General features: G+C 65.8%; 57 protein-coding genes, 1 tRNA gene and 1 pseudogene (1 of these 59 cut by a window edge). 35 read left to right on the top strand and 24 right to left on the bottom strand.

Going from position 1 to position 54,559, the window contains the following annotated elements; all coding sequences use genetic code 11:
* From purL to VEA80_RS10930, 4 genes are all read left to right on the top strand, one after another.
* Positions 1 to 1,080, top strand: the end of a protein-coding gene (gene purL, locus VEA80_RS10945; protein WP_325060774.1) for a phosphoribosylformylglycinamidine synthase subunit PurL. It extends 1,152 nt beyond the left edge of the window; 1,080 of the gene's 2,232 nt are visible here — the last part of the coding sequence; its start codon lies off the left edge, out of view; its stop codon occupies positions 1,078 to 1,080.
* 796 nt (positions 1,081 to 1,876) lie between these two features.
* The gene (locus VEA80_RS20450) at positions 1,877 to 2,224 is read left to right on the top strand and encodes an endonuclease domain-containing protein (protein ID WP_349257247.1); all 348 of its coding nucleotides are present in this window, start codon (positions 1,877 to 1,879) and stop codon (positions 2,222 to 2,224) included.
* A gap of 3 nt (positions 2,225 to 2,227) precedes the next feature.
* Entirely contained in the window at positions 2,228 to 3,607 is a 1,380-nt protein-coding gene (gene gor / locus VEA80_RS10935) for a glutathione-disulfide reductase (protein ID WP_325060772.1), read from the top strand.
* A 121-nt stretch (positions 3,608 to 3,728) separates the two neighbouring features.
* Complete coding sequence (locus tag VEA80_RS10930; RefSeq protein WP_325060771.1) at positions 3,729 to 4,166, top strand: hypothetical protein; 438 nt, start codon at positions 3,729 to 3,731, stop codon at positions 4,164 to 4,166.
* 64 nt (positions 4,167 to 4,230) lie between these two features.
* On the opposite strand, the gene VEA80_RS10925 is transcribed toward VEA80_RS10930, so the two are convergent.
* Positions 4,231 to 4,605, bottom strand: coding sequence for a hypothetical protein (locus VEA80_RS10925; protein ID WP_325060770.1), 375 nt, complete (start codon positions 4,603 to 4,605; stop codon positions 4,231 to 4,233).
* Positions 4,606 to 4,865: 260 nt separating this feature from the next.
* Here VEA80_RS10925 and VEA80_RS10920 point away from each other — a divergent pair, with 260 nt between their 5' ends.
* Positions 4,866 to 5,738: a ParA family protein gene (locus VEA80_RS10920; protein ID WP_325060769.1), complete on the top strand. Its 873-nt coding sequence runs from the start codon at positions 4,866 to 4,868 to the stop codon at positions 5,736 to 5,738.
* Positions 5,735 to 6,262 carry a hypothetical protein gene (locus VEA80_RS10915; protein WP_325060768.1) on the top strand — a complete coding sequence of 176 codons (528 nt, stop codon included), beginning with the start codon at positions 5,735 to 5,737 and terminating at the stop codon, positions 6,260 to 6,262. Before VEA80_RS10920 ends, VEA80_RS10915 begins: the two co-directional genes overlap by 4 nt.
* 19 nt (positions 6,263 to 6,281) lie before the next feature.
* On the opposite strand, the gene VEA80_RS10910 is transcribed toward VEA80_RS10915, so the two are convergent.
* Positions 6,282 to 7,274 (bottom strand): glycoside hydrolase family 5 protein, encoded by a 993-nt coding sequence (locus VEA80_RS10910; RefSeq protein ID WP_325060767.1) that lies wholly within the window; start codon positions 7,272 to 7,274, stop codon positions 6,282 to 6,284.
* 106 nt (positions 7,275 to 7,380) lie between these two features.
* Here VEA80_RS10910 and VEA80_RS10905 point away from each other — a divergent pair, with 106 nt between their 5' ends.
* Both VEA80_RS10905 and VEA80_RS10900 read left to right on the top strand, forming a co-directional pair.
* Complete coding sequence (locus VEA80_RS10905; RefSeq protein WP_325060766.1) at positions 7,381 to 9,378, top strand: acetyl/propionyl/methylcrotonyl-CoA carboxylase subunit alpha; 1,998 nt, start codon at positions 7,381 to 7,383, stop codon at positions 9,376 to 9,378.
* A 43-nt stretch (positions 9,379 to 9,421) separates the two neighbouring features.
* Entirely contained in the window at positions 9,422 to 10,321 is a 900-nt protein-coding gene (locus VEA80_RS10900) for an alpha/beta hydrolase family protein (protein WP_325060765.1), read from the top strand.
* A gap of 10 nt (positions 10,322 to 10,331) precedes the next feature.
* On the opposite strand, the gene VEA80_RS10895 is transcribed toward VEA80_RS10900, so the two are convergent.
* The 9 genes from VEA80_RS10895 to lipB form a co-directional block, all read right to left on the bottom strand.
* The gene (locus tag VEA80_RS10895; RefSeq protein ID WP_325060764.1) at positions 10,332 to 10,808 is read right to left on the bottom strand and encodes a nuclear transport factor 2 family protein; all 477 of its coding nucleotides are present in this window, start codon (positions 10,806 to 10,808) and stop codon (positions 10,332 to 10,334) included.
* A 75-nt stretch (positions 10,809 to 10,883) separates the two neighbouring features.
* Complete coding sequence (locus tag VEA80_RS10890) at positions 10,884 to 11,681, bottom strand: AraC family transcriptional regulator (RefSeq protein ID WP_325060763.1); 798 nt, start codon at positions 11,679 to 11,681, stop codon at positions 10,884 to 10,886.
* A 15-nt stretch (positions 11,682 to 11,696) separates the two neighbouring features.
* Positions 11,697 to 12,086 (bottom strand): UrcA family protein, encoded by a 390-nt coding sequence (locus tag VEA80_RS10885; RefSeq protein WP_325060762.1) that lies wholly within the window; start codon positions 12,084 to 12,086, stop codon positions 11,697 to 11,699.
* A gap of 97 nt (positions 12,087 to 12,183) precedes the next feature.
* Positions 12,184 to 14,259, bottom strand: coding sequence for a TonB-dependent siderophore receptor (locus VEA80_RS10880; protein WP_325060761.1), 2,076 nt, complete (start codon positions 14,257 to 14,259; stop codon positions 12,184 to 12,186).
* Between the two features lie 87 nt (positions 14,260 to 14,346).
* Positions 14,347 to 15,504, bottom strand: coding sequence for a pectin acetylesterase-family hydrolase (locus tag VEA80_RS10875; RefSeq protein WP_325060760.1), 1,158 nt, complete (start codon positions 15,502 to 15,504; stop codon positions 14,347 to 14,349).
* A 98-nt stretch (positions 15,505 to 15,602) separates the two neighbouring features.
* The gene (locus VEA80_RS10870; protein ID WP_325060759.1) at positions 15,603 to 16,511 is read right to left on the bottom strand and encodes a hypothetical protein; all 909 of its coding nucleotides are present in this window, start codon (positions 16,509 to 16,511) and stop codon (positions 15,603 to 15,605) included.
* A 152-nt stretch (positions 16,512 to 16,663) separates the two neighbouring features.
* A complete protein-coding gene (locus VEA80_RS10865; RefSeq protein ID WP_325060758.1) occupies positions 16,664 to 17,062 on the bottom strand; it encodes a hypothetical protein in 399 nt (132 codons plus the stop codon).
* Between the two features lie 154 nt (positions 17,063 to 17,216).
* On the bottom strand, positions 17,217 to 17,375 hold the full coding sequence (locus tag VEA80_RS10860) for a hypothetical protein (protein ID WP_325060757.1): 159 nt from the start codon (positions 17,373 to 17,375) through the stop codon (positions 17,217 to 17,219).
* Positions 17,376 to 17,445: 70 nt separating this feature from the next.
* Positions 17,446 to 18,129, bottom strand: a complete 684-nt coding sequence (gene lipB, locus VEA80_RS10855) for a lipoyl(octanoyl) transferase LipB (RefSeq protein ID WP_325060756.1) — start codon at positions 18,127 to 18,129, stop codon at positions 17,446 to 17,448.
* A 53-nt stretch (positions 18,130 to 18,182) separates the two neighbouring features.
* On the opposite strand from lipB, the gene VEA80_RS10850 reads away from it, so the two are divergent.
* The 5 genes from VEA80_RS10850 (at position 18,183) to VEA80_RS10830 (ending at position 21,926) form a co-directional block, all read left to right on the top strand.
* Positions 18,183 to 18,440 (top strand): FliM/FliN family flagellar motor switch protein, encoded by a 258-nt coding sequence (locus tag VEA80_RS10850; RefSeq protein WP_325060755.1) that lies wholly within the window; start codon positions 18,183 to 18,185, stop codon positions 18,438 to 18,440.
* A gap of 136 nt (positions 18,441 to 18,576) precedes the next feature.
* Positions 18,577 to 19,059, top strand: a complete 483-nt coding sequence (locus tag VEA80_RS10845) for a peptidase S1 (protein WP_325060754.1) — start codon at positions 18,577 to 18,579, stop codon at positions 19,057 to 19,059.
* A gap of 78 nt (positions 19,060 to 19,137) precedes the next feature.
* Positions 19,138 to 19,620 carry a peptidase S1 gene (locus VEA80_RS10840; RefSeq protein WP_325060753.1) on the top strand — a complete coding sequence of 161 codons (483 nt, stop codon included), beginning with the start codon at positions 19,138 to 19,140 and terminating at the stop codon, positions 19,618 to 19,620.
* Positions 19,621 to 19,737: 117 nt separating this feature from the next.
* A tRNA-Leu gene (locus tag VEA80_RS10835) sits at positions 19,738 to 19,822 on the top strand.
* A gap of 145 nt (positions 19,823 to 19,967) precedes the next feature.
* Positions 19,968 to 21,926: an adenylate/guanylate cyclase domain-containing protein gene (locus VEA80_RS10830; protein WP_325060752.1), complete on the top strand. Its 1,959-nt coding sequence runs from the start codon at positions 19,968 to 19,970 to the stop codon at positions 21,924 to 21,926.
* Here the strand turns inward: VEA80_RS10830 and VEA80_RS10825 are convergent.
* Positions 21,923 to 22,318: a DoxX family protein gene (locus tag VEA80_RS10825; protein WP_325060751.1), complete on the bottom strand. Its 396-nt coding sequence runs from the start codon at positions 22,316 to 22,318 to the stop codon at positions 21,923 to 21,925. The two genes, VEA80_RS10830 and VEA80_RS10825, sit on opposite strands and share 4 nt — an antisense overlap.
* 55 nt (positions 22,319 to 22,373) lie before the next feature.
* Positions 22,374 to 23,702: a hypothetical protein gene (locus tag VEA80_RS10820; RefSeq protein ID WP_325060750.1), complete on the bottom strand. Its 1,329-nt coding sequence runs from the start codon at positions 23,700 to 23,702 to the stop codon at positions 22,374 to 22,376.
* A gap of 158 nt (positions 23,703 to 23,860) precedes the next feature.
* Here VEA80_RS10820 and mgtE point away from each other — a divergent pair, with 158 nt between their 5' ends.
* Both mgtE and VEA80_RS10810 read left to right on the top strand, forming a co-directional pair.
* A complete protein-coding gene (gene mgtE / locus VEA80_RS10815; RefSeq protein ID WP_325060749.1) occupies positions 23,861 to 25,252 on the top strand; it encodes a magnesium transporter in 1,392 nt (463 codons plus the stop codon).
* A gap of 39 nt (positions 25,253 to 25,291) precedes the next feature.
* Positions 25,292 to 25,480 carry a hypothetical protein gene (locus tag VEA80_RS10810; RefSeq protein ID WP_325060748.1) on the top strand — a complete coding sequence of 63 codons (189 nt, stop codon included), beginning with the start codon at positions 25,292 to 25,294 and terminating at the stop codon, positions 25,478 to 25,480.
* Positions 25,481 to 25,482: 2 nt separating this feature from the next.
* Here the strand turns inward: VEA80_RS10810 and VEA80_RS10805 are convergent, their stop codons facing one another.
* Complete coding sequence (locus tag VEA80_RS10805; protein WP_325060747.1) at positions 25,483 to 25,677, bottom strand: hypothetical protein; 195 nt, start codon at positions 25,675 to 25,677, stop codon at positions 25,483 to 25,485.
* A gap of 207 nt (positions 25,678 to 25,884) precedes the next feature.
* Between VEA80_RS10805 and VEA80_RS10800 the strand changes: the two genes are divergently transcribed.
* From VEA80_RS10800 to VEA80_RS10790, 3 genes and pseudogenes are all read left to right on the top strand, one after another.
* Positions 25,885 to 27,072: a lysozyme gene (locus VEA80_RS10800; RefSeq protein ID WP_325060746.1), complete on the top strand. Its 1,188-nt coding sequence runs from the start codon at positions 25,885 to 25,887 to the stop codon at positions 27,070 to 27,072.
* A 135-nt stretch (positions 27,073 to 27,207) separates the two neighbouring features.
* Positions 27,208 to 27,384: pseudogene (locus VEA80_RS20445) on the top strand (DUF3008 family protein); the annotation flags it as partial.
* Positions 27,385 to 27,843: 459 nt separating this feature from the next.
* Positions 27,844 to 28,341, top strand: a complete 498-nt coding sequence (locus tag VEA80_RS10790; RefSeq protein ID WP_325060744.1) for a lysozyme inhibitor LprI family protein — start codon at positions 27,844 to 27,846, stop codon at positions 28,339 to 28,341.
* 3 nt (positions 28,342 to 28,344) lie between these two features.
* Here the strand turns inward: VEA80_RS10790 and VEA80_RS10785 are convergent, their stop codons facing one another.
* The 4 genes from VEA80_RS10785 to VEA80_RS10770 are packed head-to-tail and all read right to left on the bottom strand — an operon-like array spanning position 28,345 to position 31,853.
* Positions 28,345 to 28,917: a hypothetical protein gene (locus VEA80_RS10785; RefSeq protein WP_325060743.1), complete on the bottom strand. Its 573-nt coding sequence runs from the start codon at positions 28,915 to 28,917 to the stop codon at positions 28,345 to 28,347.
* On the bottom strand, positions 28,914 to 29,435 hold the full coding sequence (locus VEA80_RS10780; protein ID WP_325060742.1) for a hypothetical protein: 522 nt from the start codon (positions 29,433 to 29,435) through the stop codon (positions 28,914 to 28,916). The genes VEA80_RS10785 and VEA80_RS10780 overlap by 4 nt, the downstream gene beginning before the upstream one ends.
* Positions 29,436 to 29,437: 2 nt before the next feature.
* Complete coding sequence (locus VEA80_RS10775) at positions 29,438 to 30,004, bottom strand: hypothetical protein (RefSeq protein WP_325060741.1); 567 nt, start codon at positions 30,002 to 30,004, stop codon at positions 29,438 to 29,440.
* Positions 30,005 to 30,056: 52 nt separating this feature from the next.
* Positions 30,057 to 31,853 carry a patatin-like phospholipase family protein gene (locus tag VEA80_RS10770; protein ID WP_325060740.1) on the bottom strand — a complete coding sequence of 599 codons (1,797 nt, stop codon included), beginning with the start codon at positions 31,851 to 31,853 and terminating at the stop codon, positions 30,057 to 30,059.
* 101 nt (positions 31,854 to 31,954) lie between these two features.
* Here VEA80_RS10770 and VEA80_RS10765 point away from each other — a divergent pair, with 101 nt between their 5' ends.
* From VEA80_RS10765 to VEA80_RS20440, 11 genes are read left to right on the top strand one after another with little or no spacing between them, the layout of a single operon-like run.
* A complete protein-coding gene (locus tag VEA80_RS10765; protein ID WP_325060739.1) occupies positions 31,955 to 33,124 on the top strand; it encodes a toll/interleukin-1 receptor domain-containing protein in 1,170 nt (389 codons plus the stop codon).
* Positions 33,124 to 33,915, top strand: a complete 792-nt coding sequence (locus VEA80_RS10760; RefSeq protein WP_325060738.1) for an enoyl-CoA hydratase-related protein — start codon at positions 33,124 to 33,126, stop codon at positions 33,913 to 33,915. Before VEA80_RS10765 ends, VEA80_RS10760 begins: the two co-directional genes overlap by 1 nt.
* Positions 33,912 to 34,292, top strand: a complete 381-nt coding sequence (locus VEA80_RS10755; protein ID WP_325060737.1) for a hypothetical protein — start codon at positions 33,912 to 33,914, stop codon at positions 34,290 to 34,292. Before VEA80_RS10760 ends, VEA80_RS10755 begins: the two co-directional genes overlap by 4 nt.
* A gap of 32 nt (positions 34,293 to 34,324) precedes the next feature.
* Positions 34,325 to 35,581, top strand: a complete 1,257-nt coding sequence (locus VEA80_RS10750; RefSeq protein ID WP_325060736.1) for a DUF3667 domain-containing protein — start codon at positions 34,325 to 34,327, stop codon at positions 35,579 to 35,581.
* 14 nt (positions 35,582 to 35,595) lie between these two features.
* Entirely contained in the window at positions 35,596 to 35,997 is a 402-nt protein-coding gene (locus VEA80_RS10745; protein ID WP_325060735.1) for a hypothetical protein, read from the top strand.
* A gap of 17 nt (positions 35,998 to 36,014) precedes the next feature.
* Positions 36,015 to 37,040: a sterol desaturase family protein gene (locus VEA80_RS10740; RefSeq protein WP_414731509.1), complete on the top strand. Its 1,026-nt coding sequence runs from the start codon at positions 36,015 to 36,017 to the stop codon at positions 37,038 to 37,040.
* Positions 37,041 to 37,688, top strand: coding sequence for an FMN-binding negative transcriptional regulator (locus VEA80_RS10735; protein ID WP_325060733.1), 648 nt, complete (start codon positions 37,041 to 37,043; stop codon positions 37,686 to 37,688). It abuts the gene before it with no gap.
* Positions 37,688 to 38,398 carry a hypothetical protein gene (locus tag VEA80_RS10730; RefSeq protein WP_325060732.1) on the top strand — a complete coding sequence of 237 codons (711 nt, stop codon included), beginning with the start codon at positions 37,688 to 37,690 and terminating at the stop codon, positions 38,396 to 38,398. The genes VEA80_RS10735 and VEA80_RS10730 overlap by 1 nt, the downstream gene beginning before the upstream one ends.
* Positions 38,395 to 38,829, top strand: coding sequence for a DUF1489 domain-containing protein (locus VEA80_RS10725; RefSeq protein WP_325060731.1), 435 nt, complete (start codon positions 38,395 to 38,397; stop codon positions 38,827 to 38,829). Before VEA80_RS10730 ends, VEA80_RS10725 begins: the two co-directional genes overlap by 4 nt.
* A gap of 31 nt (positions 38,830 to 38,860) precedes the next feature.
* Positions 38,861 to 39,112, top strand: coding sequence for a type II toxin-antitoxin system ParD family antitoxin (locus tag VEA80_RS10720; protein ID WP_325060730.1), 252 nt, complete (start codon positions 38,861 to 38,863; stop codon positions 39,110 to 39,112).
* Between the two features lie 46 nt (positions 39,113 to 39,158).
* The gene (locus VEA80_RS20440; RefSeq protein WP_414731508.1) at positions 39,159 to 39,407 is read left to right on the top strand and encodes a type II toxin-antitoxin system RelE/ParE family toxin; all 249 of its coding nucleotides are present in this window, start codon (positions 39,159 to 39,161) and stop codon (positions 39,405 to 39,407) included.
* Between the two features lie 3 nt (positions 39,408 to 39,410).
* Here VEA80_RS20440 and VEA80_RS10715 read toward each other — a convergent pair whose 3' ends face one another.
* A complete protein-coding gene (locus tag VEA80_RS10715) occupies positions 39,411 to 40,580 on the bottom strand; it encodes a hypothetical protein (RefSeq protein ID WP_325060729.1) in 1,170 nt (389 codons plus the stop codon).
* Positions 40,577 to 41,368, bottom strand: a complete 792-nt coding sequence (locus VEA80_RS10710; protein ID WP_325060728.1) for a tryptophan 2,3-dioxygenase — start codon at positions 41,366 to 41,368, stop codon at positions 40,577 to 40,579. The genes VEA80_RS10715 and VEA80_RS10710 overlap by 4 nt, the downstream gene beginning before the upstream one ends.
* Before the next feature lie 161 nt (positions 41,369 to 41,529).
* On the opposite strand from VEA80_RS10710, the gene VEA80_RS10705 reads away from it, so the two are divergent.
* Positions 41,530 to 42,588 carry a hypothetical protein gene (locus VEA80_RS10705; protein ID WP_325060727.1) on the top strand — a complete coding sequence of 353 codons (1,059 nt, stop codon included), beginning with the start codon at positions 41,530 to 41,532 and terminating at the stop codon, positions 42,586 to 42,588.
* Between the two features lie 69 nt (positions 42,589 to 42,657).
* On the opposite strand, the gene VEA80_RS10700 is transcribed toward VEA80_RS10705, so the two are convergent.
* From VEA80_RS10700 to panC, 3 genes are all read right to left on the bottom strand, one after another.
* On the bottom strand, positions 42,658 to 44,205 hold the full coding sequence (locus VEA80_RS10700) for an acyl-CoA carboxylase subunit beta (protein WP_325060726.1): 1,548 nt from the start codon (positions 44,203 to 44,205) through the stop codon (positions 42,658 to 42,660).
* 83 nt (positions 44,206 to 44,288) lie between these two features.
* Positions 44,289 to 46,688 (bottom strand): TonB-dependent receptor, encoded by a 2,400-nt coding sequence (locus VEA80_RS10695; RefSeq protein WP_325060725.1) that lies wholly within the window; start codon positions 46,686 to 46,688, stop codon positions 44,289 to 44,291.
* 123 nt (positions 46,689 to 46,811) lie between these two features.
* Positions 46,812 to 47,663, bottom strand: coding sequence for a pantoate--beta-alanine ligase (gene panC, locus VEA80_RS10690; RefSeq protein WP_325060724.1), 852 nt, complete (start codon positions 47,661 to 47,663; stop codon positions 46,812 to 46,814).
* Positions 47,664 to 47,800: 137 nt separating this feature from the next.
* Between panC and VEA80_RS10685 the strand changes: the two genes are divergently transcribed.
* Positions 47,801 to 48,670 carry a division plane positioning ATPase MipZ gene (locus VEA80_RS10685; protein WP_325060723.1) on the top strand — a complete coding sequence of 290 codons (870 nt, stop codon included), beginning with the start codon at positions 47,801 to 47,803 and terminating at the stop codon, positions 48,668 to 48,670.
* A 39-nt stretch (positions 48,671 to 48,709) separates the two neighbouring features.
* On the top strand, positions 48,710 to 49,165 hold the full coding sequence (locus VEA80_RS10680; RefSeq protein ID WP_325060722.1) for a J domain-containing protein: 456 nt from the start codon (positions 48,710 to 48,712) through the stop codon (positions 49,163 to 49,165).
* Between the two features lie 6 nt (positions 49,166 to 49,171).
* Here the strand turns inward: VEA80_RS10680 and VEA80_RS10675 are convergent, their stop codons facing one another.
* Entirely contained in the window at positions 49,172 to 50,236 is a 1,065-nt protein-coding gene (locus tag VEA80_RS10675; RefSeq protein WP_325060721.1) for a D-alanyl-D-alanine carboxypeptidase family protein, read from the bottom strand.
* A gap of 398 nt (positions 50,237 to 50,634) precedes the next feature.
* Here VEA80_RS10675 and VEA80_RS10670 point away from each other — a divergent pair, with 398 nt between their 5' ends.
* The 3 genes from VEA80_RS10670 (at position 50,635) to clpA (ending at position 53,996) form a co-directional block, all read left to right on the top strand.
* The gene (locus VEA80_RS10670) at positions 50,635 to 51,096 is read left to right on the top strand and encodes a TIGR01841 family phasin (RefSeq protein ID WP_325060720.1); all 462 of its coding nucleotides are present in this window, start codon (positions 50,635 to 50,637) and stop codon (positions 51,094 to 51,096) included.
* Between the two features lie 236 nt (positions 51,097 to 51,332).
* Complete coding sequence (gene clpS / locus VEA80_RS10665; RefSeq protein WP_325060719.1) at positions 51,333 to 51,671, top strand: ATP-dependent Clp protease adapter ClpS; 339 nt, start codon at positions 51,333 to 51,335, stop codon at positions 51,669 to 51,671.
* Positions 51,672 to 51,677: 6 nt separating this feature from the next.
* Positions 51,678 to 53,996, top strand: coding sequence for an ATP-dependent Clp protease ATP-binding subunit ClpA (clpA, locus tag VEA80_RS10660; RefSeq protein ID WP_325060718.1), 2,319 nt, complete (start codon positions 51,678 to 51,680; stop codon positions 53,994 to 53,996).
* Positions 53,997 to 54,559 lie beyond the last annotated feature (563 nt).

Genomic DNA, 54,559 nt, shown 5'->3' with positions numbered 1-54,559 from the left:
CTGAAAGCCATTCCGTTGACGGAGGCCGAGCAGAAGCGGCTGGTCGAAGACTATCCCGGGTTCGCAAAATCGCTCACGGCGCTGCTCTCGATGCCGGACCAAGCCTCCAAGCGCTGGATCTGGGAGCAGTACGACCGCCACGTCCAAGGCGACACGCTCGCCGATAGCGGCGCCGACGCGGCAATCGTCCGTCTCTACGGCTCGCAGCGCGCCTTGGCGATGACGTGCGATGTGACGCCGCGCTATGTCGAAGCCGACGCCTACGAAGGGGGCAAGCAAGCCGTCGCCGAAGCATGGCGCAATCTCACCGTCACCGGCGCGCGCCCGCTCGCTGTGACGGACAATCTCAATTTCGGCAATCCGCAGCGCCCGGAAATCATGGGCCAGATCGTCCACGCAATCGAAGGCATGGCCGAAGCCTGCCGCACGCTCGCCTTCCCGGTGATCAGCGGCAATGTTTCGCTCTATAACGAGACCAACGGCCAAGCCATTTTGCCGACGCCCGCGATCGGCGGCGTCGGCATCATCGACAATCTGGAGCGCCGCGCCACCGCCGACGCGCTGCAGCAGGGCGATGTGCTCGTGCTCGTCGGCGACACCGCCGGCCATCTCGGTCAATCCGTCTACGCGCGCGATCTGTTCAAGCTCGGCGGCGCCGCGCCGAAAGTCGATCTCGCGCTCGAAAAGAAGAACGGCGATTTCGTCCGCGCACTCATCGCCGATGGCGCGGTGCGCGCCGCGCACGATCTTTCCGATGGCGGCTTGGCTGTCGCCGCCGCCGAGATGGCGCTTGGCTCGAATGTCGGCGTTGCGCTCGGCTATCAGGGCGACCTCGCCGACGCGGCGTTTCTCTACGCCGAAGATCAGGCGCGCTATCTCGTCGCCGTCTCGTCCGCCAGGCTCGACGATCTCGACAAGCGCGCCCGCGCCGCCGGCGTTAGCTTTCTCGTCGTCGGCGAAGCGGGCGGGCGCGAGATCAGCTTCCTCGGCGCAAGCGGCCAGCGCGAAACCGTCAGCCTCGACGACCTCCGCAAAGCCCACGAAAGCTGGCTGCCCGCGTACATGAAAGTGGCGCACTAACGCGCCACTGCGGACTGCCGGCTTCAGGCGGCATACCGGCGGGTCCGCTTCCGTAACGCGAGAGCGGGGATAGAGGCGCGCTCTATCCCCCATGTTTCCGCGCAAAAACCCAAGCCGATCAATCCCCGCGTGGAAATCAATCCGACCGCGCCAAAGCTGACGTATAATAGCGTCGCCTTCACACGGGAGGATTTCGAAGAGCTCCGAACCTTTGGAATGTGAGGGCTGTGGTCGAGCGTGAGGCGTTGCGAAAGCGAGGCCTGAAGCCGGCGGGGTCATAACCGCCGGGGTCTGCGTCTTCTTCGGAGAAGGCGACACACGCCGCCGGCCGAGCCGCCTCCAGGAGTGAACACACCTCCCGCGACGGCGCCGGCGAGCACAGACCGCAACGGGGCGCGTTCGACGCGCGCGCTGTTCGAGCGATCGGGCGGCGCAACTTAGGAACTACACCTGCGCGTCCGACGCGCCCCGCCTCCCATCTCGGGACTAGGGATTGGTGATTGGAAAACGGCGGCGCCCCACCGGCGCGCGCTGACGACGTCGCGCGACCAACTCCTCCCCCGCATGCGGGGGAGGTGGCGAGCGAAGCGAGCCGGAGGGGGTAAGTCTGCCGCCCCCTCAGTCATCGCGCTTGCGCGCGCTGACAGCTCCCCCGCGAGCGGGTGAGCAGTTAAGGTGCGCGCGAACCTAACTCCTCACCCGCTTGCGGGGGAGGTCCGAGCGAAGCGAGGGGAGGGGGTGCGTGCGTGACGGCGAGAAGCGATCCCGAGCCTTCGCAAAGCAGCTTCGCCGGCGCATGCCGCGGTCGGAGGCGCTTCTATGGAGCTACATCCGTAAGCGCGCACTAAATGGCGCCCGTTTCCGCCGTCAGCACCCCATTGGCCCCTACATCGCTGACTTCGCCTGTATTGCCGCCAAGCTCGTCCTTGAGGTCGATGGCGTCACGCACTGGACGCCCGAAGAGTTGGCGCACGACGCGCGGCGCACCAAATATCTCGAACAGCAGGGTTGGCGTGTTCTTCGCGTGACCAATGCGGACGTGTACGACAACCTCTCCGGTGTGTGGGAGACGATTGCCCAGCACTTACCCCCTTCGGCTGCTTCGCAGCCACCTCCCCCGCGTGCGGGGGAGGAGTTAGGCTAGCGCATGGCATTCGACTACGACCTCTTCGTCATCGGCGCGGGCTCGGGCGGGGTGCGCGCGGCGCGGCTCGCATCAAAGGCCGGCGCGCGCGTCGCCATCGCCGAGCAGGTACAGGTCGGCGGCACCTGCGTGTTGCGCGGCTGCGTGCCAAAGAAGCTGCTGATCTACGGCGCCGAGTTTAGCCAGACCTTCCGCGACGCCAAAGGCTTCGGCTGGACCGTCGACTGGGCGCGCTTCGATTGGCCTACATTGCGCGATCACGTGCAGGCGGAAGTGAACAGGCTCTCAGGCCTCTATATGAACAACCTCGCCGCCGCCCATGTCGAGGTGATCGAAGACCGCGCCATCGTCGTCGATCCGCATCGGCTGCGCCTCACCGCGACCGGAAGGGAAGTCACCGCCGAGCGCATCCTTGTCGCCGTCGGCGGTCACACTTCGCGTCCGCACGACACGCCCGGCCAAGAGCTCGGCATCACCTCCACCGATTGCTTTACACTGGATGCGCTGCCGGCCAGCATCGTCATCGCCGGCGGCGGCTATATCGCGCTCGAATTCGCCAACATCTTCTCCGGCCTTGGCGTCGAAACCACAATCGTTTATCGCGGCGAGCGCATCCTGCGCGGCTTCGACCACGACATCCGCAAGCATGTGCAGGCCGACATGCAGCGCACCGGCGTCCACATCATGTGCGGCTCGACCATCGCCGAGATCGCCCCGCTCGGCGAGAACCGCAAACTCGTGACGCTGTCGAACTCGATGCGGCTCGAAACCGATCACGTGCTCTGGGCCATCGGCCGCGAGCCGAACACGAAGGGTATGGGGCTGGAGGCCGCCGGCGTGCGCCTGACGCAGCGCGGCGCTGTCGCCGTCGATGAATATTCACGCTCGAACGTGGCTTCGATCTGGGCCATCGGCGATGTCACCGACCGCATCAATCTGACACCCGTCGCCATCCGCGAAGCCGTCGCCTTCGTCGAGACCGAATTCATGGGCCGCCCCACCGCGTTCGATCACGCCGATGTCGCCAGCGCCGTGTTCTCGCGCCCCGCGGTGGGTGCGGTCGGCCTCACCGAGGAGGAGGCGCGCGCCAAGAGCAAGATTCGCGTCTTCCGCACCGTGTTCAGGCCGATGAAGAACATCCTCGCCGGCAACGAGCAGCGCACCTTGATGAAGCTGATCGTCAACGCCGAAAGCGACCGCGTCGTCGGCGTGCACATCGCCGGCCCCGAAGCGCCCGAACTGATCCAGCTCGCGGCGATCGCCGTCAAAGCCGGTCTCACCAAAGCGCAGTGGGACGCGACGTGCGCCGTCCATCCCACCGCCGCCGAAGAACTTGTGCTGATGGGCGAGCCGATCGCGCACGATCCCGAAGCGCCGGCATGAGCGCATTCCCCAGCGGCGCGTCCGCCGCCCAGACGGGCGCCCCGAGCGCGTATCCGGTTGAGCGCCCCGGCGCGCGCATTAACCATGAACGGCGTCGGTATCGCTCAATGAGGGAATCTCGATGCGGCTTGTTGCGATCGGCATGGCTTGCGCGCTCTCGGCTTGCGCCTCGACCTATGCGCCCAACCCGAACGATCCCGTCGACATGGCCGCCGAACTCGGCAACCGCGGCAAGCTCTATGTCGGCATGGGCGAAGTGTGCGACTCCGCCGTCGGCGGGGCTCATCGCGAAGCCATCGTGCAAACCGTCCGCGCCGAGCAGCAGGATCTCGGCGTTTTGGCCGGGCTGGTGCAGCGCGCCTATAGCGGCCACGCCACGGACGAGCTTGCCGCCCACATGGCCGCGCAACTCGGCGTACACGACATCGGCGCCGCCACGTTCTGCGCCGAAGTCGTCAGCCAGGCGCGAGCCGAACTCAGCACTCGCGCCGACAGTGTCCGGCAGATGCCGGTGTCGCCGTCCGATCCGATGGACTACGCGCGGCTCTGGACCTATTGACCGCCCACGACAAAGAAGCGCCGGTGTGGACCGGCGCTTCCTGTCTTGCTCCCGGAATGATCCGTTACCGGCCCCAGCCGCGGCCGTAGCCGCCGTGGGCGAAGTAGCGGTCGATCGACGGCGCCACGATCCGATTGTAGCGCTGGCGTCCGTAGGGGTCCGTCACCAGCACGTCGCAAGCGTTGCCGTTCCACGAGCAGTCGCGGTACGTGTAGATGCGGCCCGGCTTGAACTTGAACGGATTGCCGCTCAACACCCGGTGCATCCGCTCGCCTGGATAAGTGCGGAACGAGCCGCCATCTTCCGTGCGCACGGTGATATGTTGCGGGCGTCCGCGATAGCGGTAATCGTCGCGATCCCAATCGTGCGACGCAGCCGCCGGCAGCGCCGTCATCGTCACTGCGGCGGCGATCGCCGCGAAAGTCAGCTTGCGTTTCATTGTCTTTGCTCCACTTCGCGCAGCACCAGCGCGTTGACGCCGGTATCGCGCACGGCGCTTGAACCGGAGCTGAAACGAATGTTTGGACTGCAGCCGCGTTCGGCTACGGCACGGTTGGCGCGATTGTGGCCGCAGCGCGGCTTATCCCGAGCTGCGGTAGCCGCGAACTGCGCGCATGGCTTGACCGTCATTCACCAAAAACTAACCGTCGCGGCCGACCGTCCGTCGTTCGGCACAACACGCTTTGAAGAGGGGGCAGCATGCCCGCGCGCATCGTTTCGGTGATCAACATGAAGGGCGGCGTCGGCAAGTCGACGACGACTGTTTCGCTGGCCGAAACGCTCGCGCATCACCAGCGCCGGCGCGTGCTGGTGATCGACCTCGATCCTCAGACCAACGCCTCGATCATGGTGGCCGGCCCCGAGAAGTGGAACGGCATGCGCGAGGCCGAGCGCACGCTCGATTTCTACTTCGAAAGCTACATCGTTCAGCAGAAGGCCAAGCCCTTCAAAACGCTGATCGAGAAGCAGGTCAGCGACCTGAAGGGCAAGCCGGATGTCGCGCTCTGCGCCTCCGCGCCGGAATTCCGCATCGTCGAGCGCGACATGATCGAGAGCTTCGTCAAGCGCGGCTTCCAGATCGACATGATCCAGAAATGGATCCTCGAGCGTTTCGCTAACGGCTTGAAGACGGTCATCAACGATTACGATTACATCCTGATCGACTGCCCGCCCGGCATCTCCCTGTTCGCGGAAGCGGCCTTGATCGCCGCCGATTGCATCCTGGTGCCGTCGATCCCGGATTATGTCTCGCGGCTCGGCCTCATCACCTTCCGCAAGCGCGCGCTCAGGCTGATCAACGAACGCCGCGGCGGGCCTTCGCAGCTGATGGTGCTCGCCACTAAATACGACGAGACTTTTTCTCTGCACCGGTCCGAAGCCAGCCTGCTGAAGGACAATCTCGGCGAAGCCATGTTCGATGTGCGCATCCCGCAGCATGTCGACATCGCCAAGGCGGCGGAATGGTCCGAAACGCAGCGCACGTTTGAGCAGAAATACGGCGCCATGGCCAAGGTGATCAAAGCGCTGGGCGAGGAATTCCAGTCCAAGGTGGAGCTCGCGCCCGCTCTATGAGCCTCAACAAAACGCTCGACCGCCTGTTCGATGAAATTCGCCGCGAGGCGAAGCGCAACCCCGACTTCGCCGATCGTCTAGACGCGGTCCTCCAACGCCACGACAGCCGGAGAGACGTCCCGGATGACGTGCTGGCAGACGTGACGAACTCCTCCCCCGCGAGCGGGGGAGGTGCTGAGCGAAGCGAAGCGGAGGGGGAGGTCGCCCAGAAAGCGAAACGCCGCGCCGCCCCCCTCAGTCAGCCTGCTGCGCAGCCTGACAGCTCCCCCGCGAGCGGGGGAGCAGCGAAGAAGCCCGCGCCGCCCGCGATCAATCCCGCCGGCCTCTACAAAAAAGAAGGCGATGACGCGCTCACCGCCGCGCTCGTGGCGCTCGACGCTGCTGCGCTGCACGCGCTCGTCTCAGAACACAATCTGGATCCCGCCGGCGAAACCGCAGCCATGGACGAGGCCGAGCTCGTCGCCCACATCGTCGCCCAAGCCAAGCGCCGCGCCGAACGCGACGAGAAGATGTTCGATTATTGAGGCGCGGACGCGGAGCGTGTCACCCAAACAGCGCGTCCAGCATGTCCGGAATGAACCGGCCGCGCTCGCGGTCCCAGATCGGGAAGGCGCCGGCGAAATCCCAGGCGCACCAGCCCATCTCGTTCGCTTCGCACGCCGCGCGCACCGTTCGAGTCCAGGCGGCGCGCTGCTCCAGCGGGACAGCCATGTTCACGCCGAACTCGCCGAGCTGCATCGCATGACCGCGCGACGCCCCCCAGCGCGCCGCGCGTGCAATGTGTTCTGCGATCTGCCGCTTTTCGGCGTCCGAGCCCCAGGCGCGATCATAGCGCGGCGCGCTGTCGCCCAGCCATTCCGCGTCCTGGTGCGTGAACGCATGCGGCTCGTAATAGTGTGCGCTCACCGCCACGTTCGCGCCCTCGGGCGGCGACCAGTTGCGCAGCGCCTCGATGTTCTGCCAATTGCCCGGCCCGAACACGACGAGGCGCGTCGGGTTGCTCTCGCGGATCGCCGCCAGCGCATCGCGTTGAAGCAGCGCCAGCGCCTCGCCGCGCCAACGATCGCCGTTCGGCTCATTGAGCGGTTCGAACACCAGCGCATCGGGATGCTGGTTGTAGCGGCGCGCGATCTGGCGCCAGAGGGCGATGAAGCGCCGGCGCTGGCCCTCGGCGTCGGCGATCAGCGCATCGAAGTGGTGCAGGTCGAGCTGCACCTTGAGGCCTTGCTCCAAGGCCTGGTCGATCACGGCGTCGACGCGGCGGAAGAAGCGCGGATCGATCGCGAACGGCGCCTCCGCCTCGGCGTGCGCGTCCCAGCGCACCGGCAGCCGCACGCCGTCGAAACCGGCCTCGGCGATCGCGGCCAGGTGCGCGCGCTCGATCCGGTAGCCCCAGTCGCCTTCGTTCGGGGCTTCGAGCGCGTTGCCGAGGTTGACGCCGCGGCGGATCGGGAACTGCGCTGTCGGCGCATCGCTTTCCGCCGCGCCGCAGCCGGCCAGCGCCACAGCGCCCGCGATCCACTCACGCCGATTCATGCGGGCAGCCTAACGCGGCGTCGGCGAACCTGGGAGAGCCGCCTGTCGCACGATCGGCCCGCGGAGCAGTTTGCGCGCCCGCGGAAACCCGCTAATCACGCCTTCAATGTTCGATAAGATCCTGATCGCCAACCGCGGCGAAGTCGCCGTCCGCATCATCCGCACCGCCCGGCGCATGGGAATCAAGACGGCCATCGTCTTCTCCGAAGCCGACCGCGACAGCCTCGCCGTCGACATGGCCGACGACGCGGTCTTCATCGGTCCCTCGCCCGCGGCGCAGTCTTATCTGGTCATCGACAAGATCGTGGCCGCCGCCAAGCAAACCGGAGCCCAGGCGATCCACCCCGGCTTCGGCTTCCTCTCGGAGAAGGCCGAGTTCGCCGATCGCCTGCTGGCCGAGAAGATCACCTTCATCGGGCCCAATCCGGGGGCGATCCGCGCGATGGGCGACAAGATCGAGTCGAAGAAAACCGCGGCGGACGCCGGCGTCTCCTGCGTGCCCGGCTTCATCGGCGAAATCGAAGGCGTCGAGCACGCCGTGCAGATCGCCGAAGAGATCGGCTATCCGGTGATGATCAAGGCGAGCGCCGGCGGCGGCGGCAAGGGCATCCGCGTCGCGTACAATCGCAAGGACGTCGAAGAGGGCTTTCCCGCCGTGCGCGCCGAAGCCAAGGGCGCGTTCGGCGACGACCGCATCTTCATCGAGAAGTTCGTCACTGCCCCGCGCCATATCGAAATCCAGGTGCTCGGCGACAAGCACGGCAATGTCGTGCACCTGTTCGAGCGCGAGTGCTCGATCCAGCGCCGCAACCAGAAGGTCATCGAAGAGGCGCCGTCGCCGCTCCTGGATGAAAAGACGCGGATGGCGATGGGCGAGCAGGCGGTCGCACTCGCCAAGGCCGTCGACTACGACAGCGCCGGCACGGTCGAGTTCGTCGCCTCCGGCGCCGACAAGAGCTTCTACTTCTTGGAGATGAACACGCGCCTTCAGGTCGAGCATCCGGTCTCGGAGATGATCACCGGGCTCGATCTGGTCGAGCAGATGATCCGCGTCGCCGCCGGCGAGAAGCTCGCCTTCAAGCAGAAGGATTTGAAGATCAGCGGCTGGGCCATCGAGAGCCGCATCTATGCGGAGGACCCGTACCGCAACTTCCTGCCTTCGATCGGGCGGCTCAAGACCTATCAGGCCCCGGCCGAAGGCAAGCAGGGCGCGATCACGCTCCGCAATGAAACCGGCGTCCGCGAGGGCGACGAAATTTCGATGTTCTACGATCCGATGATCGCCAAGCTGATCACGCATGGTCCCACGCGCATCGCCGCCATCGACGCGCAGGCCGCCGCGCTCGACAATTTCCTGATCGAAGGCATCGCCGAGAATATCCCGTTTCTCGGCGCGGTGATGGAGGAGAAGGACTTCCGCAAGGGCGATTTCACCACCGCCTACATCAAGCAGAAATTCCCCGATGGGTTCGAGGGCGTGCCGCCCACGAAAGCGCAGGAGAAGCTGCTCATCGCCTCGGCGGCCGTCGCCCGGTCCTTCACCGCGCGCCGCGCCACGCAGACCAGCGGCCGCGTCACCCCCGCCAATGGCTGGCAGCGGGATTGGGTCGTCATTCTCGACAAGGTGCATCACCTGACGCACGTCGATCTCGACGAGAAGGGCGCCGACGTCTTTATCGACGGCAGGAAGCATCGCTTCGACACCGAGACGCGCCCCGGCGCGCGCATTATCATCGGCGCCTTCGACGGCCAGCCATTCGCCGTAAAGATCAAGACGGCGCCCGAGGGCTACACGCTACGCCTGCGCGGTGTGACCGCCCGCGCCACCGTTGCGACGCCGCGCGGCGCGGATCTGCACAAGAAGATCCCGGAAAAGCAGAAGGCTGACACATCCAAGCTGATCGTCTCGCCGATGCCCGGCCTGGTGATCTCCATCGATGCGAAGGCAGGCCAGGACGTGAAAGCGGGCGAGGGCGTCGCCGTCGTCGAAGCGATGAAGATGCAGAACATCATCCGCGCCGAACGCGACGGCGTCATCGCCAAGGTCCACGTCGCCCCCGGCGCAAGCGTCGCGGCGGATGAGGTGATGATTGAGCTGACTTGAACGGAGCTCTTCCCTATTTCATTGTCTGGCCGAGAGGGGGCTCATGAGTAGCAAGCTGTCACGACGCGCGGCGATGACTGGATTGGGCAGCGCCGCTTTTTTGGGTTGCGCGCAGGCGCAGACGACGCCCACGCGCACGACGTCCGGTTTGCGCATCAAGACGACCGACTATGCCGTTGATCGTCAGGCGTTTCAGACGCGGCTGTTGCGCCGCACACCCTCGCCGCAGCCTTACGGCGTCGATCGCGTGCCCAGCGGTGTGCGTGAAATCCATTATCCATCCGGTGATCTCCGGCTGAAGGCGTGGTTTGCGCGCCCTGCGTCGGCGCCAGAGCAGGCGCCTCTGGTTGTCTTTGCGCACGGAGGATTTGCCTTTGGCGCCGAGGATTTGGACATGGCGCGGCCGTACCTTGCTGCAGGGTACGCTGTGGCGGTGCCGTGGGTGCGGGGCGAAAATGGCCTGCCAGGCGCCTTCTCCATGTTCTACGACGAGGCGGCCGACATCATTGCGGTCACCGAGTTCCTGAAAACGCAGGCCGGTATCGACAGCGAGCGCATCTATCTGGCTGGACACAGCGTCGGCGGGACGTTGGCGATGCTGGCGGGGCAGGCGTCGTCGAACTACCGCGCCGTGGCCTCGTTCTCAGGATCGCCAGACCAACTCTTGTTCTGCCGCGAGTATGCGCAGATCACACCGTTCGATCTTAACGACTTGGCCGAGAGCGAGATGCGATCACCGCTTTCCTATGCCGCCAGTTTCAAGGCGCCGGCGCGCTTGTTCTATGCGCAGGGCGAAGTCTACGGTGAAGACACGCAGCTGATGGCGCGGATCGCCAAAGCCGCCGGGTTGGACGTCGAGGCTCTCGCCGTTCGTGGCGATCATTTCACGGCCGTTCCGGAGGCGATGCGTCAGAGCATCGAATTTTTCCGATTGCATTCCTGATCGTCGCCGCTCAGCGCGGCGGCCCGCCTTCCGGAACCACAGGCAGCGCCAGCGAAGCTTGGCCGAAGGCGTAGCGCCAACCCTCTGGCGTACGCACATAGGTGTCGCTGAACCAGAGCCTGCGGTCGAACGGCTGTCCGTTGCGCGTGCCCTTGAGCCAGAGTCGGGCGGTGACGATGGCCGTGTTCGGTCCGTACATGCGCACGGTCTGCGTGCCCTCGTCTTCGACTTGGCGCTCGTAGATGAATTCCTGCGTCCGCGCCAATTCAAGCAGGTCTTCGCGCGTGTGCACTGCGCCCGTGCCGACGACAAGGATCATGTCCTCGTGCAGAATCTCGGCCATCGCCGCTGCGTCATTGCGCTCGACGGCGGCCTGATAAGCCGTATCGATCGCGGCGATCTCGCGCCGAGGATCTTCGGCGCCGCCCGCGGCGCCAGTGCTAAGCGCGGCGGCAAGAATTGGGAGAGCGGCGAAGCGGAAACGCATGATACGGCCTCGGGGTTGAACAGTGAGGTCTTTTAGGCCGCGTTTGGCGCGCGCGCTTGCGCTTTCCTGCCAATCTCAAGCGAACAGGCGCGACGGCGCGTCGCCGAAGCGGCGCGCGAAGCTCCGGCTGAAATGGCTGAGATTATTGAAGCCGCAGGCATAGCACGTCTCGGTCACGCTTCGGCCCTCGCGCAGCATCGCGCGGGCGGCCGTCAGGCGGCGCTCGAGCAAATAACGGTGCGGCGGCGCGCCGATTAGTTCGATGAATATGCGCGAGAAGTGAAACATGCTCATGCCCACTGACCGTGCCAAGTCGGAGACCGTCAGCTCTTCGGCATAGTCGCGATCAATGCGCTCACGCACATGCTCAACGCGCTCGGCGTACCAAGCGAATTTGTGCTCGCTGAAAAGAGATGTTCCTGGCGCTTCCGGCGTTTCGCGAAAGATCGCAGCCGCGAAGTACTCCGCCGCCATAAAGGCGCGGCTCTCGATTGCGCGGCGCAAACCCCAGCGCAGGTACCGAACTCTGTTCGTCCCCGGCAACACTGGCCGGCCCGCTCTGGCCCAGCTTCGCTGGGAATCGAAGCCATCTTCGGCCGAACTGAGATAGATAACTGAAAGACAGGTGTCGTTGAAGCCTTTGCCTTGAAAGCCGGCTCGAAACCTCATGCCTGGATGGCTCAACATCACGTCGCCGGCATTGACCCGCCAACGGCCTTCGCCAACGTGAAGATCGAACGTGCCTTCTTCGACGAAGCTCGCGCGGAAGGCGTTGGCGACTTCTTCGTACGCCTGGTCCTCATGTTCGACCGGATGGTCGAAGCGATAAATGCTGATCTCGGGGGAGGACCAAAGCGAGACAATGCGGGCCACTGGCGCAGCTCTCCGTCACGATGACCGGCCGCGCCCGATCTCGCCGGCGCGCGCCCGCCGCTGCGCATAGTGCGCGTTGACGCGCGGCGCATCAAGCCGCGCCAGCGTCTCCGTCATGGTGCGCTCATAGCAACTGCGATAGGCCCGCCGCGCAGCTGAGAACTGCTGCAGGAAAGAGCCGCCGCAGACGATCTCTACCGCATGGTCGAGCCGGCGCAGGAGCCGCCGAGCGCCTGCGTCGGTGGAGAGGTCGAGATCGTGGACGCGCACCCGTACGGATCGGTCAGTAACGCTGTGAGCGTTCGCCGGCGGACTCGGCAGAAGGTTAAGGGCGAGGCAGGCGCCGGCCAGCATCGCGGCGCAGCGCTTTTTCAGCAACAGGCGTACGGCAGTTCTGACACTCATGACGTCCCCTCACGCGATCAATGCGAGAGGGGTAGTCGAAGCCGAACATCGGCCGCTTGCGCTTTTTTGCTATTCCCTGTGGCCGTTCGCAGGCGCCTTAGAACCGCGCTCGCAACGTCACGCGGGCCGCGGTCGGCGAGCCCGGAGTGATGTTGTTGTCGCTGTGAGCGGTGCTCCAATATTCTTCGTCGAACACGTTTTCGACGTTGAGTTGCGCCTCGACCTGATCGGTGAGCGCCACAAACAGCGCTGCATCGACGCGCGTGAACTCCGGCAGCGTCACGCTGTTGTTGATCGAAGCGAACATCTCGCTCTGGTGCGTGATGCCGATACCGATTCCGAAGCGCGGCGTGAAGCGCACCATGTTCCAGAGCGAGAACGAATGCTCCGGCGTCAGCGGCACGACGCGGCCTGCGGGGACGGAGGTCGCTTCGGTGATCTCGACGTTCTGCCACGCGTAGCCGCCGGCGATTTGCCAGGAGTCGCTGACTTGGCCGGCGAGGCCGAGTTCAAAACCTTCGCTGCGCTGCGCGCCGGTGAGCACGGTCACGCCCGGCGCGGGGCTGTGCTGGGTATTGGTGCGGTCGAGCTGATAGATGGCGGCGGTCAGCGCAAGCTCGGGCAGCACGTCCCACTTGAGCCCGAGTTCGATGTTCTCAAACTCCTCCGGTTCTAGATTGGCAGTCGTGCCGCTGAGCGAGGCGAACTGGTCGCCCGATTGCGGCAAGTAGGAAACGCTGTAGCTCGCATAGAACGAGAGCGGCTCGATCGGCCGGTAAATGACACCCAGGCGTGGCGACAAGAGGTCGTCGCCGCGGCTGAAATCGTTGACCGAGAGGCGGTTGTCGTAATCCAGATCGAAGCGGTCGAAGCGGACCCCGGCGATCACTTGCCACTGATCCGAGAGCGCAATCTGATCCTGCAGGTAAAGCGCCGCCACATTTGCGCGGACGTGGCTATCCGTCTGCAGCCCGGCCGGGATGACGCCCGTCGCCGTCGTGGTCGGATTGGTCACGTTGACCGAGCCGAGGCCGGTGAAGTTCTGCGACCGCGTCGCATCGGTGACCTGATGGCCCAGCTCGAAGCCGGTGAGCACTGTGTGCCGCATGCCGAGGGCCTCAGTGCGCCAAATGAGATCGGTTTGGCTGAAGAGGTTCTCGCGCTCCGTGCCGCTATTGTAGCCGCTGAGCGTGACATTGCCTGCGCCATTCACCGCCGACCCGGCGAAGATGTTCTGATAGAACTTGTAATACTCGCCGACTACGAGCCTGCTGCGCAGTTCGAGATTGGCGCTGAGATCGTGATCAAGATGGATGTTGATCAGATCGACTTCCGTTTCGGCGTAACTCGCCTCGGGATTGCCGAAGAAAGCCGAGCGGCTGTCGTCCCACGGACGGCCGTTTTCCGAGGGTACGCCGCGATCGACAGTGCGGTCGTCGTCGAAGTGCTCGTAGCCGACGCGCAGCGTCGTGCTTTCGGCGAGCCGGAACGCGGTGGTGGGGTTGAGGCCCCATCGCTCGACCGAGACGAAGTCGCGGTAAGAGTCCGACTGCTCATAGACGCCGTTCAGCCGGAACGCCGCGGAATCACCGAGCGCAGCGCCGAGATCCAACGTTCCCCGGTATTGCTCGTGGGAGCCGAGGGTGAGCGCGAGGTCGTGCGAGGGTGAGAAATCGGCCCATTCGGTCACGCGATTGATGACGCCGCCGCCGCCGCCGCGGCCGAAGATCATCGCGTTAGAGCCCTTCAACACCTCAATACGCTCGGCATTGTAGAGGTCGCGGAAATACTGGACGTCGTCGCGTACGCCATCGACGAAGAAGTCGGCGGTCGAGCTGTTGCCGCGCAAAGTCGGCGCGTCGCGGTGGCCTTCGCCCTGGCCCATGGTGACGCCCGGGACATAGCGCACGACATCGGCCATCGAGCGCATTGCCTGATCTTCGATCAGGTCGTTGGTGATGACCGTGACCGATTGCGGCACGTCCCGCAGCGGCGTGTCTGTGCGCGTCGCGGTGGAGGTCTCGGCTTCGCCGTAGGCAGGGCGGCGACCGACCACAGTGATGGGCTCTTCTTCAGCCGCCATTTCCGCGTACGCCGGCCCTGCGCCGAATACGGACAACATCGTGCTCGTCAGGATCACCGCCCGGCGAGCCGCGCTTTTGCGCTTCTTCATCCCCACGCCCCATGTAATTGCGAGGCGTTAGCAATATCAGGCTGCGATTGAGTGGCAAGCGCGAAAGCGCCGCATGCGACGAACCGGTCAGAACTGGCAGTGCTCGGGCGGACGAAGGCAGTTGGCGCAAGCTTTGTTGGCCCAGCCGGCGGCGTCCGATTGCAGGGCCGCGGCCAACCACTCGGCGAACGGCATGCCGCCGCTGCGCTGGCTGTAGAACAGTGGCGAGCGCAGGATCGTGTGCGTCTGGCCGCTCGCCAGATAGGAGCGGAAGTTCGGCGCCTGTTGGCGGCGCGTGAGATCGCCCGTCATCTTCGCGCTCCAGGTCCGGCACGCCTGTGGCACGCCCATCAGCGCGTAGAAGGCCGTCTGGGTGATGTCCTGCGCCGTGGTGTATTGGGCGAAGCGGTCCTGCGGGTAATGCGTCGCCAGGAGACCCACAATGTCCTCGTCAGCGGTGATCGCGCCATCGGCGCCGAACACGTTCTGAGGCAGTTGATAGCCCCAGCTCGCGTTGCGGACATTGAGGAAGTCCCGCGTCGTCACGCCCTGGCCCGCATCGCCAAGCATCAGCGCGCGGCCGCCGGGGAACGCCTCGCGGATGCGGGCGAAGTGTGTGGCGGCGCCGTACGCGCCGGCGCTCGATCCCGCCACCAGGATCTGGTCCGGCGCGGCGAAGTTCTGACGCACCCACTCCAACACGATGCGGAAATTGTCCGCGCCGCGGTGTTCGATTTTGAACTCCTCGCCTGTGTCCGGATCGGTGTAAGTCGCCGTGTTCGAACCGGAGTGCACGTCGCCAGTGCAATAGGGCACGAACACGAAGCTCCAGTCGCGAACCGGATTGCGCGGGTTGTCGAGGTCGAACAGCCCCGACATCGCGCTCGGGTCGTCGCCGGGGATCAGCTCCGCTTTGTAGAAGCCGTCCTCTTCACCGCGACCGGAGGCGAGGCGCGGCACCGAGCAGGTGAGGTTGTCCCAACAGGCGCCGCCGCCGTCGAAGAACACGACGAGATTGTTGCTGACGCCGCGCCGCGCCCAGAACTTGAAGGCCGGGTCGGCGCCGGGCGCGTCCGAGCAGGTCGCCTCGAGCGTTTCACCATCGATTGTCACTGACTGAGGCTCGCGCTCGACCCAGCCGCCGGCTTCGGCCGGCAAGGGGTCCGCGACCGGGGTCGCGTCGGCGAGGCTCGCGCCGCCGCAGGCGCTCAGCGTCAGTGCGACAGCCAGGATCAGGACTCTCATGCGGTCTCCGAAAGTAGCGTCTGCTACATGCCGACTGATCATGCAAAAAAAGAGGCCGCGGGCGGGCCGCGGCCTCTGACTTTTGCGTGTTCCGGCGATTAGGGCGTTGCGGCGCCGCTCATCCGGCGCGCGATCTCGCGCTCCTGCTGCTCGGCGTTCGCCGCATTGCGGGTGGTGCGGTAGAGCCCGTCGAGATAGGCGAGGTCCCATTGCGTCATTTCGGCGACTGGCTCGCCGTTCTGTGTGAACAGGTTAAGGATGCTCGGAAAGCCGGACGTGTCGGCGCCCGGGTCGATCTGAGCGAGCGCAACCATCGAGATGTAATCGGCGAGGGCTGCGAGCTGCGCGCCGCCGACGCGACGCGCGTCAACGATGATGATCGCCCGTCGCAGATCTTCGCGAGTCTCGCTGCGCAGACGCGTGCCGGAGGCGCGTTGCACCGGCGCATTCTCCATGCCTCCGTTCGATGCATCGCCCGCGAGCGAAAGTCCGTCGGCCGTCATGGTGTGCGAGACGTGCCACCACCGGACCGGTGCGCCGGAACGGAGGAACGTGTCGTTGAACGCCGCCTGGCCGAGCGTGGAGACGTTGGTCTCTTGGTAATAGGCGAACATCTGCCGGTCTTGTTCGAACATCCGCTCGGCGACTTCATCGGAGTTCTGGGTGAAGATCACCGAGACGTTGGCCTGACAGCCGGGTTCGCCGGGCTGAATGCCGACCGCCAGCGCCCGACGCGCGATACGGTCGGCCACGAATTCGGCCTGGCGGCGCGGCAATCCCGCCAAGCTCGTACAAATGCTGGTGTCCCAGCGCGGCAGTTGGTCCGCCATCGGCGACGCGACGGAAACGCGGTCGACAAATTGTTGCACGCGCTCGGACGATTGGCCGGTCACGATGATCGGGTCAGCCTCCGTAGCTTCCGCCGCGTGCGCGGGCAGCGCGGCGATCGAAGCGAAACACAATGCCGCAGCAGCGGTCACGAGCGTGCGAGAGCTCAGCTCGAGCATGTTCTCCTCCTCCGTCTTCCTCGCTTGAGATGCCGCCGACGGCGATCGTGGATGCATGCCTGTCGTGCTTTTCCTCAAGCGGGCGCCGCGCTCAAATGCGAAGCGGAGACCGTAGCATACGGCCTCCGCTCCAATTTCGTGCTTCGCTTCGTCTATGCGTTCCGCTTCTTGGTCGCGTAATCGAAGATCGCGAGCAGCAGGAAGGCTAAGCCGACTGAGCCAAGCAGCACCGCAGGCACCGACATGCCGCGGATCACGTCGCCGTCCGGATCGTATTCGTTGATGAGGAAGCCGGCGGCGACGAAGCCGCCCGCGAGCGCCAGCAAGATGACGCCGTTGCCGAGGCTTTTGCGGGCGCGGTTGCCTTCGTCGAGCATGTTCTGGGTCAGCTGTGAGACGAGGGACGGCTCGAGGGCCTGACCGCGCGCCATGGCTTGCGAGATGAGGTCGTGCGCCGAGCGTTTGGTGCGCTCCTTGGCCAGCACCGGCACCAGGATCACGGCGGCGAGAAAGGCGAATAACGTAAACGGGACAAACACGTCGGGACTCATTGTCGGCTCCATAGCACCCGGGGACTTCGCCCCATTGCCGACACAGATGCGCGCAGCTGCGGGTTTGGACGCAGGCGCCTGGAAATTGCGACAAACGGCAAAAAAAGGCCCGCCGAGCAGGCGGGCCGGAAGGCGTTCACAAGGGGTGTCGGGCTCAGGCGCGGACGGCGATGCGGTCCGCCGGCGGCCGCGCTTGCGGGCGCTGCTCTTGCGGCGCAGTGCGGCCGCTGACGAGATCGACGCCGTCATAGCGCGCGAACCACTCTTCGACGCTGAGACGCTTAGCGGTTCTGTCTGCCGGCGCTTTCGTCATTTCGCTTCACCCTCGATCTGCTGTCGAGATGATGGGCGTTGGCTGTCTGGATGCAATTAAGACAGGCGCACTACGCCGGAGGCGCCGCATCTTCGGTTAGGCCGAAGATGCGATGGAATGACGCGCGCAAGGCCGCATCGGCGTCGCTCATCGTCACCGGCAAACCCAGATCGACAAGGCTGGTGACGCCAAATTGCGGCGCGCTGATTCCGCATGGCGTGATGCCCGAGAAATGTTCCAAGTCGGGTTCCACATTGAAGGCGATGCCGTGGAAGCTCACCCATTTGCGCAAGCGCACGCCGATCGCGGCGATCTTGTCTTCGCGCGCCCAGCCCGGTCCTTTGCGTTCGACCCACACGCCGACGCGGCCATCGCGAATTTCGCCCTTCACGTTGAAGCGTTCGAGCGCGCCGATGATCCAATGCTCGAGATCGGCGACGAAGCGCGTCACATCGCGTCCGCGCTTGCGTAGGTCGAGCATCACATAGGCCACGCGCTGTCCGGGACCGTGATAGGTGAACTGACCTCCGCGTCCCGTTCGGAAGACGGGGAAGCGATTCGGATCGAGCAGGTCCTCGTCCTTGGCGCTGACGCCGGCGGTGTAGAGCGGGGGATGTTCCAAAAGCCAAACGAGCTCGTCCGCTTCGTCAGCGGCGATCGCGGCGGCGCGCGCCTCCATCGCCGCGACCGCCGCTTCGTAGGCGACCAGGCTGGTCGACACCGCCCAGCCAATCCGCTCCGCCGTTTCGTTCACGCGCCCGCAACCCTTTCGCGTTCGACTAGAGCGGAATCACATGGGGCCGTCACGTGTCCGATAAAAGCCAAGTCCATCGCGTCAGTATCGAACTCTCGGTCGTCCTGGGGCGCTGCCACATGCCGATGCAGCAGCTCCTGCGGATGGGGCGGGGCGCGGTGATTCCGCTCGACACCAAGGAAACGGACGAGCTCTGGATATTGGCGGCAGGCCATCCGATCGCCCGCGGCGAAATCACCATCCAGGGCGAACGGTTGTGCATTACCGTGACCGAACCGGCCGACGTGCACGAATTCAACGCCGCCGCGTAATTAGTACTTCGTCGGCAGGGCCGAATTCTTTTTGCACTGGACGGAATCTTACGTTCCTGTTCATGTGCCGCTCAGGCTGGGCGCGGCAGCATTACCGCACGCGTCAGAGCCGACGCGGATCACACGGGGAAACCACATGTCGCCTATCGCACGCATCTTCGCCGCCGGCGCGGCTATCGCCGCCTTGTCGACGGCCGGCATCGCGGCTGCTCAGAATTACGGCCTCAACCCTGCGTACGGCACGGTGAACCTCACCGCCGGCTTCACGCCCGACCCGTATGTCGTCAACGTCGCCTCCGGCGGCCGCAACGACGCGTCGCAAACGGTGTCGAGCTCCTGCCGCGGTTTCATCGCCGAAGCGCCGGATGTCCGCCTGAACTATCGCTCCGGCTCGCTGCCGCTGATCATTTCGGTCAACTCGAGCGCCGACACCACGCTCGTCATCAACGGCCCGGACGGCTCCTGGTATTGCGATGACGATGGCGGCGTGAACGGCCTCAATCCGGCGATCCGCTGGAATTCGCCGGCGTCCGGCCAGTACGACATCTGGATCGGCACCTACGGCAACGCCTCCAACCAGCCGGCTCAGCTGAACATTTCCGAAGTCGGCAGCCAATAACCTGATCCGATCGACGGCCGGAGCCCAAGCTCCGGCCGTTGTGTTTCCGGCGCGCCCAACGGGCGCAGAGGGGGAGCTATGAATCTTCCGCGTACGCTTGCGGCCGCCGCCGCCGCTATAGCCTTGTCCGCTTGCGCCACGGTTCCGAGCGGGGGCTTGGACTACAACGCCAACCCGAACTACGGCACCGTGACTCTGCAGGGCGGCTTCACGCCCGATCCTTACAACGTGAACCTTCGCGCCGGCGGCGACCGCAGCGCCGAAGCGCTGAGCTCTTCGTGCCGCGGCATGATCACCAATGCGCCGGACGTGCGGCTGTTCTTCCAGCCGGGCTCGTTGCCGCTGATCATTTCAGTCAATTCCGGCTCGGACACCACGCTCGTCGTCAACGGCCCGGACGGCTCCTGGTATTGCGACGACGACGGCGGCGTGAACGGGCTGAACCCGGCGCTCCGCTTCAACAGCCCGCAGAGCGGCCGGTACGAGATCTGGGTCGGCACCTATTCCAGCGGCTCGACCCAGCCGGCTACGCTGAGCATTTCCGAAATCTACAGCAACTAGGGCCGCAGAGCCTCGCATATGGGCAGGGCCGGGGCATACCCGGCCCTTGTTCGTTCGAGGCGGGTCTGCTAACCCCGCGCCCTCTCTACCCGGATGGGCTTTCGGCCCTCCAAACGTGCGCTCGTGGCGGAATTGGTAGACGCACTGCCTTGAGGTGGCAGCGAGTAAAATCGTGGAGGTTCGAGTCCTCTCGAGCGCACCAGCCTTCGCTCGCGAAGCGCGGGACGGCCGTTCGTCGTAGTCGGCGGGTGGGGTGCTGAGCAAGTTCGCCGTCTTCCAGAGAGGTTAAGTGGCCGGCGTGGGTTGCCACAGGCGCCGCCCTGTGTTGCCTTCCTACCGGAGGGGACATGGGGCAGTCCGGCAGGAAGCGCGTCGCCGCAATTCTGGCCATCGACATGGCCGGCTTCTCCGCGCGCGCGGAGATGGACGCCGCCGCTGCCGCGAGCGCCGTCAACGGCCTGCAAGCGCGCGTGCGCGCCGCCGCGGCCGCCCATGATGGGCGCGTCTTCTCCACCGCCGGTGACGGTTTCATGTGCGAGTTCGCCGCCGCCAGCGAGGCGGTCGCCGCCGCGCTCGACATTCTCACCGATGCGCCCGCTGACGCGCCGCCCGCGCGCATCGGCGTTCACCTCGGCGAGGTGTTCGAGCAGGAGAGCGGCGATCTGCTCGGCCATGGCGTCAACGTCGCCGCGCGGCTCGAACAGCTCGCCGCGCCCGGCACGGCGCTTATGTCCGCCGCCGCGGCCGCGACCGTGCAGGGCGAACTGCGCGACAGGCTGGTGAGCCAAGGCCGGATCGCGCTCGACAAACTGAACGAGACCGTCGAAGCGTTCGTACTCGATCCGGCCGCGAAAGGCGGACGCGTGCGCAAGCCGCGCCGCAAACGCGCGATGCTGCTTGTCGGCGCGCTCGCGGCCAGCGCGATCGTGGTCGCGGGCGGCGGAGCGCTTTGGTCCGCGGGCATTATCGGTCCGAGCCAAGAACAGCGCATGGAAGCGGCGCTCGAAAGCCCAGAAGCGCGCGCCGCCATGACGCGCGCTCTGATCGAGCAGCTGACAGGAGAGGGCGGCGATGCGCCCAGCGAGGGCGCGCTGACGGCGATCTCCTATTTGCAAGACTCCACGCTCGCCGAAGATCAGCAGGCTTTCTCCTTGCTGCGCCGCGGTGAGCGCGAGCGCGCCGTGCGCACGCTCGAGGACTACGGCCTGCGCAGGCAGCAAGCGGGCGACATCGTCGAGGCTGAGCGCGCCTTCTTGCGCGCGTCGTTCTTGGCGCTGTTCATCGACAATGAGTCGGCGCTGCGGCTCTCGCGCCGCGCGTTCGCGGCTAATCCTGCCTCCGTTCCCGCCTTCGAACGCGTTGCGATATCGACCGCGCGGACGGAAGGCTATCCCGCAGGCCAGGCGTACGCGGCGCGAACGGCCGAGACTGCGGCGGGCCCCGTCGCCGTCTATGCCCAGTTGATGAGTGCGTTCCTATTGGTCTCGCTTTCAAGGCCAGAAGCGGCGCGGCAGGCATGGCAGGCGGCGCGTCCAGGCGTGGCGCGCTATCGCGACAATCTGATGATCCAGCAAATGGACACGCAAACGCTCGCCTACATCGCCTCGGCGGAAGGCAATCTGCCAGAGGCGCAGCGCGCCATCGCCGAGTCGAGGGCCATCGCACGGCGCATGCCGGGTGAAGGTTGGCGCGGTGAATTGGCCGAGGTTGGCGTGCTCCTCGGGCTCGGCGATTACGAAGGCGTTTGGCGCGCCACAACCGAGTATCTCGCCATGCGCGAGGCGCGCGGCTGGCCAGGCTCGCACTCGCACTTGGTGAACGCGTGCTACACCGGTCTCATCACCAATCGCGTCGCTGAAGTCGCGCCGTACTGTCGCGCCGCTGGCCGCATCACCAGCGACCCGATTTACGCGCAGCAAGTCAAAGCTAGTTTCGCGATGGCGGAGGGACGCCTCGACGATGCGCGACGCGAAATCGATGCGGTTGCGCTGGTGCCGCAAACCACGTTCATGCCCTCGGACCAAGCCAATCTCGCCTTGCTGGAAGCGGAATACGCCGTTCGCCGCCGCGACTTCCCCGACGCCGACCGCCACTTCGAGAACGCGATTCGGCTCACTCGCGAGATCATGCCGGCGAGCCTGCCGGATAGCTTCCGCATCATGGGCACAGTCGAGCTGCAAGTCGGCCGCGCCGCAGAAGGTTGCGCGCATCTCGCCGAAGCCGTGCGCGAGTATCGCGCCCTCGGCGCCGAACCTGGCATCCGCGAAGTCGGGGCGCTCATGCGCACCAGCGGCTGCCCGGCTTAGGCGTGGTTGCGTCGCCACGGAAAGATCGCCCGCACCTTCTCGTCGCGCAGCCACAGCCCGCCCCACATAATCAGTCCGAGATAGATGCTGAACAGCGTGTGGCTGAAGAGCGGACTTTCGGCCCGGATGTGCGTCGCCATCGCGCCGCCGAACAGGGCCATGAAGAGCACCGCGCCGAGCACGCTGGTCGGGCGATAGAGATAGAGCGCCGTCAGCGTCAGCTCGACCACGCCGATCCAGAATGCGTGACCTGGCGGCCAGCCGAGCTGCGCCATGGTTTCTTCAGCCACCGGCATCTGCAGCAATTTCGGCGCAACCGAAGCGCCGAGCATGAACAGGGCGAACAGCCCCGTCAGCACCCGCCCAATCCAAACCGGAGCACTCGCTTTCATCGTCATCTCCCGTCTTGCGCCCAGAGGACGGACGGGAGCCGAGCGATCCTACATCTCAGCCGATTTTCAGCCGCACGAACGCCATCGCCCCTTGCGGGTCGCCGTCATAGCTCGGCTCCAGCGCATCGCTGACCCAGTGCTGCTGCGCCAAGGCGCCGACGCCAAAGACCGCGTGCTCGTTGATGCGGAAGTCCCGGATCGCGCCAAGGCTCAGCCGCGCAACGTCTTCCACCGGGCCGTGATGCGCGCCGAGTTCATCCGTCTCGATCGCCTCGCCGCGCGCGAAGAAGGTCCAGCGGTCGTTCGGATGCAGCGCCGCTTCGGCGAGCCAGGCTTCGAGCGAGACACCGTCGCTGCGCTCCTTGTTGGAGTATGCGAGGGTCGTCGACCACCAGGCGGCGTCGCCGAGCGCGCGCGTATAGATGCCGCTCGCCGACCAGCGCTCTTCATCGTCGTCAGGATGCAGCGCTTCAGGGCTTTCGACGTCGGCCCAAGATGTTTGAAGCGAGAGATTGTCGGTCGGATTCCAGGACAGCCGCAACGCCGTCGAATCGAGCTCGCCCGTCTCGATGTCGTAGCGCTCTTCGTCCGGTTCGCGGCCGCGGAATTGCGAGGCCTCGAACTTCCAGTCGCCGCGCACGTAGCCGAGCGTCACCACGCCGAACGTGATGTGCGTGGAATCGAACCAATGGTGCGTGATCGGCGCCTCCGGCGAATCCATCGCCGCCATGCGGTGCATGAAAGCCGGCGGACCGAACGCCGGCTCGCCGGGCAAGCCGCCATAGATGAACACCGAGGAATCGGGGCCAATCCGGTGCGCGTATGACGCCGACAGCTCCATGAAGAGATCGTGCGGATGCTGGCGATCGACCAGCGGATCGACGCCGTTCGCCGTCTCGCCGGCCGCCAATAGCAGCGGATAGCCGCTCGCGCCCATGAACGGATCGGGCGACAGCATCGCCCGCAGATTCAGCGCGCCGGCGCTGAAGTCGCGCCGCGCCGCGCCCATGATCATGCCGGCGACAAACCGCTTCTCGTCGCCGCGCGGACCTTCCTGCCACGCATAGACGCCGTTCAGCAGCACGTGCCCCATCAACATCCACTCGTCGGCCTGCGCGTGCACGCCGCCATGGCTCGACACGTCCGGTTGCCACGCCGTCCCCGACGCATCCCGGCCCATGGGGTAGGGACCGTAAGCCCCCGTCATTGCGCTCATGTCGTGTCCGGCATGATCGTCCTGCGTCTGCGGCGCGGTTCTATGCTGATGCTCCGAATCGGTCTGCTGCGCCGGCGCGTGGCCCTCGTGCCCTGCGTGCGGATCCTGCGCCAAAGCTGGGCTCGCCATCAGGAACAGAGCGGCTGGCGCGGCGTAGCGGAGTTTCATCGGAGCGGCCTCATTCTGAGCGGTGCGCAGCTTCATAGCGCGATCAGACCGCCAATTTCCTAGCGCCGGATTGACGCGCGCGAAAACAATGCTTGACCTGCGCGCCAACGCGGCGTTTGGGGAGGCGTCACGCCACTCCCAGCGCGAAGCGACGGCCGATGAGCACCGAAACCGAACCGGCGGCCGCCGAACAGACGCGTCGGCCGCCCTCCGAAGACCCACACTTCATCGCCAGCGTCGTCGGCGCCGCCGGCGATCACGACGCGCCCCTGCTGCGCCGCTTACTAGCCGGCCTCGACACGCCCGATCTGGCCGACGTCATCGAACACGTGCCGCTCGAAACGGCGCTCACGATCGCCCGGCTCATTGGACGGGAGCTGCCGGTCGAATTGCTGGCCGACCTTTCCTGGGAACGGCGCGAGCAGGTGCTCCCTGAGCTGCCGCCTGAGTTCGTCGGCAAGGCGCTCGGCGAGCTCGACACCGACGACGCCGCCGCCGTCGCGGCTGATATCGACGAAAAGCAGCTCGGCCAGGTGCTCGCCGCCGCCGACGAGGACACCCGCCTCGCCGTCGAAGAGGCGCTGTCGTTCGAAGAGGAGACAGCTGGGCGCCTGATGCAGCGCGAGTATGTCGCTGCGCCGGAAGGCGATCGGGTCGGCGACGTGATCGACCGCATGCGCGCCGATTCCGCCGAACTGCCGGACGAGTTCTTCGAGATTTATGTCGTCGACGCCGCCATGCGCCCCATCGGCGCCGTGCGCGTGTCGAGCCTCATCCGCTCGCGGCGGGAGACGCCGCTACTCGACATTATGCGCTCGCCGCTGATCCTGATCCGCCCGGAGATGGACCAGGAGGAGGTGGCGCAGACGTTCCAGAAATATCACATGGCGTCCGCGCCCGTGGTCGACGAGGCGGGCCGGCTCACCGGCATGGTCACCGTCGACGACATCGTCGACGTCATCAGCGAAGAGAGCGAGGAAGACTTGCTGCGCCTCGCCGGCGTCAGCGAGGCGGCGCAGACCGACAGCGTGCTCCGCTCCGTGCGCGCGCGCGCGCCGTGGCTTCTGGTCAATCTCGGCACCGCCGTGATCGCGTCCTGGGTCATCAGCCGGTTCGAAGGCTCGATCGATCAGCTGGTGGCGCTCGCCGTCTTGATGCCGATCGTCGCCTCAATGGGCGGCAATGCCGGCACGCAGGCGCTCGCGGTCGCCGTCCGCGCCATCGCCGCGCGCGACCTGACCGAAGGGAACGCCGGCCGCTATGTGGTTCGCGAAACCATGACCGCCGTCTCCAATGGATTCATTTTCGCGCTGGTGCTCGCCGCCGTGGTCGCGATCTGGTTCCAGAACGGGCTGCTCGCCTGGGCCATCGCGCTCGCCATCCTGATCAACTTCGCCTGCGCCGGTCTCGCAGGCATCCTCGTGCCTCTGACGCTACGCCGGCTCGGCGCCGACCCGGCCGTGAGCTCCTCGGTTTTCGTGACGTTCGTGACCGACATCGTCGGCTTCTTGGCGTTCCTGGGCCTCGCGACCCTAATCCTGCTCAGCTGACGGCCGGGAACACCGTCCGCGCTCGGGCATTGCCCTCGGATGGAAGAGGCGGAACGCACGCGGCGGCTGAATGAATTGAAGCGGCGCCTGTTCGGTCCCGACATCGCCGTTTTGGGCGACCGCTACATGGCCTGTCCGGTCTGTGGACAGTTCTACGACGTGCAGGACTTCACGGAAGTCTACTACCACGACAACGAACCGCATCCGCCGATGAAGGCCGACGCGTAATGCTAAGCCTGCTTGGCGGCGCGCTGGTCCACTTGCACGCGCTTGAACGCGGGCACCGTGCGGCCCGACCATACTTCGAGGCGCGCGCCGCAATCGCCGCAATCGAAGCAGCCAATGTCCTTGATCGGCAGTTGGACCTCGCGGCGCTCGTAGCGCGCGCCGCAGGCACAATCGATGATTGTGGGATCGACTTTCATGCGGCGTCTTCGCGGTGATTCCCGAAGCGCCTATTTTACGCGTTCGCCCAGGCTGCGAACAGCGCCCACGCGCCCAAAAAATCACTAACGCCAATTCACCCTGAGCGCGCTTCGGTGGCGCCGCACTTGCCTCACAGGCGAAGTCCGCCCGCGCCACAGCCCCGAAACGGCACGGCCGGACGTGAAATGCGCCCGAAAGGCAAGACAATGACGTACGCTATTTCCACCGCCGGCCTCGAACTCGTCATGGAGTTCGAAGGATTTCGCGCCGAGCCCGCGCCATTGCCGGATGGAAATTGGGTGGTCGGCTACAGCCACGTGCGAGTCGGCCAGGGCGGCGCCGCCGTGACCCGAAAGGAAGCCGTGGACCTGCTGTCGCTCGACCTCGCGCCGGTGGAGCGCGTGGTGAACGCGTTGGTCACCCAGCCGCTTACGCAGTCCCAATTCGATGCGCTGGTTTCGTTCGCTTTCTCGATCGGCCTTGAAGCGTTCGCGCAGAGCCAAGTGTTGCGCCGCGTCAATAGCAACGATTTCGTCGCCGCCGCGTGCGCGATGGACGCCTGGCGCAAGATCGAGGTGAACGGCGAACTCGAGATCGCCGACGCTTTGGTCCGCCGCCGGGCCGCCGAGAAGGCGCTGTTCCTGAAAGAGACTTTCATCGAAGCCGCGCCGTCGGTGATGCTCCGCGCCAAGCTCGACCATGCCGCCTCGATTCTCGGCGCGCCGGTGAAGGCTGCGACAATGTCAGCGCGGCAGCCGCTGAACCAGCCCGCGTCCGTCGCCTCGAACGTCGTCGCATTCGCCACCGTCGCAAGCGCCGAGGAGCAGCCGATCATCGTGCAGGCGCCCGTGTTCGAGCCCGCGTTGCGGCTGACAGAGATTCTCAAGTCCGAGCCGCAGACCGAAGCGCTGTTGCTGACGCAAGTCGTCGCCAATGACGTCGACGCGGAGGAAGAGTCCGAGATCGTCACCGCGCACGCCAAGCCGGTCGCCCGCACGCTGGATGCTGTTCGCGAAGCCACGCGCAAGGCGCACGCCGAGCAGCAAAATAAGCGCAAACCGTTCTTCAGCTTCGCCAAGCGCGAGCCGAAGGAGGAAATCGTCGCCGTGAAGCCGGAGCTCAAGGTCGACCGCCGCATCCGCACCATGCGCCGCGCCGCCGAGGCGCGCCAGACTGGCGGCGCCGCGGTCTCTCACTCGGTCGAACAATTCGGTCTCGCCGCACTGCTGACCTTCGGCCTCGGCTTGATCGCGCTGGGCGGCTCGCTTCTGTTCAACGGCACGGGCGATGCGGTCGACATCTTCGCCGCCATTGGCGTCGTCACGCCGGGCGTGATCGCTACGCTGATGGCCGCGTACGGCTTCCGGCGCTCGCCGCGGCGGGCGGCCGTCTGACGCCGCACGAACTTACGCTGGTGAACCTCGAGAGGGCGGGAGCGATCCCGCCCTCTTTTCTGCCTAGACGTTAGCCGTTTCAGGAACAGCTGCTCCAAACGCAGAGTTTGCCCTGCTTCTGCAGGAGCGATCGCAATGCCAGCAAAATCCAAGGCGCAGCAGAAAGCGGCGGGCGCGGCTCTTTCGGCCAAACGCGGCGAGAGCAGGGTGGGCAACCTCAAAGGCCCCTCGCGCCAGATGTACGAGACGATGACGGAAGACCAGCTCGACGAGTTCGCCTCGACGGCGCGCCGCGGCAAACCCGATCACGTCCGCAGCGATGCGGCGCCAGCAGTCGCCAAGTCCGCCGCCAAGAAGTCCGGCGCGCGCGCGGTGAAATCGCGCCCGCGTACAATCGCGAAGAAGTCGGCCGCGAGCACGGCCAAAAAACGCACCAAGAAGGCGGCGACCAAGGCCAAGAAGGATCGCCAGCCCAAGCGGTCGCCGCCGCGGCGTTCGCCGACATAGCGGTTCGCTTCAACAGCCGAAGGGCCGCGAAGCGTTCGCCCCGCGGCCCTTCCATTGTCAGTCCCCTGACGGGGAGCGATCGATTAGGAGCGCGCCACCGACGAGGTGGTCCAAGCCTGCGACAATGCCCCTAACGAGTGACAATGAGACATGGATCACCTCCTTTCTTAAAACAACCCGGCAACGAGCCGCCGGAAAGCGCAAGATAAGATGCATCGCCCGATGTGAAAAGCGGGATGGCTAAAATGCGCTGCATCTGGCGTAATGCCGCCACCGCTCCGACGCGGGGAGGCGAAAATGCGGCGAATGCTGGCTTGTCTTGCCTTGCTTGCGGCTTGCGTAGCGCCGTCCGCGTCAGCCGATCCTTTCGAATCTGCCAGGCCCGAGCTGCTGCGCGCTTGCGTCAGCGCCGCCGGCGATTCTCGTGAAGCGCTGAACCAGTGCCTGGGTTCGCTCGCGCGCCCGTGCATCGCAGTGGAGGGCGCCAGCACGCACACTGATGTTTTGTGCTGGAGCGCAGAGGCCCACGAATGGCGCGTCCAAACCGCTGAGGCCATGCAGCATCTCAATCAAACGGCGACGCACCGTGATCCCGCGCGTCTCGCCACGGCCGACGCTGCTTGGGAGGCGTGGGCGGAAGCGGAGTGCGAATATTGGGCCTGGGAAGAGGGTGGCGGCGTCGGTGAGCAGGTTGATCGCGTGCGTTGCTACGCCCGCGTCACCGCCGAACGCGCCATCGACTTGATCCTGGCCGCACGCTGATTTTTACGGACGCCCAGGCGTCAACGAGCCGAGCAACGTCGCGCTGTCGCCGGCCATCGCCACGCAGGCGTTGCTCTCGGCGCCGTCAGGGTAACAGAACAGCGGCCCTTGCGCGCCGCGCGCGCCTTCGTAACGATTGCGCGGCGCCGCGGGCGTGAAGCCTGGCGGATTGCCGGCGCCGTTCGGCCAAGCGGGCAGGGTGTCCGCCGTCGGCGGCTCGGCCGTGTTCTGGATCCATGCTTCGAGGTCGGTGCGCAGGCCGGTCTGATCGTTGTTCGGATTGAACGCGAGCGGCACCTGGGCGACAGGATAATCGCGCGTGAACAGCACCTCGCCCTCGCGCGCGCGGATGCGGATGGTGGCGACGGCCGCGGCGCACGTCTCCCCCTGCGCCTCGGCTTCAATGACGTAGTATTGGCTGCCCACCGCAGACCAGTCGCGCGAAGCGACGGCGCTGCAGCCCGCTTGCGGCGCACTGGGCGTCACAGGAATCTCGGCCGTCTTGGTTTCCGGTTGCGGCGGTGAACACGCCGCCAGCGCAAACGCAATCACGACCAAGCCAGCACGCGTCATCATTCGGTCCCCTCGACGTCCCGTTCAAGCAATTGGCCAGCGCCTCCCGCCGCTGGCTCCCAAAACACGCACGTCTGCCGTGCTGTTCCGGAAAAGTGGCACAACATCGGCAGATTGCGTGCGCGCACGTCTTCGTATGTGAGTTGATTCAATGTCGTCTGGCCGGGGCTCAGCGTCTCCCAACCCGGCGCGGCGCTCGTCGTGGCGATCTCGGGACGCACCCACGCTTCGAGGAAGCTTTGCATATGCTCGCGCTCCTCCGCTTCGAACACTTCGCCGAAGCGATGCGAGAGCGGCGCGCTCCACGACCAGACCGGGTAGCCTTCGGCCGTGCGCACGACCAGCAGGCCTATCGCCTTGTCGCAGGAGGGGCCGATCGACTGTGCGAGGATGGTGTCTGGCGCTTCCGCGTCGGTGAAGGTGAACTCCTGCTGGTGCGAGAGATCGCAGCCGGTCGCGGTCTCGGCCGCGCGCTGGCACGCGGCGAGCGCCAGCAGCAGGGCGGCGAAAGCGATTCGCATCGTTATTCGTAAGCCACCATCAGCGCGGGCGCATGCGAAGTTGGATCGATGATCAGACATTGCGTCGCCTCCGGCGCGGCGGCGTAGCAGATCATCGGCAGATCGCGCGCCCGCAGCATCTCGTACGTTTCCCGATCGTAAGGCGTTTCGTAGACGAATGTCGTCGCGCTTGCGGTCAAGCTCGGGGCGCCTTCACGCCACTCCGGCAATCCGCTCGTGCGCGACGCCGTGACATCGGCCCAGGTGGTAAGAAACGACTCCATCTGCTCGCGCGTCACCTCCGGCGCGCCCTCCGGCGGAAAGCCGCCGCCGACGGTAAGATCGTGGTAGGTCGAGGAGAACACCCAGAGCGGATCGCCGTCGGCGTTGCGCGCGACGAACGTCACCGCTGCTTGCGCGCAGCTGGGGCCTTGTGCGCTCGTTGTGATCACATCTGGCGTCTGCGCTCGGCTCCAGGCCACTTCACGCGTCGCACTCAGTGCGCATTCCGAATTGATGCTTTCGGCATCGTCAGATCGCCCGCACGCGCTCAGCAGCAGCGCGGCGGCGGCCAGTACAAATCGGCGCATAACACCCCACTCGACTCGGAACACCATAACCGGCGGCGGCGCTTGCGCTAGCTCATTCCGCGATTTCGAGCGAGGTCGTTCCGGCCATGTCGCCGATCGCGTCCTCGCTCGGGCTGTGGAAGAGCCCATGCGGGCGCTGCAGCGCTGCGACCGCGGATTCGTAGCCGGCGGCGACGACGTCGTCGAAGCGCTTCCAGTCGCGCATATCGATATCGGGCATTTCCGGCGCGATCAGCACGTCGGCGCCCGAGCGGCCTTCCCACGGATCGATCGCCAGCGTCGCCGCGCGCATCAGCAAAGAGGCGATCGGCGGCGCCGATTGAAACCCGTGCGCAGCGACCCAGCCGAGAAAGCCCGGCGGATCGCGGAAGTCTTCTAGATCGATGCCGTCTCGCCGCGCCACGTCGACGCCGATGATCGGGCCGCGATGGAGCTGTTTCAGCACGTCGACCGGAAAGTTCTTCAGCACGGCGCCGTCGACCAAGAGCCCTTGTTCGCCGTCAATCACCGGCGGCAGGATTCCCGGCAGCGAAATCGACGCGCGCAGCGCCTTGCGCAGCAAGCCGCCGCGATGGACGCGAATATCGCCGGCGACGAGATCGGTCGACACGGCGAAGAACGGCACGCCCAAGTCCTCGATCAGCGTCTCGCCGAAATGCTCCTGCAGCCGGTCCTCCACGCGCCGTCCGCGCACCAGTCCGACAACGGGAATGACGTAATCGCCGAGCGGATTGCTTTCGACGAACGATTTGCGGATGCGATATTCGATCTCGTCGTCCTTCCAGCCCATCGCCACACAGGCGGCGATGATCGCGCCCATCGATGTGCCACAGGAAACATCGAACGGCAGACCCGCCTCGCGCAAGGCGCGTACGACGCCGATGTGCGCGTAGGCCCGCGCGCCGCCGCCGGATAGAACAAGGCCGATCGAGCGGCGTGCGATCACCCGCGCCAGCCGCGCCGCATCCTCGTCTTCCAGCCCCCGCCAGTGGAAGAGCCGCGAGGCCTCGCAGGCCACGCGCCACTCGTTTGTCGTCGCTGCTTTGCGATCCATGCCGTGATGCAGCAGCACAACATCGATCAGCCGGAACTGGCGCGCCGGCGAGGGCTCTTCTGGCGGCAGCAGCGGCATCGATGGCCGCGCATCGGCGCGGGCGAAGAACCAGATGCGGTCCGCCTGTCGGATGCAGGTGCGGAACCACGGCGTGTCGGCGATCGGCGACACGAGGAAGACCGCGTCGTTCTTGGCTTCGAGCGCGTCGAACCAGGCGCTGTTCATGCCGCCTGCGCTCATCTTGTGCAGGTCGTCCTCAGTCACGATCACGGCGCGGCAGTTGAGCCGCCTCAGCGCCGCCTGCAGCGTGCGTGCGCGCAGGTCGATGTCTATGGTGGGCGAGGTCGAGATCAGCGCGTAGACTTTCGGATCGGCGCGCGGATTGTTGCGGTGGCTGGCCCTCGCCCGCGTCAGCATGATCCTGGCGATGTGCTCCATCATCGCCGGGTGCGCATGCACCAGGAGATCGAACGCGACCGGCGGCAGCTTCAGGATTTCGCTGTCGCGCATCGCGAACACGCTGGCCGAGTGCGGTTCGCGGGCGATCATAGCCATTTCGCCGACCGGCTCCCCGGGCCGGATGTAGCCGAGCAGCGCATGGCCGCCGCGCTCGGCCGGCTTGAACGCCGCGAGCGAACCGGTCAGCAGGAAATAGACGCCCTCCGGCGGCTCGCCGGCGTTGATCAGCGGCCAGCCGGCGGGAATCGAAAACCATTCCGATACCGCGTCGAGCGCCATCAGCACGTCCGATGGCGCATCGCGCAGGTTGGGGATTTCGGCGAGGCTGGGCTTCACGCCGGCAGGATAGAGCGCGTTCGTTAAGGCGCAATGAGAAGGCTGTGAGTGCGGCCCGGCGGTCGTTTGCTCAAGCCCGGCGCCCGGCTTAAGACGGCGTCATGACCGTGTTCATCGCGCATGCGCCGGCCGACCGGAGCGCCGCCGAGGCGCTCGAAAAGACGATCGAGCGGCGGGGACAGTTTTCCGAGCTGGACGACGGCACGGTTGCGCTGCGCCCGGTGCAGCAGGGCGACGCCTTGGTGCTCCTGGTGTCGCAGGCGCTCACCTTCGCGACGGCGCGCCTCCGGCTCGAGCAGCGCGCGCTGGACGCCTGGGCCGACGGGCGTCTCGTCGTCGTCAAGCTCGACAAGGGCATCGCCCCGGTGGGTCTGCGCGATCTGCCCGCGGTCGACGCCAGTTTCGAGGCGCAGCGCGAGTTCAAGTGGAACGAAGTCGCCGATCAGGTGCGCGACAAGATCAGGCCGGCGCCGCCGCAAGCGCCTGAAGCCGCGCGCAGCGCGCCGCGTCTCAACAAACGCCTTCGCGCCAATTTCAGAACCGACGCTGATGAGTGGCGCTCGATTGCGGCGGTAGCGCTGCCCGTGCTCGCGCTGCCGGGCGTGCTGGCGCTCGCGGCCGCCGTTTCGATCTGGCTGGCCAATCGCATCGGGCCGGCGCCCGGCGGCTGGCCCGAGCTGCGCCGCGGCGTCGGCGAGTTCGGCGCCCGCTTCGGTCTCGGCGCCGGCGCTACCGAGATTCTCTTCGTGCTCTCGATCCTGCTCACTATCGGCATCGTCACCTACTGGATCACGCGTCTCTTCAAGAAGCCCAAGGCGCAGGCGAGCCCAGCCGCGCCCGCCGAGTTCGAGCCGGACGCGCCCGCGCCGGCGAAGCAGGGCGATTCCGTTTTCGTGTCCTATGCGCGCGCCAACGAGGGCGCTGTGCTGCCGGTGATCGAAGCGGCGAAACAGGCCGGCCGCAAGTTTTGGCTTGATCAGCACGGCTTGAAGCCGGGCGATGGCTGGGCCGGCGAGATCGTGCGCGCGATCCGCGGCGCCGGCGGCGTCACCGTAATGTGCTCGCAGGCGGCGTTCGAGAGCGATCACGTCAAGCGCGAGATCTACTTGGCCGATCGCTACAAAAAGAAGCTGCTGCCGGTCTATCTCGAAGCGGTCGAGCCGCCGGAAGACTTCGAATATTTCTTCGCCGGCGTGCAGCGCCTCAACCTGTTCGAGACGCCCGAGCCGGAGCGGCCGCAAGCCTTCATCAGCGCGTTAGGATCCAACTGATGTCCACCGATCCCGTTCTGCTCGATGTGTCGCCCGAGGGCGTCGCCGTCGTCACCCTCAACCGGCCCGAGAAGCGCAACGCCTTCGATGAGCTGATGATTACGGGCCTCAGCGACACATTCGAGACCTTGAAAGGCGCCGATCACGTACGCATCGTCTTCATCCGCGGCGAAGGCGCGGTGTTCTGCGCTGGCGCCGACATCGACTGGATGCGCCGCGCCGCCCAGTTCACCGACCAGGGCAACGAGACCGACGCGCTCGCGCTCGCGCGCATGCTGCGCCATCTGCACGAATTGCCGCAACTCACGGTGGCGCTGGCGCATGGCGCAGCGATGGGCGGCGGCGCCGGTCTCGTTGCCGCATGCGATGTCGCCGTCGCTGTAAAAAGCACGACCTTCCGCTTTTCCGAAGTGCGCTTGGGGCTCACGCCGGCCACGATCTCTCCGTATGTTGTCGAAGCTGTCGGTCCGCGTTGGGCGAGGGCTTTATTCGCCACCGCCGAGAGTTTCGATGGAACCTTCGCCGAGCGGATCGGCTTAGTGCAGTATGCGGTAGAGGATGATGCTGCGTTGCGCGCGATGATGGAGCCCCTGAGCGATTTGGCTTTGGCTGCGGCGCCCGGCGCCGTCGCCGACGCGAAAGCGCTTGTCGGCTATGTCGCCGGACACAAGATCGATGACAGCCTCGCCAAGGAGACGGCTCGCCGTATCGCGGCGCGCCGCACCTCGGCCGAAGGACGCGAGGGCCTCGCCGCGTTTCTCGAGAAGCGCAAGCCGGAGTGGTATTCGTGAAGCTGAAGCGCGGCCTGAGCCGGATTTGGCCAGCCCTTTATCAAGCCAAACTGGTTCGTCCGCACATGCCGTTCTGGCGCGTCGTGGTGGAGGCGCGGCTCGACCGCCGCTCCAAGCGCTGGCCGGCCAAATTCGGCTCGGCCGTCACCGCCGTCTTCGTCTGGGCGCGCACGATCGAGGAGGCCGAGGGCCTGGCCGTGCTCGCACTCGAGGAGGAGGGGCTGGAAGCCCTGACTGCCGACGCCAAGAAGACCCCACCCGCCGCCGCGCCGCGGCGCGCGTCCGCGGCGGTCGCCCGCACCGAACTCGGCTTTCTGCCGCGCCTCGATGGCGAAACAGGCGCCGAAGGGCCGTCCCGCCGCGACGCGCGGGCTTGATCGTCTCCCGCTGACGCGGGAAATACGAGTCCATGAGCGGGGAACTTGAAGCAGCCGGCGCGATGGCGACGGCCGGCATTGTCGCAGGCGCCATCGAGGGCCGCAGAGGTGAAGGCGGCCACGCGGAAGGCGGGTGCCTCAACTGTGGCGCCGCGCTCAGCGGTCCATACTGCAGCCAGTGCGGTCAGGCCGGCCATCCGCATCGTAAGCTCACGCACGTGCTCGAAGAATTCCTGCACGGCATCGTGCACTTCGACACCAAGGCGTGGCGCACGCTGCCGATGGTGATCTTCCGCCCCGGCACGCTCACCCGCAATTTCGTCTTCGGCAAGCGCGCCCGCTACATCAGCCCGATCGCGCTCTTTCTGTTCACGATCTTCTTCATGTTCTTCGTCTTCGCCTTCGCAATGCACGACGAAGGACTTGAGCGCGCCGCCGCCGCGCCCGCCCGTGCCGACATCCTCACGGACCTGGCCGATGCAAGGGCCGAACTGCGGCAAGCCCAGGCCGAGCTGGAGCAGGCGCGGACCAACCCCGATGCCGATAGCCCTGAGGGACTGGAAGTCGGCCTAGCTGAAGGCGCGATTGAAATCGCGCAAGCTCAAGTCGACCGGCTCGAGCGAGAACTCGCCGCGCACGACGCCGAGGCCGCGCGCGAGCAGCCGGTTGTGATCGATGTGGAGCAAACCGCGAACGATCCCGCGCGCGCTGGGGCCGAGTCGCCAGCAGCTGTCGCGAGCGACGCCGGCCGGTCGAGCCCGTCCTCGACCGAAGAAGAGGAGGAGTCTTCGCCGCGCACCTGGCAGGACTCGATGCGAGAGGTCGCCGAGAGTGAAAACTTCGTCGTCATCGACGGCGCCGACGCCCTCAACGAGCGCATCCGCAAGAAGTTCGAGAACCCCGATCTCGCCGTCTATAAAATCCAGCAGACGGGCTACAAATTCTCCTTCCTGCTCGCGCCGCTGTCGCTACCGTTCATCGCGCTCTTGTTTCTCTGGAAACGTGGCGTGACGCTCTACGACCACATGGCCTACGCGCTCTATGCGCTGTCGTTCGCGTCGCTGCTGTTCGTGGCGGTGGTGCTCTCGGCGCAATGGTCATGGACGGCGTGGCTGCCGGGCTGGCTGCTGCTGGTCGGTTTGCCGGTGCACACGTACTTCCACCTGAAAGGCGCCTACGCGCTCGGCTGGTTCTCGGCGCTTTGGCGCACGTTCTTCATGCTGATCTTCGCGATCATCATCATGTTCATCTTCCTCGTGCTGATCATCGTCCTCGGTCTCACCGGATGAACTGGGACGAGTACTTGGCCAACTGGGTCGCCGAAGCGCCGGTGTTGGCCGGCTCGGCCGCCGTCGTGCTCTTCATGGTCGGCGTCGCCGCGCTGCTCGGCTTTCGCCACACCGCCAAGCTGGACGACGCCGAACTCGCCCGGCTCGCCGCTGCCGAAGGAGCCAATGTCGAGCACGCGGTGATCGACGCGCGCGGCCGCAATGCCTTCGTGCGCCTGAGCGGCGGCAAGCTGATGATCGCCCGCGTCATGGGCAATGACGTGAGCGCTCGGGTGTCGCCCGCCGCCGCGGTCCAGATCAGCCTCCGCAACGGCAAGCTGAGCGTCAGGTTTGCAGACCTCGGCTACCCGCCGCTACATATGCGCCTGCAAGCGCCGCCGACCTGGATCGCCGAGCTTGCGGGAGAGCCGAAGTGACCGCGCCCGTCACCACGATGACCTCGCCGAACATTGAACCGCCGTTCGAGATCCCGCCCATCATCACCTACGCGGTGCCGGCCTTCGTGCTGCTGATCATCATCGAGATGATCGTGGTGAAGCTGACCAAGCGCGGGCGCTACGAATTCCGCGACAGCGCCGCCAGCCTCGCCATGGGCCTCGGCAACCGTGTCTTCGGCATCGCGTTCGGCGGCCTCGCTGTCGCCGCCTACTTCTGGGTCTATCAGTTCCGCCTGTTCGACCTCGGTTGGACCTGGCCCGTCTTGGTCGCCTGCTTCTTCGCCGAAGATCTCGCCTATTATTGGTTCCATCGCGTCGCGCACGAGCGCCGCTGGTTCTGGGCCGCGCACGTCGTCCACCATTCATCGCAGCACTACAATCTGACGACGGCGCTCCGCCAAACCTGGACCGGCACGCTCGGCCTCAACTTCATCTTTTGGCTGCCGCTGATGCTGATCGGCTTTCCGCCGCTCATGGTGTTGATGTTCGGCGCCATCAGTCTCGTCTATCAATTCTGGATCCATACCGAAGTCATCGGCCGCATGGGTCCGCTCGAATGGGTGTTGAACACGCCTTCGCACCACCGCGTGCATCACGCCACCAACGCTAAGTATCTCGACGCCAACTACGCCGGGGTTCTCATCATCTGGGATCGCCTGTTCGGCACGTTCGTGCCGGAGGACGAGGAGAAGCCGCGCTACGGCATCATCTCCCAGCTTGGCACCTTCAACCCGTTCCGTGTCGCCGTGCACGAATGGGTCGGCATCTGGCGCGACGTCACGCACGCGAAGTCGTTGCGCGAAGTGCTCGGCTACACGTTTGGACCTCCCGGCTGGAGCCCGGACGGCTCGCGCAAGACCTCCCGTTCGATCAAGCAGGCCTGGGCGGCGCAGCAATTTCCTCCCCCGTTTGCGGGGGAGGTGGCGCGAGCGCAACTCGCGACGGAGGGGGCGGGGCCAGGCGCTCCCCCCTCAGTCACGCTGCGCGTGACAGCTCCCCCGCATGCGGGGGAGCAAAGGTAAGTGTACGTCCCCGCGCATTTTGCTGCTGAGGACGCCGACGCTCTGATCCGGCGCCTCGCCCGCGCGCGCGCGGGCGTCCTCGTCACCATCGACGAAACCGGCGCGCCTGTCGGCACGCACATGCCGATCCTGTGGGACGCGGAGAAGAAGATCGCCACCGGCCACATCGCCCGCGCCAACCCGCAATGGAAGCAAGGCGGAGGGCAGGGGCTCATCGTCCTCTCCGGCGCAGAAGCCTACGTCACGCCCGCCTGGTATCCCTCCAAAGCCGAGCACGGCAAAACTGTGCCGACCTGGAATTACGAAGCGGTCCACATCGCCGGCCGTGTCGAATGGTTCGATGACGCTGCGCGACTCGAAGCCGTCGTCCGCGATCTCTCACACGTCCACGAGCACGATCGCGCCGAACCTTGGGCCATCGGCGACGCGCCGCGTGCTTACATCGAGGCGCTGCTTCGCGGCATCGTCGGCGTCACCCTCCACGCAACGCGCATCGAAGCCAAACGCAAGCTCTCGCAAAACAAGAGCGAAGCTGACTTCGTCGGCGTGATGCGCGGTTTGGCCGCCAGCGGCGACGCTGCGCAAGCCGAAGTCGCCGCGCTCATGCGAGCGGAACGTGTCGTTGCCGCCGACCCGGAGGGGAATTGATGCGAGCGGCGCAACCGGCGATCCCATACCCGTGCCCGCGCTGCGAGAAGCGTCAGATCAACGCCAAGGCAACCACGCCCTTTGTTCGCGGTTTGGTGATTTGGTTCAGGCTCGGCGAGAAGACGGTCATCGGCTGCGTTGGGTGCGTGCGCACAGCGATTTTTGGTGAAGCCGGGCTCTCGCTTCTGATCGGTTGGTTCAGCCCGTTCGCCCTCATCATAAATCCGTTCATGATTGGCTACGGCCTGCTGCAGGGATTGTTCATCGGCCAGAATCGTTCCGCGGCGAGACGACACCTTCACGACCAAGGCTTCCCGACGGGCGTCGACGGCGATTTGAATCGCGTCTGCTATGCGCTGGCCGTGGCGCTGATCGGCGGCGAGTGGACGAAGGAGGCGGCCGATCTGTCCGGCCGTGAATTGATCTTCGCGAAGCGTGAGAATTTTTCGGCGGAACGGCTCGATGCAGTGATCGCCATCGGCCAGCGCCTGCTGCCGGGATTTGAGCAGGCCGACTTCGAATGGTACGTGGCCACGAGCATGGGCTTGGGGCATCCGCTGCACGTTGCTCAAGCGGCGCGCCGCGTTTTGGCCGAAGAGCAGTGTCGCGTAGCGGCGGATTTTCTGGGCCAGGTGGGGTCGTCGCTTGAGTTTCCTGCTCAGCGCCAAGAAACAATCGCGCTCATCCAAAGAACTCTCGTCGGCGAATGACCATCCACATCGTCAAACTCTGCGTCGGCGCCGATAGCGTCGAGGATCTCGCCGAATGGCAGATCGGCCAGATCAAGCGCGCGAAGACAGAGAAGCGCCCGCACATCGCGCCGGTGTGCGGCACGCGCATGTGGCCCAAGCGCGTCGAAGACGTGCTCGCGGGCGGGTCGCTCTATTGGGTGATCAAAGGCGTCATCAGCGTGCGCCAGCGCATTATCGCCGTCGATCACGTCACCGACAATCATGGGCCGCGCTGCGGCCTCTATCTCGACGCCCACCTGATGCGCACCGTTCCGCAACCGCGCCGCGCCTTCCAAGGCTGGCGCTATCTCGATCCGAAAGACGCCCCCGCCGATCTCGGCGAAGCCCAAGGCGGCGCCGACCTGCCGGAGCATCTGCGCCGGCAATTGGTGGAGCTGGGCGCGTGGTGACCGAACCTGCAGTCCGTGCTATGGCGCCGGTATGAACAAGCCGACGACAATCGTGCTTCCTGAGCACCAGATTTCGTTCGTTGAAAGCCAGGTGGCCGCCGGACATTACGGTTCGCCCAGTGAGGCCGTGCAGGCTGCCCTGCGTCTACTAGAGGCGCAGGAATCGAAACTGGAGCAGCTTCGCCAGGCGCTGATCGAGGGTGAAGAAAGTCCGCTCCTCGACTCATTCGATCCAGATGAGTTTCTCGCGCGAATGCGAACGGAACATACTGCCCGCAAATGAGGGGCTATAGGCTTCGTAAGCGGGCCGAAGAGGATCTGGCCGAAATCTGGCGCTATACGGCCATTCGCTGGAGCGTGGAGCAAGCCGAAAGTACTTGCAAGACATCTTCAGAACCATCGAGGCGCTTGCACAAGAGCCAAGTTCGGGCCGCGCTTGTGGCGACATCCGGCCTGGCTACTTTCGTCGCAACGTCGGATCGCACGCTATCTTTTTTCGGGTTGTCGGCACGCGAGTGGAGATAGTGCGCGTGCTACACGCGCGACGCGACTTTCAGCGTCATCTGGCGCGCAAATAGCTCCTAGCCCAATGCCTTCCGCACCGCGTCGCAAAACGCCGACACATCCGCCTGATCCTGATACAGCCCGAACCCGATCCGCAGCACGTCGTCGCGCGCATCGGTGATCACGTTCGCCGCCATCAGCGCCGACTTCCATAGCACCGCATCGGCGTGCCGCAGAGACAGAAAGCGCGCCTGCGGCCCCTCGGCGTTCGGCTGCAGCAGCTCCGCCCTGCGCAACGTCGCGCCCGCTTTCCCCGCGGCGATCGCCTCCGCCACCATCGTGCGTAGTACAGCGAGCCGCTCGCTGATCGCAGCCGTGTCCAGTCCTTCCTTCGACAGCATCGCCTGCACAGCGTTGAAGCGATAGAGCCCCGTCGCGTCGTAGGTGGCGCCAAGAAAGCGCGAGCCATCCTCGCCGTACGCGACCTCGCCCTGTTTCTTCTCCATCGCGCCGAAGTCGGCGAACCAGCCTGTGTAGCCCGGCCGCTCCGCATAGCCGGGGGGCGCGTGGATGAATCCCGCGCCTTCGCCTGCCATCGCGTACTTGTAGCCGCCGCCGAGCAGAAACACGCGGTCGGCCACGCGCGAGAAATCGCACGGCATCGCCATGAACGAGTGGTAGAGATCGAGCGCGACCCAGGTCCCGCCCGGCGAGGCGTAGGCGGCCAATTCCTCGACGCCATCGAAGCGCAGGCCGCTCCTGAACATCACGTGGCTCAGAAAGGCAATGTCGGGCCGCTGCTCGCGCATCGCCGCCAGGAAGCGTTCGCTGAACGTCTCGAACGGCTCGCACGGCACGATGCGCCGCATGATCCGATCTTCTTCCTCCCAGCGCGCGCTTTGACGCCGGAACGAGTGGAACTCCCCATCCGTCGTCAGCACCTCGATCTTGCCAGGCGCCCGAGCCGAGAAGAGCCGCATCAGCAATTCATGCGTGTTCGGCGCAAAGCCGATCGTGCGCGGATCGGGCAGCTTCAGCTCGAGCGCGATGTTGGCCTGCGCGCGCGGCATCACTTCGCCGAAAATCTTCTCCCACTTGCGGTCGGCGAGGGCGGCGGCGTCATCCCACGCCTGCACGTGGCCTTCGTACGAAGCGTCGGGCCAGAGATGATGCGAGTGCGCCGCAAAGTGGATGCGTCCGGGGGAGGCGGCAAGCGCACGTGAGAACAGATGCTTGTAGCTCTTCAAAGCTTGGTCCTCAGCGACCAAATTTCCGGAAACGCGCGCCGCGTCAGGGTCTGCTGCAGATAGCCAACGCCCTCGGTGCCGCCGGTGCCGCGCTTCCTGCCGATGATCCGCTCCACCGTCAGCACGTGCTTATGGCGCCAGGTGAGGAACGCATCGTCCAAGTCGATCAGCTTTTCAGCAAGCTGATAGAGCGCCCAATGCCGCTGTGTGTCTCGATAGACCGCGAGCCATGCCTGTTCCACCGCCTCGCTCGGCTCGTACGCCGCGCCGGTAGCGCGCCGATATGCGCTCTCCGGAATCTCGAACCCGGCTTTCGCCAGCTGTTCGAGCACGTCATCGTAAAGGCTCGGCGCGGCGAGCGCGGCTTCGAGCATCGCGCGATCGGCGCCGCCTTCGGCGTGATACTTCAGAAAGCCCGCGTCCTTCAGTCCGAGCCGCGCCTCGAGCACGCGGAACTGCGCCGACTGGAAGCCCGAACTCGTCCCCAGCATCGAGCGGAAGTTCAAATAGTCCGCCGGCGTCATCGTCGCCAGGATGTCCCAGGTCTGCGTCATCACCGCCTGGATGCGCGAGACGCGCGCCAGATGCTTGTAGGCAGGTACGAGGTTGCCGCCGCGCACCTCCGCCTGCGCCGCGCCGATCTCGTGGATGACCTGCTTCATCCACAACTCCATCGTCTGATGGAGAATCACGAACAGAAGCTCGTCGTGCTGATCCGTGCGCGGGCTCTGCGCCGAAAGCAGCTCCTTTAGGCGCAGATAGCCGCCATACGTGACTTCTTCGCCCATTTGGCTGCTTCCTCCATTGAATCACGGCCTTAAAGCACGGGCGCCGCAGCGGGAAAAGCGCCGTTGGGCCTGAGCTATGCGTGCTCGCGGCCACTTTTGAGTTTGGCCGGTGGGCGCGATTTGCTAGGGGAGACGCACACGAGCAGCCGAGGAGGGTGGCCATGGGCTCTATCGTAAGGACATTGCTGATCATCGTAGCCGTCGTGCTGGTCGTGGCCGGCGCCGGCTATTTCTTCGGCCCGAAGGTCGCGGCGCGCACGACGACGCTCGAAATCGAGCGCCCGGCGCCGACGGTGCTGGCGCGGCTGTCGTCGACCCCGGTGGGCGCGACGGTCGTGGAAGGCGTCACCATCGCCGAACCGGCGACCGTCGACGGCGACACCGTCACCGCGCCGGTCACGTTCGCCGACGGCGCCACGGGCCGCGTCGTCTACACGGTTTCACCCGCGGGCGAGGGCTCGCGCGTGCTGGTGAAGTTGGAGCAGGATCTCGGCGCCAACCCGCTCGATCGCCTGCAAGTGCTGACCGGCGGCGATGTCGGCCCGCTGATGGCAACGGCCGCGAGCGCGGTCGAGACCGATCTCAACGCGCTGCCGAACGCCTCGTTCGAAGGCCTGCAGTACAGCGTCGCGCAAGTCGAAGCGCGGCCGTTCTTCTATGTCGAGAACTGCTCGGGCTCGGACGCTGAATCGATCACCTCGATCATCAGCCAGGCCGTCGTCGCCATTCCGCCGGTGATGCGCTCGAGCAACCTCACCGTGAACGGCGAACTGATCGCGGTCGAGCCGCGGGTCGTCTCCGGCCAATACTGCTATCAGGTCGGCTATCCGTACCAAGGCCGTCAGCCGCGCGCGCTGCTGATCGGCAAGACCGGCCAGACGCCAGCCGGCACGGTGCTGCGCGTGGTCTACACCGGCACGGAAGAGAACGTGCTGCGCGACGTCTACAATCCGATGGATGCGCTGCTTGCCGCCGCGCACCTCGACAATCCGGCCACGCCGGAAGACGATTGGACCACGTTCGAAGTCTATCACGACGATCCGACCCAGGCTGGCGGCTCGCGCAACCGCGAGATCTTCTACGTCGTGCAAGGCGACATCACCGCGCTGACCCGCATCGCGCCGCCGAGCGAAGCGGCCGCAGTCCCGGCCGCCGCGCCCGCGGCGACGGAAACGCCAGCCGCTCCGGCCGCAACGACGCCGGCGCCGGCGACGCCGTAACGACGCAGCAATGCGAAAAGCGAAGGGCCGCTGGCGAAAGCCAGCGGCCCTTCTGCTATGCGACGCCGCCTAAGGCCGCATCCCAAAGCTGCTCGGCCCTGTCTCCAGCGTCCGCTGCGCCAGCCCGGCCCATTCGCACAGTAGCGGCCGCGTCTCGCGCGGATCGATGATCTCCTCGGCGTAGAACGCCTCGGCCGTCCGAAATGGCGAGCGCAGCGCTTCGGCCCAGGCGCGGATTTCCGCCAGCCGCGTCTCCGGCTCGGGGTGAGTTTCCAACTCACGCTTGAACGCCGCTTCGATGCCGCCCTCAAGCGGCAGCGAGCCCCAGTCGCCGCTCGGCCAGCAATAGCGATACTTCACCCGCGTCGGGTTCATCATTGCCGAACCCGCCAGCCCGAACGCCGCCCGCACCACGATCGAGCACCACGGCACGCGCGCCTGATACACCGCCGCCATCGCCTGCACGCCAAGCTTCACCGTGGCCGCCCGCTCATGCTTCACGCCGACGGCGAAGCCGGGGCAATCGACGAAGTGAACGACCGGCAGATGAAACGTCTGCGCCAGATCGACATGCTTGATCAGCTTGCGGCAGACATCACTCGTCCATGCGCCCGCCAGAAACATCGGATCGCCCGCCAGCACCGCAACGCTGTAGCCGTCGATGCGCGCAAAACCGGTGATCAGCCCGCGGCCCCACTGCCGTCCCGTTTCGAAGAATGTGCCCGCATCGACGCACGCCTCGACGATGCGCCGCATCTTGTACGGCACGCGCCGATCGCGCGGCACCACGTCGATCAAGGTCGGATCGCGCCGATCGATCGGATCGCCGTTCTGCACGCGCGCCGGCAGCTCGTGGATCGACGCGGGGAGGTAGGAGAGAAACTTGCGCGCGGCGGCGAAGGCCTCCGCTTCGCTGGCGACGATGTCGTCGACGACGCCGTTCTTGCCGTTGATCTCGGCGCCGCCCAGCGCCTCTTTATCGACGTCCTCGCCGATCGCCTTCGCCACCGGCGGCCCGGCGACGAACACCTGACTGAGGCCCTGCACCATGACGCTGTAGTGGCTCGCCGCCACGCGACCGGCGCCGAGCCCCGCGCATGGGCCTAGCGCAAGCGACACCACCGGCACGGTGCCCATGTTCGCCACGACCCATTCCCAGCCCGGCGTCTGCGGAATGTAAGTGCGCGGGTCCTTCTCCAGCATTTTCACCGAACCGCCGCCGCCGGTGCCGTCGACCATCCGCACCAGCGGCATGCGATATTCGTTCGCCATCTGCTCGGCGAACACGAGCTTCTGCCAGATGCCCGCATCGGCCGCGCCGCCGCGCACCGAAAAATCGTCCGCCTGCACCGCGACCGGCCGTCCATCGATAAGCCCACGGCCGACCACGAACGGCGTCGGCAAATAGCTCGTCATCTCGTTGTCGGCGCCATAGCTCGCGCGCCCTGCGATCTTGCCGGTCTCGTGAAACGAGCCCGTGTCCAGCAGCGCATCGACGCGCGCGCGCGCCGTCAGCTTCCCGGACGCCTTCTGCCGCGCCACCCGCTCGGCGCCGCCCATCTCCTCGGCCAGCGCTTCGCGCCGGCGCAGCTCCTCGACGTCGTCCTTCCAGCTCATGGCGCGCGAGCCTAAGCCCCGCGGTGCAAAAGAAAAGGCCGGGACTTTCGTCCCGGCCGGCAGACTTTCTCATTCTCTAGAGTTCAGAACGCGCGGCGCACCGTGACGCCGACGGTCCGCGGCTGGTTGGTGTGGAACGCAAGCCGCGCCCGCCCGCCGCGCTCGCGGTCGAACGCCAGGTTTGCGTTTTCGTCGAACGCGTTATTGACGAAGAAGGTGAGGCCCCAGCTCTCCGTCTGCACGCCCGCGTTCACGTTAACGATCGTGTAGGGATCGAGTTCGAGATCGACCGTGGTCGCCGCGCCGGGCGGCGGGCCGCCGAAATCGAGTCCGTGTACGAACGTGCGCGGATTGTCTTCCTGATCGCCCGGCTGGGTGAAGCGGCTGCCCATGTGCTGAGCTGTCGCCGAGACGAAGCCTTCGAGCCCATCTCCCCAAGCGAGCGGGAAGTAGTAAGCCGCCGTCGCCGCGACTTGATACTCCGGCACCGACGGCAGACGATTGCCTTCCCGAATGCCCGCCAGCACCGCGCCGAGCACCGACGTGCGCGTCTCGTCGAACTCCGCTTCGACCAGGCTGCCCGCCAAGGTGAGTTCGAGTCCGTCCATGGGCGAGATCGCGAACTCGGCTTCGAGGCCCGCCGTGTGCGCGTCGGCGTTGAACACGACGCGCGACGAGCACGAGCCGGCGTCCGCCGTGACCTGCAGGTCTTCGATGTCCGAGTAATAGGCTGCGGCGTTGAACGTCATCAGCCCGTTCTGGAATTTGAAGCCAGCCTCGTAGTTCCAGAGCTTCTCGTCCTCGAATGTCGGAAAGCCGCCATAGGTGAGCGCGTCCGGTCCGCCCGGCCCACCGGCGCAAAGCGGCAGGTTGAGCGGGTCGTTGACGCCGCCGAGGCGGAATCCTTGCGACGCTTGCGCGTTCAATGTCAGGTTTTCGCTGACGTCGTAGCTCAACAGGAAGCGCGGCGTGAAGCCGCTCGACGAAGTCGAGTCGATCTGATCGTCGCCGTTGGAGAACAAACCGCCGGAGGTGAAACGGCGCCGCTCGGTGAAGTCGTAGTAGCGTCCGCCCGCCGTCAGCGTGAGCCGGTCGGTCAGATCGTAGCTGATTTCGCCGAACAGCGCGAACTGATCGATGTCGTACGGCAGGTCCGAATTGTACGGCGAATCCGGCGGGAAGCCGTTGGCAACCGCGGCCGACGTGCCCGGGCCGAGCACCGCGTCGGTGAACGCGTCATAGCCGGGCGTCGGCAGACGCTGGCGATAGTCGCGATTGATGTCGGTCACGAATACGCCGAACAGCCATTGCCAGGGCGACTCCATATCGGAGGCGAGGCGGACCTCCTGTGTGAGCTGTTCGAGTTCGGTCGTGTCACGCAGGTTCGACGGCAGCAGCACCGCCGCATCCGGGAAGCCCAGATCGACCGACACCGATCCCGTGAGCGCGCTGGCGTCGCGGCTGACCAGAATCTGCCGGTTCATGGCCGTGGTGATCGAGGTGAGCGCGACATCGCCGAGGTCCCAATTCACGGTCACGTCGAACAGCGTCGTCTCGTCGCTGAACTCTTCATCCAGCAACAGGAACTGCTCGCGCTCGTCGAACGTCACCGGCGGGCGTGTGGTGGTGTAGGGGTTGGCGAAGAGATTGTAGACCTCTTGGCGATTGAACCCGTTCGACTCCACGTGCTGATAGACCAGCCGAGGCGTGATCAGCAGGTTCGGCGTGATCTGCATCGCCAGCGCGGCGCGCAAGCCGCTGCGCGTGCCGTCGTTCACGTCCTCGTCGCGCCCGCCGCCTTCGCGCAGCGCGTCGATGAAGCCTGCGTACTCGGTGTGATAGCCAACGCCCCGGAACGCCAGCCGGCCCGGCGTCAGCGGGATGTTGACCATGCCTTTGAGGTGGCCGCCTTCGCCGCCGTCAGTAACGGTGTTGACGCTGGCTTCGACCGAGCCCTCGAACACGTCGAGGTCCGGCTGATTGGTGATGTAGCGGACTGTCCCGCCGACATTGCCCGAGCCGAACAGCGTGCCTTGCGGCCCGCGCAGCGTCTCGACGCGGTTCAGGTCGTAAAGGTCGAGGTCCGGCGTGAACAGCGAAAGCGAGATCACCGAGTCGTCGAGATAGACGCCGACTTGCTCCTTCACGCCCGGCTGGTCGCGCACGATCTGGCCGGCGGAAACGCCGCGCAGCGAAACCTGGCTTTGCCCCGGTCCCAGATTCTGCACCGACATCCCGGCGACGTTGCGCGAAATGTCTTCGATGGTCTGCGAACCGGTGCGCTCGATGTCCTCGGCCGTTTGCGCGTTCACCGAGAACGGCACGTCTTGAATCGAGCTCGCCCGGTGCGTCGCGGTGACGACGATGGTTTCGTCTTCAGTTGTGTCCTGCGCCCAGGCGGCGCCTGGTGCGCTGATGCAGGCGATAGCGACGGCGACAGCGATCGCGCTGACGGCGGACGCCAGTAAGCGTTTGCGAGTCATTGTTCGAGCTCCCTCCCTGAGCGATCAAACCCCCGCAGTAATGGTTAACCTAGCGCCGACGTGCGGCTGTCATAAACGCCCCTGGGGAGAAAAATTGGCGCGCAGGACGCAAAAACTCGCCTGTCATACCGCCATATTGTCGATCAGCCGGGTTTTGCCGAGCCAGGCTGCGGCCAGCAGGCGGGCAGGGCGGGAGAGATCGGCGATCGGCTGCAGCGTCTCCGCGTCGCGGATCGCCACGTAATCGATGTCCGTGAATCCGGCGGCGATCAGGTGGCGCGCCGTCTCGGCTTCGATCACGTCGAGCGCGTGCCCCGCGTGCGCGGCCTTGATCGCATCGTGCATCAGATGATTGAGCCGCGCCGCGATCCGCCGCTCATCGGCGCTGAGATACGCATTGCGCGACGACATCGCGAGCCCATCGTGTTCGCGCACGGTGGGGCAGCCGACGATCTCGACGGGAATGTCGAGATCGCCCGCCATCCGCTTGATCACCAGCAATTGCTGATAATCCTTCTCGCCGAAAAACGCGGCGTCCGGGAGCGCCTGCAGCAACAGCTTCGCCACCACCGTCGCCACGCCGCCGAAGAAATGCGGCCTGAACTCGCCCTCGAGCGGGGTCGACACGCTGGAGACGATCACGTTGGTGGCAAAGCCTTCGGGATACATCGCGCTTCGCTCCGGCGCGTAGAGCAGGTCGCAGCCGGCGCCGGCCAGCAGCTTGGCGTCGCCCGCTTCGTCGCGCGGATAGCGTTCGAAGTCCTCGTGCGGCGCGAACTGCCGCGGGTTCACGAAGAGGCTCGCGATCACGCGGTCGCATTTTTCCTTCGCCCACCGCACCAGTGAAAGATGCCCCTCGTGCAGCGCCCCCATGGTCGGCACGAGCCCCACGCGCAGCCCTTGCGCCCGCCAAGCGCGCACCGCCGCGCGCAGCGCCGCGGTGTCGCGAACGATGGGAAGAGCGGAATCAGTCATGCGCTCGCATCCGTCTGGAAAGTTCCCGCGTCAAGCCGTTTAAGCGCGCCTTAACCTCGATCGCCGAGTTTCTATTCTATGTATCTTGGCGTTGCGGGATCCGGTAGGCGCGCAGCGTCCGCTCGTGCGGGCGGGCGATGAGCGTCGCCTACGCGCCCGCGCCGTCGGCCGCCCTGCGCCAAGCGCACGTCATCGTCGTCGGCAACCAGAAGGGCGGCGCGGGCAAGTCCACCGTCGCCATGCACCTCATCGTCGCCCTGATGCGCATGGGCCGGCGCACGGGCGCGCTCGACCTCGACGTCCGCCAGCGCTCGCTCACCCGCTACATCGAGAACCGCAGCCGCTGGATCGCCGACCGCGCCGCCAAGCTGCCGGCGCCGCAGATCCTCGAACTGCGGGAAAGCGCCCAGCGCTCGCTCGATCTCGCCGAGGCGGAGGAGGAGGCCGCGTTCCGCCTCGCCCTCAAGCGTCTCTCCGAGACCTGCGATTTCATCGTCATCGACAGCCCCGGCGGCGACAGCTTCATGGCCCGCCTCGCCCACGCCTGCGCCGACACGTTGATCACCCCGCTCAACGACAGTTTCGTCGATTTCGACCTGCTGGGCTCGCTCGACGAGACCTGCGCCGATATCGTCCGCCCCTCGATCTACAGCGAGATGGTCTGGGAAAGCCGCAAGCGGAAGGCGCTCGCTGTGCGCACGCCGATTGACTGGGTCGTGCTGCGCAACCGCACCTCCACGAGCCGCATCGAAGCCAAGAACAAGCAGCGCGTCGGCGACGCCCTGAAGACGCTGTCGCAGCGCATCGGCTTCCGGCTCGCCCCCGGCCTCTCCGAGCGGGTCATCTACCGCGAACTCTTCCCGCAGGGCCTCACCATGCTCGACCTCGACGGCGACGGCGGCGAGGGGGAGATGAAGATGGGGCACCTCGCCGCCCGCCAGGAACTCCGCGACCTCTTCCTGACGCTGAAGCTGCCCGGCCTCGAGGGCGAAGCGCTCAAGTTCTGACAGTGTCGCGGGCGCGCCGGCGCCGTTAGGGTCGCGCCCGTGCTGCTTCTCGTCCTTCTCGTCGTCATCGCCGTCTTTGTTCTGCTGTTTGGCGTCCGCTTCGGCGGCGCGCGCCGGGCGCAGCTCCTACAGCGTTGGCCGGCGCTGGCGCTGGCGGTCGCGGCGCTCTTTGCCGCCTCCCGCGGCGGTGTCTGGCCGGCTTTGACCCTCGGCGCGCTCGCCGCAGCCGCGTGGCTGCTCTGGCCCGCGATCACGCGCCGGCTGCGCAAGTACGATGCGGCGGCCGCAGCGGAGGCTGAGAGCAGCAGCGCCGATCCCGCGGACGCTGCGGCCCGCGCGCTGCTCGGCGTCGGCCCCCACGCCACGGAATCGGAGATCCGCCGCGCCTATCGCGCCAAGATGGCCCGCGCCCACCCCGATCGCGGCGGCGCCCATAACGAAGCCGCGCGGCTCACGGCCGCGCGGGATCGGTTGCTCAGGAGACGGAAGGGCTGAGGCCCGTCAGTCCATTTCTTCGGTGGAGAGTTCGCCTTCGTCGCCTTGGGCGATCGGGCCGTCGATCGGCGCCCGCACCGGAGCCAGCGTCTCGACCACCATGCCCTGATAGACGTCATAGGGCGAGGAGGGCGGCAGCGGCCGCGCCGCGGCTTGCAGCGCGCCCGGCGCGAGTTGCACGTCGAGACGGCGGCCGGGCATGCTGGCGTACTGCGCCGCGTTCGGATCGGCGCGGCGGGCGAATTCCTCGTAGGCGCCTTCGACGAGATAGGTGACTTGCGCATCGCGCGCCGCCGCCGTCTCGCCGCCGAGCACCACCACGATCACGCGCTGACCGTTGCGCTCGGCCATAGTGGCGAGGTTGAAGCCGGAGGCGCGGGTGTAGCCGGTCTTGATCCCGTCGACGCCGTCGACGGTGCCGAGAAGCCGGTTGTGACCGCGGATGGTGCGCCCGCGCCACGTGAAGCTGGTGCGCTGAAACGTTTCATAACGCTCGGGAAAATCGCGCCACAGCGCCTGCGCCAGGACAGCCATGTCGCGCGCCGTAGTGCGGTGGCGGGTGTCCGGCAGGCCGCTCGCATTGGCGAAGCGGGTGTCGGTCATGCCCAGTTCGCGGGCGCGGGCCGTCATATTGGCGGCGAACCGCGCTTCGGTGCCGCCCAGCCGCTCGGCCACGACGGTGGCTACGTCGTTGGCGGATTGGACCACGAGGGCATTGATCGCTTGTTCCACGGTGAGGCTGTCGCAGCCCCGGCGGCGCGTGCAGCGCAGGCCAAGGCGCGACGGCGGCTGGCGCGTCGCATTGCGGGACGCTGTCAGCCGCGTGCTCATGCTGAGGTCGCCGCGCTCGATCGCCTCGAACAGCATGTAGAGCGTCATCATCTTGGTGAGCGAGGCCGGGTAGCGGTTCTCGTCCGCCTGGTCCTCGAGCAGCACCTCATTGGTGCGCGCGTCCATCACAATGGCCGCGTAGCGGTCCTGGGCGACCGCGGGCGAGGCAATGGAAACGGTGAGGGCGACTGCGAAGGCGCCGAGAACCGTCCGAAAGAAAGTCGCACCCGCAAAGTTCATTGTCGTGTCATCCCGCACAAACACGGACTATTTCAGGCAATTCGCGTGCCGCGCAGCTTACAGATTCCTTAGACCCAGTTAAGTTGACGTTGCACTTCTGGGTTAATGCTCTGCAGTGAAGCGGTGATTTGCCTAACGCACGTCCACGTTGTGGAAAACGTGGTTAACGCCCGATGAAGAATTGCTGTTTCCGGTGTCAATTCCTGGGCGCGCGCTGCAAATGACGCGGAGTCAACTGCAAATGCCGCTTGCGCGCCGCCCCATGTTGCAGTGCAGCAAAATCGTGGTTGACTTCGCAGGTGCAGCATAACATATTGGGGTCAGATTCGCCGGTCCTGCCGGCGGTCCGGCTCAATCCGGGCGCTCCTCCGCCCCAAAGACCCGAAACGGAGACCAAAATGGCCACTGCGAAGACCGCCCCCCGCGCCGCCAAGTCGGCCACGGAGGCCTTTGAGACCTTCTCCACCGCTTCCAGCGACACCGTCCGCGAGAACATCGACCGCAGCATGGCGGCGCTCTCGGAAGCGTCGGCGTTCGGCAAGCAGAACATCGAGGCCTTTCTGGCTTCGGCCCAGGCCGCTCAGAAGGGCTTCGAAGCCCTCTCGGCCCGCACCGTCGCCTTCCAGAAGGCCGCGCTCGAGAACCACGTCAATGCCACGAAGTCGCTGATGACGTCGACCAGCGTGCAAGAGTTCGTCGAGAAGCAGAACGATTACGCCAAGGGCGCGTTCGAAGCCTATGTCGCTGAACTGACGAGCGTTTCCGAGCTGGTGACGGGCGTCGCCAAGGACGCGCTCGCGCCGATCAACGACCGCGTCAACGCCGTCGGCCAGTTCATCCAGAACGGCGCCGCGCGCTAACAGCATCGACTTCGGCGCCCGTCGCCGAGGGGCTGACAAACGGACGAGCCCGGCTCATGCGAGCCGGGCTCGTTTCGTATGCGCATGGCGCCGCGTCGGCGGGCGCCCGCCGGGTAACTGCGCACGTCAGAAGTTCAAGACCTTTCCAGCCCAGATTCAGTCCATAAATTGTTCAGCATGTGAGCGAAGGCTCGTGAGCTTTAACGGGCCGCGAGTCGGCTGAAGGTGCGGAGTCGATGAGCGGGAATTCCTGGGACGAAGAAGGCGACCAGGACGGTGGGGCCGACAGCCGCACCGGAACAAAGACGCTCACCCGCACCAAGAAGCCGTCTCTCTACCGGGTGCTGCTGCTGAACGACGATTACACGCCGATGGAATTCGTCGTCTATGTGCTGGAGCGTTTCTTTCAGAAGAACCGGGAGGAGGCGACCACCATCATGCTCCACGTCCATCAGAATGGCGTCGGGCTCTGTGGCGTTTACACCTACGAGGTGGCCGAGACCAAGGTCGCCCAAGTACTGGATCTGGCGCGGCGGCACGAACACCCGCTGCAATGCACGATGGAAAAGGACTGACGTCGAATGGCGACTTTCTCCCGCACGCTCGAACACACGCTGCGCCGTGCGCTCCAGCTCGCGAACGAGCACGAGCACGAATACGTGACGCTCGAGCACCTCCTGATGTCGCTCATCGACGATGATGATGCGGCCGGCGTCATGCACGCGTGCAAGGTGGACTTGGACAAGCTGCGGCTGAACCTCGACTCCTATCTCCGCAACGAGCTCGAAAGCCTGCGCGTGCAGAACCGCGAGCACGAAGAGCCGCGTCCCACCGCCGGCTTCCAGCGCGTGTTGCAGCGCGCCATGCTGCACGTCGATTCCAGCGGCGGGCGCGAAGTCACCGGCGCCAACGTGCTGGTTGCGCTGTTCAGCGAACGCGAGAGCCACGCCGCCTATTTCCTGCAGGAGCAGGACATGACCCGCTATGATGCGGTCAACTTCATCGCCCACGGCTTGCCGAAGCGCGCCGGCGCCGCCCAACCGCGTCCCGTGCGCGGCGCGCAAGAAGGTGAAGACGGCGAGCGCGTCGTCAAGCAGGGCAGCGAGGCGCTCGCCGCCTATTGCGTGAACCTCAACAAGAAGGCCAAGGAAGGCAAGATCGATCCGTTGATCGGCCGCGAGCCCGAAGTGCTGCGCGCGATCCAGATTCTCTGCCGCCGGCAGAAGAACAACCCGCTGCTGGTCGGCGACCCCGGCGTCGGCAAGACCGCCATCGCCGAAGGCCTCGCCCGCAAGATCAACGAAAAGCAAGTCCCCGAAGTGCTGGCTGACGCCACCATCTTCTCGCTCGACATGGGCTCGCTGCTCGCCGGCACGCGCTATCGCGGCGACTTCGAAGAGCGCCTGAAGAGCGTGATGAAGGAGCTCGAAAACCAGAAGAACGCGGTGCTGTTCATCGACGAGATCCACACCGTGATCGGCGCCGGCGCCACGAGCGGCGGCGCGATGGACGCCTCGAACCTGCTGAAGCCGGCGCTGCAAAGCGGCCAGCTTCGCTGCATGGGTTCGACCACCTACAAGGAATATCGCCAGCACTTCGAGAAGGACCGCGCTTTGGCGCGCCGCTTCCAGAAGATCGACGTCAACGAGCCGTCGATCCCGGACGCGATCAAGATCCTCATGGGCCTCAGGCCCTACTTCGAAGACTTCCACAAGGTGAAGTACACCGACGATGCGGTCAAAGCCGCCGTCGAGCTGTCCGCGCGCCACATGGGCGACCGCAAGCTGCCGGACAAGGCGATCGACGTGATCGACGAATCCGGCGCCTCGATGATGCTGCTGCCGCAGAACCAGCGGAAGCAGATGATCGATGTCGCCGAGGTGGAAGAGGTGGTCTCGCGCATGGCGCGGATTCCGCCGAAGTCCGTGTCGAAGAACGACGCCGAGGCGTTGGCCTCGCTGCCGACCGACCTGAAGCGCGTCGTGTTCGGCCAGGACTCGGCGATCGATCAGCTCGCCGCCGCCATCAAGATGGCGCGCGCCGGCCTGCGCGAACCGCAAAAGCCGATCGGCTCCTATCTGTTCGCCGGCCCGACCGGCGTCGGCAAAACCGAAGTCGCGCGCTCGCTCGCCAACGTCATGGGCATCGAGCTCTTGCGCTTCGACATGTCCGAATACATGGAGCGCCACACCGTAAGCCGTCTCATCGGCGCGCCTCCCGGCTATGTCGGCTACGATCAGGGCGGTCTGCTTACCGACGGCGTCGATCAGCATCCGCACTGCGTGCTGCTGCTCGACGAGATCGAGAAGGCGCACCCGGACCTGTTCAACATTCTGCTGCAGGTGATGGACCACGGCGCGCTCACCGATGCGAACGGCAAGAAGGTCGATTTCAGGAACGTCATCCTGATCATGACCACCAATGCCGGCGCGGCGGACGCGGCCAAGCAGGGCATCGGCTTCGGCCGCGGCAAGAAGGACGAAGAGAACGAGGAAGCGATCAAGCGGCTGTTCTCGCCGGAATTCCGCAACCGTCTTGACGCGGTGATTCACTTCGGCGGCCTGCCGCCGGAAGTGGTGCGTAACGTCGTGCAGAAGTTCATCATCCAGCTCGAAGGCCAATTGGCCGAGCGCAACGTGCAGATCGAGATCAGCGACAAGGCCGCCGATTGGCTGGCCACGCGCGGCTACGACGAGAGCTTCGGCGCCCGTCCGCTCGCACGTCTGATCCAGGAGCAGGTGAAGAAGCCGATGGCGGACGAATTGCTGTTCGGCAAGCTGAAGGATGGCGGCCTGGTGAAGATCGACATCGATCCCGCCGACGACACCAAGCTCAAATTCACCTACCAGCCCGAACCGCGCGGCCTCTTGAGCTTCGGCAAGAAGCCGGAAAAGGCGTAAGGTTCAACGCGACCCTAACGAAGCGGCGGCTGAGCGATCAGCCGCCGCTTTTGTTTGCTCCGTGTTCAAATGCAACCGCTGCCCGCCGAAGCGCAGCAGAGCGGCGGCGCGCGCCGAGCGTCACGCAAACGAGGATAGATGCGCGCTCTATCCCCGTGTTTCCGAGCAAAATTCTCGCAACTTCAACGCCCGCGCAGAAATCAATCCGACAGCGCCAGACCTGGCGTATAATGCCCTTGCTCTCACACGAGAGGATTTCGAAGAGCTCCGAAGCTTTGGAATGTGAGCGCATCGACCGGCGCGGCAGACGTCGCTTCGATGGGAAGGGAAGAGCGTTGTGATCGTTGTGAAGTCGTCGTGTCGTCGTGGTGAAAAAACCACAAAGGCACAACGGTCCACAAAGTGCACAGCGCGATATCGCTCCATCGTTGAGGAAGTCCGCGGACGTGGAATGTCGAGAGGGCCTTCGCAGAAGGTACGACGCTTTCCAGGTTCGTTGGGCGAAGCGAACGAGGTCTGCATTGCCTGCGGGGCGTGAAACCGCAGGGTCCAGAGTTTTTCGG

This window comes from Vitreimonas sp., from assembly GCF_035627415.1.
Classification (GTDB): Bacteria; Pseudomonadota; Alphaproteobacteria; order Caulobacterales; family Aquidulcibacteraceae; genus Vitreimonas.
This window is presented reverse-complemented; position numbering and strand designations above follow the sequence as displayed.

What these genes read in the sequence shown, in the direction of transcription:
- VEA80_RS10840 (WP_325060753.1), top strand. Translation starts at nt 19,138, where the DNA reads ATGAATCTTCCGCGTACGCTTGCGGCCGCCGCCGCCGCTATAGCCTTG.
- VEA80_RS10810 (WP_325060748.1), top strand. Translation starts at nt 25,292, where the DNA reads ATGGAAGAGGCGGAACGCACGCGGCGGCTGAATGAATTGAAGCGGCGC.
- VEA80_RS10700 (WP_325060726.1), bottom strand. Translation starts at nt 44,205, where the DNA reads ATGAGCTGGAAGGACGACGTCGAGGAGCTGCGCCGGCGCGAAGCGCTG.
- VEA80_RS10750 (WP_325060736.1), top strand. Translation starts at nt 34,325, where the DNA reads ATGAGCGGGGAACTTGAAGCAGCCGGCGCGATGGCGACGGCCGGCATT.
- VEA80_RS10725 (WP_325060731.1), top strand. Translation starts at nt 38,395, where the DNA reads ATGACCATCCACATCGTCAAACTCTGCGTCGGCGCCGATAGCGTCGAG.
- VEA80_RS10740 (WP_414731509.1), top strand. Translation starts at nt 36,015, where the DNA reads ATGACCTCGCCGAACATTGAACCGCCGTTCGAGATCCCGCCCATCATC.
- gor (WP_325060772.1), top strand. Translation starts at nt 2,228, where the DNA reads ATGGCATTCGACTACGACCTCTTCGTCATCGGCGCGGGCTCGGGCGGG.
- VEA80_RS20450 (WP_349257247.1), top strand. Translation starts at nt 1,877, where the DNA reads ATGCCGCGGTCGGAGGCGCTTCTATGGAGCTACATCCGTAAGCGCGCA.
- VEA80_RS10675 (WP_325060721.1), bottom strand. Translation starts at nt 50,236, where the DNA reads ATGAACTTTGCGGGTGCGACTTTCTTTCGGACGGTTCTCGGCGCCTTC.
- mgtE (WP_325060749.1), top strand. Translation starts at nt 23,861, where the DNA reads ATGAGCACCGAAACCGAACCGGCGGCCGCCGAACAGACGCGTCGGCCG.
- VEA80_RS10730 (WP_325060732.1), top strand. Translation starts at nt 37,688, where the DNA reads ATGCGAGCGGCGCAACCGGCGATCCCATACCCGTGCCCGCGCTGCGAG.
- VEA80_RS10905 (WP_325060766.1), top strand. Translation starts at nt 7,381, where the DNA reads ATGTTCGATAAGATCCTGATCGCCAACCGCGGCGAAGTCGCCGTCCGC.
- VEA80_RS10685 (WP_325060723.1), top strand. Translation starts at nt 47,801, where the DNA reads ATGAGCGTCGCCTACGCGCCCGCGCCGTCGGCCGCCCTGCGCCAAGCG.
- VEA80_RS10860 (WP_325060757.1), bottom strand. Translation starts at nt 17,375, where the DNA reads ATGACGAAAGCGCCGGCAGACAGAACCGCTAAGCGTCTCAGCGTCGAA.
- VEA80_RS10900 (WP_325060765.1), top strand. Translation starts at nt 9,422, where the DNA reads ATGAGTAGCAAGCTGTCACGACGCGCGGCGATGACTGGATTGGGCAGC.
- VEA80_RS10925 (WP_325060770.1), bottom strand. Translation starts at nt 4,605, where the DNA reads ATGAAACGCAAGCTGACTTTCGCGGCGATCGCCGCCGCAGTGACGATG.
- VEA80_RS10765 (WP_325060739.1), top strand. Translation starts at nt 31,955, where the DNA reads ATGACCGTGTTCATCGCGCATGCGCCGGCCGACCGGAGCGCCGCCGAG.
- VEA80_RS10720 (WP_325060730.1), top strand. Translation starts at nt 38,861, where the DNA reads ATGAACAAGCCGACGACAATCGTGCTTCCTGAGCACCAGATTTCGTTC.
- VEA80_RS10710 (WP_325060728.1), bottom strand. Translation starts at nt 41,368, where the DNA reads ATGGGCGAAGAAGTCACGTATGGCGGCTATCTGCGCCTAAAGGAGCTG.
- clpS (WP_325060719.1), top strand. Translation starts at nt 51,333, where the DNA reads ATGAGCGGGAATTCCTGGGACGAAGAAGGCGACCAGGACGGTGGGGCC.
- VEA80_RS10775 (WP_325060741.1), bottom strand. Translation starts at nt 30,004, where the DNA reads ATGCGCCGATTTGTACTGGCCGCCGCCGCGCTGCTGCTGAGCGCGTGC.
- VEA80_RS10920 (WP_325060769.1), top strand. Translation starts at nt 4,866, where the DNA reads ATGCCCGCGCGCATCGTTTCGGTGATCAACATGAAGGGCGGCGTCGGC.
- VEA80_RS10845 (WP_325060754.1), top strand. Translation starts at nt 18,577, where the DNA reads ATGTCGCCTATCGCACGCATCTTCGCCGCCGGCGCGGCTATCGCCGCC.
- VEA80_RS10790 (WP_325060744.1), top strand. Translation starts at nt 27,844, where the DNA reads ATGCCGCCACCGCTCCGACGCGGGGAGGCGAAAATGCGGCGAATGCTG.
- VEA80_RS10885 (WP_325060762.1), bottom strand. Translation starts at nt 12,086, where the DNA reads ATGAGTGTCAGAACTGCCGTACGCCTGTTGCTGAAAAAGCGCTGCGCC.
- VEA80_RS10910 (WP_325060767.1), bottom strand. Translation starts at nt 7,274, where the DNA reads ATGAATCGGCGTGAGTGGATCGCGGGCGCTGTGGCGCTGGCCGGCTGC.
- VEA80_RS10880 (WP_325060761.1), bottom strand. Translation starts at nt 14,259, where the DNA reads ATGAAGAAGCGCAAAAGCGCGGCTCGCCGGGCGGTGATCCTGACGAGC.
- VEA80_RS10830 (WP_325060752.1), top strand. Translation starts at nt 19,968, where the DNA reads ATGGGGCAGTCCGGCAGGAAGCGCGTCGCCGCAATTCTGGCCATCGAC.
- VEA80_RS10705 (WP_325060727.1), top strand. Translation starts at nt 41,530, where the DNA reads ATGGGCTCTATCGTAAGGACATTGCTGATCATCGTAGCCGTCGTGCTG.
- panC (WP_325060724.1), bottom strand. Translation starts at nt 47,663, where the DNA reads ATGACTGATTCCGCTCTTCCCATCGTTCGCGACACCGCGGCGCTGCGC.
- VEA80_RS10805 (WP_325060747.1), bottom strand. Translation starts at nt 25,677, where the DNA reads ATGAAAGTCGATCCCACAATCATCGATTGTGCCTGCGGCGCGCGCTAC.
- VEA80_RS10825 (WP_325060751.1), bottom strand. Translation starts at nt 22,318, where the DNA reads ATGAAAGCGAGTGCTCCGGTTTGGATTGGGCGGGTGCTGACGGGGCTG.
- clpA (WP_325060718.1), top strand. Translation starts at nt 51,678, where the DNA reads ATGGCGACTTTCTCCCGCACGCTCGAACACACGCTGCGCCGTGCGCTC.
- VEA80_RS10870 (WP_325060759.1), bottom strand. Translation starts at nt 16,511, where the DNA reads ATGCTCGAGCTGAGCTCTCGCACGCTCGTGACCGCTGCTGCGGCATTG.
- VEA80_RS10930 (WP_325060771.1), top strand. Translation starts at nt 3,729, where the DNA reads ATGCGGCTTGTTGCGATCGGCATGGCTTGCGCGCTCTCGGCTTGCGCC.
- VEA80_RS10785 (WP_325060743.1), bottom strand. Translation starts at nt 28,917, where the DNA reads ATGATGACGCGTGCTGGCTTGGTCGTGATTGCGTTTGCGCTGGCGGCG.
- VEA80_RS10865 (WP_325060758.1), bottom strand. Translation starts at nt 17,062, where the DNA reads ATGAGTCCCGACGTGTTTGTCCCGTTTACGTTATTCGCCTTTCTCGCC.
- VEA80_RS10780 (WP_325060742.1), bottom strand. Translation starts at nt 29,435, where the DNA reads ATGCGAATCGCTTTCGCCGCCCTGCTGCTGGCGCTCGCCGCGTGCCAG.
- VEA80_RS10760 (WP_325060738.1), top strand. Translation starts at nt 33,124, where the DNA reads ATGTCCACCGATCCCGTTCTGCTCGATGTGTCGCCCGAGGGCGTCGCC.
- VEA80_RS10800 (WP_325060746.1), top strand. Translation starts at nt 25,885, where the DNA reads ATGACGTACGCTATTTCCACCGCCGGCCTCGAACTCGTCATGGAGTTC.
- VEA80_RS10695 (WP_325060725.1), bottom strand. Translation starts at nt 46,688, where the DNA reads ATGACTCGCAAACGCTTACTGGCGTCCGCCGTCAGCGCGATCGCTGTC.
- VEA80_RS10670 (WP_325060720.1), top strand. Translation starts at nt 50,635, where the DNA reads ATGGCCACTGCGAAGACCGCCCCCCGCGCCGCCAAGTCGGCCACGGAG.
- VEA80_RS10895 (WP_325060764.1), bottom strand. Translation starts at nt 10,808, where the DNA reads ATGCGTTTCCGCTTCGCCGCTCTCCCAATTCTTGCCGCCGCGCTTAGC.
- VEA80_RS10915 (WP_325060768.1), top strand. Translation starts at nt 5,735, where the DNA reads ATGAGCCTCAACAAAACGCTCGACCGCCTGTTCGATGAAATTCGCCGC.
- VEA80_RS10820 (WP_325060750.1), bottom strand. Translation starts at nt 23,702, where the DNA reads ATGAAACTCCGCTACGCCGCGCCAGCCGCTCTGTTCCTGATGGCGAGC.
- VEA80_RS10875 (WP_325060760.1), bottom strand. Translation starts at nt 15,504, where the DNA reads ATGAGAGTCCTGATCCTGGCTGTCGCACTGACGCTGAGCGCCTGCGGC.